Annotated in this window: 41 protein-coding genes and 1 pseudogene (1 of these 42 only partly in view); 17 read left to right on the top strand and 25 right to left on the bottom strand. The window is 64.8% G+C overall.

The annotated features are described in order from the left end of the window. Both PKKP23_RS34095 and PKKP23_RS12260 read left to right on the top strand, forming a co-directional pair. A pseudogene (locus tag PKKP23_RS34095) lies at positions 1-1,235 on the top strand (peptidase M23); the annotation flags it as partial. A 3-nt stretch (positions 1,236-1,238) separates the two neighbouring features. Then, on the top strand, positions 1,239-1,709 hold the full coding sequence (locus tag PKKP23_RS12260; protein ID WP_126877080.1) for a hypothetical protein: 471 nt from the start codon (positions 1,239-1,241) through the stop codon (positions 1,707-1,709). 286 nt (positions 1,710-1,995) lie between these two features. Here the strand turns inward: PKKP23_RS12260 and PKKP23_RS12250 are convergent, their stop codons facing one another. Continuing rightward, entirely contained in the window at positions 1,996-2,931 is a 936-nt protein-coding gene (locus PKKP23_RS12250; protein ID WP_126877079.1) for an NADP-dependent oxidoreductase, read from the bottom strand. A gap of 102 nt (positions 2,932-3,033) precedes the next feature. On the opposite strand from PKKP23_RS12250, the gene PKKP23_RS12245 reads away from it, so the two are divergent. Continuing rightward, positions 3,034-3,924 (top strand): LysR family transcriptional regulator, encoded by an 891-nt coding sequence (locus tag PKKP23_RS12245; RefSeq protein ID WP_126877078.1) that lies wholly within the window; start codon positions 3,034-3,036, stop codon positions 3,922-3,924. A 135-nt stretch (positions 3,925-4,059) separates the two neighbouring features. Here PKKP23_RS12245 and PKKP23_RS12240 read toward each other — a convergent pair whose 3' ends face one another. Next, positions 4,060-4,977, bottom strand: a complete 918-nt coding sequence (locus PKKP23_RS12240; protein ID WP_026121527.1) for a LysR family transcriptional regulator — start codon at positions 4,975-4,977, stop codon at positions 4,060-4,062. 271 nt (positions 4,978-5,248) lie between these two features. Between PKKP23_RS12240 and PKKP23_RS12235 the strand changes: the two genes are divergently transcribed. The 8 genes from PKKP23_RS12235 (at position 5,249) to PKKP23_RS12200 (ending at position 12,686) form a co-directional block, all read left to right on the top strand. Further along, positions 5,249-6,028, top strand: a complete 780-nt coding sequence (locus tag PKKP23_RS12235) for a 5-oxoprolinase subunit PxpA (protein WP_126877077.1) — start codon at positions 5,249-5,251, stop codon at positions 6,026-6,028. A gap of 46 nt (positions 6,029-6,074) precedes the next feature. Continuing rightward, entirely contained in the window at positions 6,075-6,320 is a 246-nt protein-coding gene (locus PKKP23_RS12230; RefSeq protein ID WP_161978102.1) for an acetyl-CoA carboxylase, read from the top strand. Between the two features lie 5 nt (positions 6,321-6,325). Further along, the gene (locus PKKP23_RS12225; RefSeq protein WP_126877075.1) at positions 6,326-7,777 is read left to right on the top strand and encodes an acetyl-CoA carboxylase biotin carboxylase subunit; all 1,452 of its coding nucleotides are present in this window, start codon (positions 6,326-6,328) and stop codon (positions 7,775-7,777) included. Further along, a complete protein-coding gene (locus PKKP23_RS12220; protein ID WP_126877074.1) occupies positions 7,774-8,649 on the top strand; it encodes a 5-oxoprolinase subunit B family protein in 876 nt (291 codons plus the stop codon). The genes PKKP23_RS12225 and PKKP23_RS12220 overlap by 4 nt, the downstream gene beginning before the upstream one ends. Then, a complete protein-coding gene (locus PKKP23_RS12215) occupies positions 8,639-9,634 on the top strand; it encodes a 5-oxoprolinase subunit C family protein (protein WP_126877073.1) in 996 nt (331 codons plus the stop codon). The genes PKKP23_RS12220 and PKKP23_RS12215 overlap by 11 nt, the downstream gene beginning before the upstream one ends. Positions 9,635-9,864: 230 nt before the next feature. Further along, positions 9,865-11,235 carry a purine-cytosine permease family protein gene (locus PKKP23_RS12210; RefSeq protein WP_126877072.1) on the top strand — a complete coding sequence of 457 codons (1,371 nt, stop codon included), beginning with the start codon at positions 9,865-9,867 and terminating at the stop codon, positions 11,233-11,235. A gap of 623 nt (positions 11,236-11,858) precedes the next feature. Further along, positions 11,859-12,176: an H-NS histone family protein gene (locus PKKP23_RS12205; protein ID WP_017775134.1), complete on the top strand. Its 318-nt coding sequence runs from the start codon at positions 11,859-11,861 to the stop codon at positions 12,174-12,176. Positions 12,177-12,281: 105 nt separating this feature from the next. Continuing rightward, on the top strand, positions 12,282-12,686 hold the full coding sequence (locus tag PKKP23_RS12200; protein WP_126877071.1) for a YybH family protein: 405 nt from the start codon (positions 12,282-12,284) through the stop codon (positions 12,684-12,686). 19 nt (positions 12,687-12,705) lie between these two features. On the opposite strand, the gene PKKP23_RS12195 is transcribed toward PKKP23_RS12200, so the two are convergent. Next, on the bottom strand, positions 12,706-13,158 hold the full coding sequence (locus tag PKKP23_RS12195; RefSeq protein WP_126877070.1) for a YaiI/YqxD family protein: 453 nt from the start codon (positions 13,156-13,158) through the stop codon (positions 12,706-12,708). Positions 13,159-13,257: 99 nt separating this feature from the next. Further along, a complete protein-coding gene (locus PKKP23_RS12190) occupies positions 13,258-14,754 on the bottom strand; it encodes an HD domain-containing phosphohydrolase (protein ID WP_126877069.1) in 1,497 nt (498 codons plus the stop codon). Positions 14,755-14,984: 230 nt separating this feature from the next. Here PKKP23_RS12190 and PKKP23_RS12185 point away from each other — a divergent pair, with 230 nt between their 5' ends. The 4 genes from PKKP23_RS12185 to mhpT all read left to right on the top strand — a co-directional run bounded on the left by PKKP23_RS12185 (position 14,985) and on the right by mhpT (position 18,592). After that, positions 14,985-15,578: a cytochrome b/b6 domain-containing protein gene (locus PKKP23_RS12185; RefSeq protein ID WP_126877068.1), complete on the top strand. Its 594-nt coding sequence runs from the start codon at positions 14,985-14,987 to the stop codon at positions 15,576-15,578. A 2-nt stretch (positions 15,579-15,580) separates the two neighbouring features. Beyond that, complete coding sequence (locus tag PKKP23_RS12180) at positions 15,581-16,372, top strand: molybdopterin-dependent oxidoreductase (RefSeq protein WP_126877067.1); 792 nt, start codon at positions 15,581-15,583, stop codon at positions 16,370-16,372. A 75-nt stretch (positions 16,373-16,447) separates the two neighbouring features. Continuing rightward, positions 16,448-17,062 carry a DUF5666 domain-containing protein gene (locus PKKP23_RS12175; RefSeq protein WP_017775128.1) on the top strand — a complete coding sequence of 205 codons (615 nt, stop codon included), beginning with the start codon at positions 16,448-16,450 and terminating at the stop codon, positions 17,060-17,062. Between the two features lie 273 nt (positions 17,063-17,335). Next, positions 17,336-18,592 (top strand): 3-(3-hydroxy-phenyl)propionate transporter MhpT, encoded by a 1,257-nt coding sequence (mhpT, locus tag PKKP23_RS12170; protein ID WP_126877066.1) that lies wholly within the window; start codon positions 17,336-17,338, stop codon positions 18,590-18,592. 74 nt (positions 18,593-18,666) lie between these two features. Here the strand turns inward: mhpT and PKKP23_RS12165 are convergent, their stop codons facing one another. The 6 genes from PKKP23_RS12165 to PKKP23_RS12140 form a co-directional block, all read right to left on the bottom strand. Beyond that, a complete protein-coding gene (locus PKKP23_RS12165; RefSeq protein WP_126877065.1) occupies positions 18,667-19,134 on the bottom strand; it encodes an MEKHLA domain-containing protein in 468 nt (155 codons plus the stop codon). Positions 19,135-19,397: 263 nt separating this feature from the next. Further along, positions 19,398-20,309: a c-type cytochrome gene (locus tag PKKP23_RS12160; RefSeq protein WP_233411398.1), complete on the bottom strand. Its 912-nt coding sequence runs from the start codon at positions 20,307-20,309 to the stop codon at positions 19,398-19,400. Positions 20,310-20,320: 11 nt separating this feature from the next. After that, on the bottom strand, positions 20,321-21,061 hold the full coding sequence (locus tag PKKP23_RS12155; protein WP_126877064.1) for a c-type cytochrome: 741 nt from the start codon (positions 21,059-21,061) through the stop codon (positions 20,321-20,323). A gap of 111 nt (positions 21,062-21,172) precedes the next feature. Then, the gene (locus PKKP23_RS12150) at positions 21,173-21,976 is read right to left on the bottom strand and encodes a sulfite exporter TauE/SafE family protein (protein ID WP_017775123.1); all 804 of its coding nucleotides are present in this window, start codon (positions 21,974-21,976) and stop codon (positions 21,173-21,175) included. A gap of 37 nt (positions 21,977-22,013) precedes the next feature. Beyond that, entirely contained in the window at positions 22,014-23,669 is a 1,656-nt protein-coding gene (locus PKKP23_RS12145) for a bifunctional protein tyrosine phosphatase family protein/NAD(P)/FAD-dependent oxidoreductase (RefSeq protein WP_126877063.1), read from the bottom strand. A gap of 51 nt (positions 23,670-23,720) precedes the next feature. Continuing rightward, on the bottom strand, positions 23,721-24,602 hold the full coding sequence (locus tag PKKP23_RS12140) for an MBL fold metallo-hydrolase (RefSeq protein ID WP_017775121.1): 882 nt from the start codon (positions 24,600-24,602) through the stop codon (positions 23,721-23,723). A gap of 314 nt (positions 24,603-24,916) precedes the next feature. Between PKKP23_RS12140 and PKKP23_RS12135 the strand changes: the two genes are divergently transcribed. Both PKKP23_RS12135 and acnB read left to right on the top strand, forming a co-directional pair. Next, positions 24,917-26,356 (top strand): sigma-54 interaction domain-containing protein, encoded by a 1,440-nt coding sequence (locus PKKP23_RS12135; RefSeq protein WP_240658944.1) that lies wholly within the window; start codon positions 24,917-24,919, stop codon positions 26,354-26,356. Positions 26,357-26,537: 181 nt separating this feature from the next. After that, positions 26,538-29,123, top strand: a complete 2,586-nt coding sequence (gene acnB, locus PKKP23_RS12130; protein WP_017775119.1) for a bifunctional aconitate hydratase 2/2-methylisocitrate dehydratase — start codon at positions 26,538-26,540, stop codon at positions 29,121-29,123. A 144-nt stretch (positions 29,124-29,267) separates the two neighbouring features. Here acnB and PKKP23_RS12125 read toward each other — a convergent pair whose 3' ends face one another. The 15 genes from PKKP23_RS12125 to PKKP23_RS12055 form a co-directional block, all read right to left on the bottom strand. After that, entirely contained in the window at positions 29,268-29,774 is a 507-nt protein-coding gene (locus tag PKKP23_RS12125) for a YbaB/EbfC family DNA-binding protein (protein WP_240658942.1), read from the bottom strand. Positions 29,775-29,855: 81 nt separating this feature from the next. Next, positions 29,856-31,283, bottom strand: a complete 1,428-nt coding sequence (locus tag PKKP23_RS12120) for a Do family serine endopeptidase (RefSeq protein ID WP_126877061.1) — start codon at positions 31,281-31,283, stop codon at positions 29,856-29,858. A gap of 67 nt (positions 31,284-31,350) precedes the next feature. Next, positions 31,351-31,782: a hypothetical protein gene (locus tag PKKP23_RS12115; protein WP_126877060.1), complete on the bottom strand. Its 432-nt coding sequence runs from the start codon at positions 31,780-31,782 to the stop codon at positions 31,351-31,353. After that, positions 31,779-32,654, bottom strand: a complete 876-nt coding sequence (locus PKKP23_RS12110) for a hypothetical protein (protein ID WP_240658941.1) — start codon at positions 32,652-32,654, stop codon at positions 31,779-31,781. Before PKKP23_RS12110 ends, PKKP23_RS12115 begins: the two co-directional genes overlap by 4 nt. 24 nt (positions 32,655-32,678) lie before the next feature. Beyond that, positions 32,679-33,593: a peptidyl-prolyl cis-trans isomerase gene (locus PKKP23_RS12105; RefSeq protein ID WP_240658939.1), complete on the bottom strand. Its 915-nt coding sequence runs from the start codon at positions 33,591-33,593 to the stop codon at positions 32,679-32,681. 46 nt (positions 33,594-33,639) lie between these two features. After that, entirely contained in the window at positions 33,640-34,125 is a 486-nt protein-coding gene (locus tag PKKP23_RS12100; protein ID WP_126877058.1) for a hypothetical protein, read from the bottom strand. Next, positions 34,122-34,826 carry a type III secretion system chaperone family protein gene (locus PKKP23_RS12095; protein WP_126877057.1) on the bottom strand — a complete coding sequence of 235 codons (705 nt, stop codon included), beginning with the start codon at positions 34,824-34,826 and terminating at the stop codon, positions 34,122-34,124. The genes PKKP23_RS12100 and PKKP23_RS12095 overlap by 4 nt, the downstream gene beginning before the upstream one ends. A 73-nt stretch (positions 34,827-34,899) precedes the next feature. Next, positions 34,900-35,565 (bottom strand): hypothetical protein, encoded by a 666-nt coding sequence (locus PKKP23_RS12090; RefSeq protein ID WP_240658937.1) that lies wholly within the window; start codon positions 35,563-35,565, stop codon positions 34,900-34,902. 11 nt (positions 35,566-35,576) lie between these two features. After that, entirely contained in the window at positions 35,577-37,388 is a 1,812-nt protein-coding gene (locus PKKP23_RS12085; protein WP_126877056.1) for a putative porin, read from the bottom strand. 123 nt (positions 37,389-37,511) lie between these two features. Next, positions 37,512-38,213 (bottom strand): energy transducer TonB family protein, encoded by a 702-nt coding sequence (locus PKKP23_RS12080; protein ID WP_126877055.1) that lies wholly within the window; start codon positions 38,211-38,213, stop codon positions 37,512-37,514. A gap of 9 nt (positions 38,214-38,222) precedes the next feature. Further along, the gene (locus PKKP23_RS12075) at positions 38,223-38,633 is read right to left on the bottom strand and encodes an ExbD/TolR family protein (RefSeq protein ID WP_042300407.1); all 411 of its coding nucleotides are present in this window, start codon (positions 38,631-38,633) and stop codon (positions 38,223-38,225) included. A gap of 19 nt (positions 38,634-38,652) precedes the next feature. After that, positions 38,653-40,470: a DUF2341 domain-containing protein gene (locus PKKP23_RS12070; RefSeq protein ID WP_126877054.1), complete on the bottom strand. Its 1,818-nt coding sequence runs from the start codon at positions 40,468-40,470 to the stop codon at positions 38,653-38,655. A gap of 83 nt (positions 40,471-40,553) precedes the next feature. After that, complete coding sequence (locus PKKP23_RS12065) at positions 40,554-42,197, bottom strand: ShlB/FhaC/HecB family hemolysin secretion/activation protein (protein WP_126877094.1); 1,644 nt, start codon at positions 42,195-42,197, stop codon at positions 40,554-40,556. 192 nt (positions 42,198-42,389) lie between these two features. After that, positions 42,390-42,995, bottom strand: coding sequence for an adenylyl-sulfate kinase (gene cysC, locus PKKP23_RS12060; protein ID WP_240658933.1), 606 nt, complete (start codon positions 42,993-42,995; stop codon positions 42,390-42,392). Between the two features lie 168 nt (positions 42,996-43,163). Continuing rightward, positions 43,164-43,355 carry the 3' end of a TIGR03032 family protein gene (locus PKKP23_RS12055; protein ID WP_126877052.1) on the bottom strand. 957 nt of this gene lie beyond the right edge of the window, so 192 of the gene's 1,149 nt are visible here — the last part of the coding sequence; the start codon falls outside the window, past its right edge; its stop codon occupies positions 43,164-43,166.

Genomic DNA, 43,355 nt, shown 5'->3' with positions numbered 1-43,355 from the left:
CGCCCTTCGATAGTGACGGGTTGTGCGATGTCGAGATGTTGAAGAGGCTCGTCAGGGACGCCGCGGCCAACGATCAGCCCGCAGTAGTGAAGGACGCAACCGAAGTCCAGAAGGCAGACGCGCTTTCGTACTACGTGAAGGGCCATGATGAGGTACGTCGAGCCCTGCGCGGATTCATCTGCAACGCGCCGAGTGAATGGGATAGCACGCACAACGAGACGCGCTTCGCGAAGCTGCTCGACGAGGGCGGCTTCTATCACGGCAACCGAAAGGGCTACGAGGATTTTCTGAAGTACCTCAAGGAACTTCAGTTCTGGGACGTGACGGGGTTGCCTGCCGGCCAGAAGCTCTGGTTCTTCCATCCGCTCGCGTTTATCCGGCATTTCAGGAAGTGTGGGTGGCTAACCCACGACGAGTTGGCTACCACGTTTCCTCGCTATCCGTTCTATACGCAGGCTGGCAGTCCGCGAAGAGCCATCGCCACAAATGACGATACATATAGGGTGACGTTGGCCATCGCGCGTCAACGTGTCGAAAATCATGTCACTTCGCTGAATAGGTGTCTTAGAAAATATCTTGGTAGCAATCCGAATCGGATTGCTATGTTTTTGGCTCAGATTCTGTTGGAAACCGCGCAGTGGCGCAATCTTGGCGGCAGCAGGCGTCTTATGCACGAATGGGGTTTTGGTCGATATTCGGCGGCAAATCCTGCGACCCAATACTACGGTCCATTTTATGGGCGCGGCGTAATGCAGCTTACGTGGGCCGGGAACTTTGAGGCTTACGGCAAATATCGCTCTTTTCCTGACAATAGTGGATCATATGTTGAAAGAATGGTAGGGGTTGCGCCTAGAGTTACGGCAACGTCACGCCACTATTCAGCCAATCCGAATGACGGAGGTCAATTAATGCTTTGGCATCCTCGTTACGATCCGGACACAGTTGCTGAAAATCCGGAATACGCTTGCGATTCCGGTGGCTTCTATTGGGTGTCGAAGACTTTCTCACAGGGAACAAGCATTAATCGCATCGCAGATGAATACTATTCGGCGTCATCGACAGGCTTCATAAATCGACTGGTAAATGGGGGCGGAAATGGGTATTATGAAAGACAGGCGTATTCGGCATATATCCTAAGAATATTGGACGATGGGCTGGATACGTCCGAAACAATACGCATTTCCGCTCCTCACCCGAAAAGTACACTTGTGGCATCTATGCTGAGGCCGGAGTAATTGATGAAAAAAATCAAATTTGCCCTTTTGATATTTTCGCTTATCTCATTTTTGGCAAACTCCGCTGAAAGCGAGCACGTCTTTTCGCCTGCGCCGGGGGTTAAGGCGGCAGTTGGAACGAATGGCGACGTATTAACCTGGGAAGTAAATAGTGGCAATAAAATTAATAGAGGCACCGTGAATGTTGATACGGAAAAATCGACGCATATAGAAATTGACGACTATGATTTTAGTGGGCACCCTGGATTTGCCGTGTGGCATGTGGACGATGGATTAGGAGTTTATTCAATTTACAGGATTTTTACGTTTTCTCCATTGTCAAATAAATTTGTTGAGCGGCATCCCGCACCGCGGTGCGGGGATGAGTTTATTAATTTAAAGGTCGATAAAAAAAGGCGGCGTCTTCTTAGCACAGTTTGGGATCAAAGTGTCCCTAAAGTATGTACCACTCGTCTGGTGCGTTTGAAGCAATAATCGCTCTCCGGCCAATTTAGTAACGCGAACATGAAATCCCCATCCGCAAAGACAACAAGCTGGAAAACGGCGGCAAAGTTACCAGCGGGTCGCCCAGTTCGAGGTCCTGGGTCGACCGCTTGCCCGTCAGGGCGACGATGGCATCTGCGATAAGCACGAGCCCACTACGATTGCCGACGGTTACGGAAGGTTTCCCGGCCGGAACGGCAAGGCAGTCGCTTTTCACTACTATCGCCATCCGTGCAGTTGCAGCCTGCTCTCGTCACTCGAAAACGTAAATATTGCTTTAGCGCGAAAAATCCGCCACAACCTTGCCGACGCGCGAGCCCATGCGATTGCGCTCGATAGCGGCGGGCAGATCGCCGAAACCCACCACCTCGCTCACCGTTGACTTCAGCGTGCCGTTCGCAACCCCGCCTGCCAGCCGTTCCAGCAGCGCCGCGTCCGGCGTGTTGATGAACCACAGGCCGCGACGGCCGGCCGGTGTGCGTGCCAGGATGTCCGGCGACGTCGTGCCGACGATCGCGCCGTTCGGCGTAAGCACCTGCCACGAGCGGTCGAGCACTTCGCCGCCGACGTAGTCGAGCACCAGATCGATGCCGTTCGCAACGTCCTCGAAACGTTGCGTGCGGTAGTCGATCACGTGGTCGGCGCCCAGGCCGCGCACGTAATCGACGTGAGTGGTAGACGCCGTCGCGAAGACCTCGGCACCCGCGCGCCTCGCGTACTGCACGGCGTAGCCGCCCAGGCCGCCCGCCGCGCCGTGGATCAGGATGCGCTGCCCCGCTCGGATCGGGCCGGCGTGGTGCAGGCTCTGCCAGGCCGCCACGGCGGCCACCGGAATCGCGGCTGCGTGGACGTCGTCGAGTGCATCGGGCGTGCGCGACAGGTTGGCTTCCTCCACGGTCACGAAGTTGGCGTAGGCGCCGGGTCGACCCAGCGGGCCCATGACGCGCTCGCCTGCCTTGAAGCGCGCCACGCCGGGGCCTACGGCCTCCACCTCGCCCGCCAGTTCGATGCCCAGCACGGCAGGCAGTTGCAGCGGGAAGGCGTCGCGAACGTAGCCCTCGCGGATTTTCCAGTCGATGCCGTTCACGCCGGCGGCGCGAACGCGGACGAGCACTTGCCCTGGCCCGGCTTCGGGTATGGCGATCTCGCCCACTTCGACGGCGTCGGCGCCACCATAGGCCCGGATCAATACAGCGCGTTGAGTCGTGTTCATTTCAGGTTCCTCAATCAGGTTGCGGTGAGAACAAGATAAGCCGTTGCATCCATAAAACAAAGACGCGAAAATCTAGACAACTCGTTTCAAATATGGAACATCATGGACCTGAATGCACTCGGCGATTTCGCGCTGGTGGCAACCCATGGAGGACTCGGGAAGGCGAGCCGCGCCAGCGGCAAGTCGAAGGCGACCTTGTCGCGGCGCATCGCCGATCTGGAAGAGGAACTAGGTGTGCGGCTCATCGAGCGCGGCGCGCGCGGCCTGAAACTCACGGAAGCCGGCCAGACGCTGATCTCCCGCACCGAAGGGCCGATGCACGAGGTGGCCGAGGCCATGACGGCGGCGCGCGAAGGACTCGCCGCGCCGCGCGGACGCCTGCGCATCGCGGCGCCGTCGCTGTTCTCGCACCTCGCGATGGGAAGGATTTGCGCCGAATTCTGCGCGGCCTATCCGGAAGTCACGATCGAGCTGGTGGCGGAAGACCGCATGGTGGACCTTGTCGAAGAGCAGTTCGACGTGGCTATCCGCATCAATCCGAGCCCAGACGGCAGTCTCGTGGGCCGATGCTTCGCCAAAGACAGGCTCGTGGTCGTGGCCGCGCCGTCCGTGCCGATGCCTGAGCCTGGTGCGGGCGCCGAGGGCGCCGGCATGCCGGTTCCCGCCATCGTGTTTTCGAGCTTCGAGCCCACCCACTGGACGCTCGACGAAGGGCAACTCGTCGTGCAGCCCATTCCACGGCTGCGGCTTTCGTCGTTCCTCATGATCCGCGACGCCGCGGTGGCCGGCGCCGGCGCGGCGCTCCTGCCGCAGTCCATCGCGTGGAATCAGCTCACGCGCGGCGAGCTGGTGCAGTGGGGCACGGTCTCCGGCGTGGAAACGGCGCTCTGGGTTTTGCATACGTCGCGACGCCTTCCTCCGCCGAAGGTCCGCGCCTTCGTCGACTTCATCTGCGGCCAATACCCGGAAACGTCGCTCGTGCTGAAGGGATAGAAGCGGCCTGGCTTGAAGGGCGCGGCGAACATCGCTCGCTCAGTTGTCATCGCTCAGTTGTCATCGCTCAGTTGTCATCGCTCAGTTGTCATCGCTCAGTTGCCATCGCTCAGTCGCAACGCTCAGTCGCAACGCTCAACCTCCACCAATCAGCGGCCGCGGTTCCATGAACGTATGCCGGAAGTATTCACGCACGGCATGCATGGCCGGGCTCAGTTCGGCGTTCCTGCGCCACGCAAGTCCCACGCTCATCGGCGGCACGGGGTCGCGCAGCTGCATGGTCTCGATGCGTCGTCCCTCCAGCGACCACGGCCGGTACACCATGTCCGAGAGAATCGCCACGCCGCTGCCGTTCGCCACCATGCTGCGCACGGCTTCCACCGACGAGGTGCGCAGCTTCACGTTCGGCCGGTAAGGGGTTTCGTTCCAGTAGCGCAGCGCCGTGTACGCCGCTTCATCGACGGTCAGCATCACGAAGGGTTCGGCGGCCACGTCGGCAAGCGTCACGTTTTCGCGCTTGAGCAAGGGATGCTGCGCGCACAGCCACAGACGCCTGGGCGAATGAATCACGGGCTCCAGCGTGAGTTCCGGATTGGCGACGTTCGAGGTCAGCAACACGGCCATGTCGTATCGATCGGTGATCAAACCCTCCTCGATCGACTCGCGATTCAGTTCGTGCAACTGGATAGTCAATCGCGGATACAGCGTGCTCATTCGCTGCAGGTGATGCGGCAGGAAATAGCCGAGCACCGTGTAGCTGGCCGCCAGCGTCAACGTGCCGGTCAGCGTGCTTTCGAGGTTCGGAATGCGCATCGCCTCGTCCACGGAGGCAAGAATCGTATAGGCGTGGTTGAGAAAGCGCCGCCCCGTCGTGGTCAGCGTCACGCCCGCCGACGTGCGCATGAAGAGCTGCGTGCCCAGGTCGTCTTCGAGTTCCTTGATGGCGTTCGTCACCGCCGACTGCGAAATCGTCAGTTGAATCGCGGCCTGCGAGATCTGCCCGAGTTCCGCGGTCGCGACGAAGTACTTCAGTTGCCGAAGCGTCAAGGCCATGGTGTGCATCCGAAAAATCGATATTGGGACGCGGTATATCGTATTCCCGCCAAAAAAATTGGCGTGGTCAGGGTATTCACCCGTCGCCCCTCATCTGCTGACAAGCCCTCACGCCCATTCATGCGCCGTGCGTGCCATCGAAAAAACAGATAGCGTCCCATCCAAAAATAGAACTATTTTGGCGACCGGCGACCGGCTAATGTTCTTCTCGACGGAGCGCTCGCACGCATTGCGGGGCGAGCGCAGCTTTGTTCGAGGAGAGAGATCCAGCATGAAGAAACACCGCGTCGACCTGAATTCCGACATGGGAGAAGGCTTCGGTTCCTGGACGATCGGCGACGGCGTCGATGAAGAAATCATGCCGCTCATCAGCTCGGCCAACATCGCGACCGGCTTTCACGCCGGCGATCCCAACATCATGGCGCGCACGGTCCAGCTCGCCAAACAGGCGGGCGTGGGCGTGGGCGCGCATCCCGGCTTTCGCGACCTGGTGGGGTTCGGCCGCCGCACGCTCACCGAGACCCCGCAGGCGCTCGTCAACGACATCGTTTTCCAGCTCGGCGCGCTGCGCGAGTTCGCGCGCCTTCACGACGTCAGCGTGCAACACGTGAAACCGCACGGCGCGCTGTACATGCTCGCCGCGCACGACGAGGGTCTGTCGCGCCTGCTGGTCGAAACGCTGCGGCGGCTCGATCCCACACTGCTGCTCTACTGCATGGAGGCGTCGGTGACCTACCGGATCGCATGCGAACTCGGCCAGCCGGTGGTGCGCGAGTTCTACGCCGACCGCGACTACGACCGTAGCGGCTCCATCGTCTTCACGCGCCGCGTGGGCAGGCTCGACCCGGCGCAGGTGGCGGCGAAGGTACTGCGCGCGTGCGTGGAAGGACGGGTCAGAACGGTGGACGGCGAAGACATCGACATCGACTTCGACTCCGTCTGCATTCATAGCGACACGCCCGGTGCGCTCAAACTCGTCGAAGCCACGCGCGCGGCGCTGGTAAGCCACGACATCCGGGTCGCAGCCCCCCAATACGCGGCTTCGCGCTGACATGCACTGACGTGCGCCGCCCACAACAACGATGAGGAGCCCCGAGATGGCACAACAACACGAGATCGTCAGTCCCCTGCCCGGCACCTTCTATCGGCGTCCGTCGCCCGACGCGGCGCCTTATGTCGAAGCCGGTACGACGGTGGAGAGCGGGACGGTAGTGGGACTCGTTGAAGTGATGAAGCAGTTCAACGACGTCGAAGCGGGCATAGCCGGCCGCGTCACGGAAATTCTCGTGGACGACGGCGAGCCCGTCGACGCGGGTCAGGTTCTGATGCGGATCGAGGAATGAGCGCCATGAGCAGAGCGAATTCGTCGGACGCCCCCGCCGTTCGCGCCACCTTCTATCAACCCAGGCGCATTCGCACGGTGCTGGTCGCCAATCGCGGCGAGATCGCCGTGCGCGTGATTCGCGCCGCGCACGAACTGGGCATGCGGGCGGTCGCCGTGGTGAGCGACGCCGACCGCGACAGCCTCGCGGCACGCATGGCCGACGAGGCCATCCACATCGGCTCGTCGCACGCGGCGAAGAGCTATCTGAATCCATCGGCCATTCTCGACGCAGCGAAGCAGTGCGGAGCCGACGCGATTCATCCGGGCTATGGCTTCCTGTCCGAGAACGCGGCATTCGCAGCGCAGGTGGAGGCGGCCGGCCTCATCTTCGTCGGCCCGTCGTCCAGCGTGATTGCGACCATGGGCGACAAGGCCAAAGCGCGCGAAACGGCGCAGCGTGCCGACGTTCCCACGGTGCCGGGCAGCAACGGCGTCGTGCTCTCGCTCGACGAAGCGCGCGGTATCGCCGGGCACATCGGCTATCCGGTGATGATCAAGGCCGCGGCCGGCGGCGGCGGACGCGGCATTCGCGTCGCGCACGACGCCGCCCAGCTCGATGCCGAACTGCCGCTTGCGCAGCGCGAAGCGCAGGCCGCGTTCGGCAACGGCGGCGTCTATCTCGAACGGTTCATCGCGCGCGCCCGGCACATCGAGGTGCAGGTGCTGGGCGACGGGCACGACGTGGTCCATCTGTTCGAGCGCGAATGCTCGTTGCAACGGCGCCGCCAGAAGATCATGGAAGAAGCGCCCTCGCCGTCGCTCACGCCGGCGCTGCGCAGCGCGCTGTGCGCCTCCGCGACGCGGCTTGCGCGGCAGGTGGGCTACCGTAGCGCGGGCACGCTGGAGTACCTGTTCGACGACGCGCGCGGCGAGTTCTATTTCATCGAAATGAATACGCGCATCCAGGTCGAGCATCCGGTGACCGAAGCGATTACCGGCGTCGATCTCGTGCGGGAAACGCTGCGTATCGCCGACGGCGAACCCTTGCGCCTGAGCCAGAGCGACATCGTGATGCGCGGCGCGGCCATCGAATGCCGGATCAATGCGGAAGACCCGGCGCACGATTTCCGCCCGAGCCCCGGACGCATCGAGGAACTGGTGTGGCCGACAGGCCCGGGCGTGCGCATCGACTCCATGCTCTACCAGGGCTATGTGGTGCCGCCGTTCTACGATTCGCTGCTCGCCAAACTCATCGTCTTCGACGAAAGCCGCCCCGCCGCGCTCGCGCGCCTCGAACGGGCACTTTCCGAACTGCACATTCGCGGCGTGAAGACCACGGCGCAACTGCATCGCGCGTTACTCGCCGACGACGATGTGCGCGCGGGCCGCTATCACACGAACTATCTGGAAACGTGGCTCGCGGCCTCGCGCGAACAACTGGCCGCCACGCCGGTCAACCACGAGGAGGCCGCATGACGACCCGTTACACGTTCGGCGGCGATGAATTCATCTTCGTGGAAATCAGCGAGGAAATGTCGCTCGACGCCTTCTTCAAAGGCACGGCGATCACCCGCGAACTGCAGCGCCGCGAGGTGCCGGGCATCGTCGACATCTGCCCGGCCAATGCGTCCTACCAGGTGCGCTACGACCCCGACGTGATCGACCCCGAGTCGCTGCTCGCCTTGCTCAAGGAAATCGAGGCACAAACCGGCGACGCGGAGCTAAACATCGCCACCCGCATCATCGAAATTCCCGTGCTGTACAACGACCCGTGGACGCACGAAACGCTGATGCGTTTTCGCGAGCGTCATCAGGATCCGGGTTCGACGGATCTGGAATACGCAGCGCGGATCAACGGCAAGGCCAGCGTGGACGACTTCATCGCCGCCCATTCCGGCTCGCCGTGGTTCGTCTCGATGGTGGGCTTCGTGGCCGGTCTGCCGTTCATGTTCCAGATGGTCGAGCGCGCGCGGCAACTCCAGGTGCCCAAGTACGTGCGGCCCCGCACCGATACGCCGAAGCTGACGGTAGGCCACGGAGGCTGCTTCGGCTGCATCTATTCCGTACGCGGCGCGGGCGGCTATCAGATGTTCGGCGTAACCCCGGCACCCATCTTCGACCCGGCACAGCGGCTCGACTATCTGCGCGACTTCATGGTGTTCTTCCGGCCTGGCGACATCGTGAAGTTCAAGCCCATCGACCGCGCCGCGTACGACGAAGCCGTGGCCGCCGTGGAAGCCGGCACGTTCTCACTGCGCGTGCGCGACGTGAATTTCTCGCTCGAATCCTTTCTGCGCGACCCGGACGCGTACAACCGTTCACTGGCCGAGGTGCTCCATGCCGACTGATTCCCGCCTCGCCATCGAAGTCGTCAAGCCCGGCCTTGCCACCTCGGTGCAGGACACCGGCCGGCAAGGGTATTACCACGTCGGCATTCCGCCTTCCGGCGCGCTCGACCAATATGCGTTGCGCGCGGCCAATCTGCTGGTGGGCAACCCCGAATCCGCCGCGGCGCTCGAATGCACGCTGCTGGGTCCGCAACTGTTGTTCCATGTGGAGACCCTGATCGCGGTGACCGGCGCCGATATGCTGCCGAAGATCGACGGCGTGACGCAGGCCTGCAATGTCGCGCTGCGAATCAAGGCGGGCAGCACGCTGACGTTCGACTACGTGCGAGGCGGCGCACGCGCGTATCTGGCCGTGGCCGGCGGCATCGACGTGCCCGTGGTTCTGGGTAGCCGCTCCACCTATGCGCTCGGCGCCTTCGGCGGTCACGAAGGGCGGCGCCTGCAGAAGGGCGACCGGCTCACGGTGGGCCGCGAGCGGGGACCGGCGCGCGAAGGCACGGAACTGCCCGCGCCGCTGCGCACGCCGCTCGCCCGCGAAGTCGAACTGCGCGTGCTGCCGGGCCTCTACCATCACCGGCTGACCGACGAATCCGCCGCGACGTTCTTCGAAGACACCTGGGTGGTGGCGCCCGAAGCCGATCGCATCGGCTATCGCTACAAGCAAGGCCGGCCGCTCGACTTCAGGCCGCGCGAGCAGCCGTTCGGCGCGGGCGCCGATCCGTCGAACATCGTGGATGCCTGCTATCCGGTCGGCTCCATTCAGGTGCCGGCCGGCCTGGAACCGATCATCCTGCATCGCGATGCGGTGTCTGGCGGCGGCTACGCCACCATCGGCACCGTCATCAGCGCCGACATGGACCTGATTGGCCAGATGCAGCCGAACCATCAGGCGCGCTTCGTGCCGGCCACCATGTCGCAGGCGCTCGCCGCACGGCGTGACGCGCAGTTGCGGCTCGCACGCCTGCGCGAAGTGCTGCTGCGGTAGCGCGCAAAGCGGTTCGCCGCGAGCCGCGTGTGTCGCACGGCGGCTCGCTTTCTAGCGCTTTCTAACGCACGTTTCCAATCACCGTACGCCGCCTCGCGGCGTGCGCGGACACGTGCGCCCGTTCGACCGATGCACGACCCACGCAGTTTCTGTTCTCTCCGCGGCGTCACCGCACGCTCGCTTCGGCGCCGCCGTTCCTGGACCCCCGCAGTGTATTGAGGAGCACGTTGATGGCCAATCTGACGCAGGAAGTCGCCGGAGGCGACCTCGATCTATCGACCGCTGCCATTCCGGACAGCGCCCGCATGCCGGCGTTCTCGCTCACCATGGCATGGTGGGCGGTATGCAGCGCCGTGTTCTATATCGTCGTCGGTGCGACACTCGCGCTGACGTATGGCGCGCGCAATGCGCTGATCGGCATGGCGCTCTCCGTAGTGTCGTACGGTCTCGTCAACGCCGTGATCAGCCGTTACGCGGTGCGCACCGGGCTCTCCGTTGCGCTGTTTTCACGCGTGCTGTTCGGCAGCTCGGGCGCGGCGCTCGCCACCCTGATCTTCTTCGCGACCGCCATCTATTACGCGGTCTTCGAAGGCTCCGTCATAGCGGTGGCGGCGCATAGCCTCTTTCCCGTGCTCGATTACCGATGGGCCGCGCTGATCGTGGTCTGCTACAGCGTGCCGCTGGTGTTCGGCAGCGTGCAGCACTGGCTCGACAAGTTCAACGGCGTGCTGTTGCCGTTCTATCTGCTCGGGCTCGTTGCCGCGGTCGTGCTGACCACCCACGAATACGGCTACAACGCCGCATGGCTCGACTTCGGCCCGAAAGGCACGGTGCCCGCCAACGGCTGGTGGAACTGCTTCGTGTACTACATGGGCGTCTGGGTACTGATGATGTTCACCTTCGACTACGCCCGTTTCGGCCGCAGGAAAGACGCGGTCTACCATGGCCGCTTCAACTTCGGCATGCCGTTCTATCTGGTCACGTTCCTGCTGAACGGCGCGGTGGGCATCTATCTTGTGAGCACGACGCCGGGGCTCGGCACGCTCTCCGAAGTCTCCGTCGTGCTGGCGCTGCTCAAGCTGATGGGCATCTGGGGTCTGCTGTTCGTGTGGGTGACGCAGTCGCGCATCAACACGGCGAACTACTATCTCGCGGCCATCAACATGCAGGCGTTCTTTCAGAAGGTAGTCGGCCTGCGCGCGCCGAAGTTCGCGTGGGCGCTGGTGGTGGGCGTGGTGGTCTATGCGCTGATGATGGCCGACGTGTTTTCGAAGATCCTGCAGGCACTCGCGTACCAGGGCATCTTCGTCGTGGCGTGGGTGGGCGTGGCGCTCGCGCACATTCTGTCGGCGCGCTATGACGAACTGGTGGGCGATGCCGTCGAGTACCGCGATTCGCATGTCCCCGCATTCAACCCGGGCGGTTTGGCCGCCTGGTTCGCGGGGGCCTTCGCCGGCCTCGTGCTGATGAACATGCAGGGAGCCGTGCAGTCGCTCTCCGCGCCGGCCACCTTCGTGGTGTCGTGGCTCGTCTACCGGGGCATGCTGGCGTCGGCGAAAAGGACGTGGTTCGTGCGTGGAGAGGATACGGGCAGTTATTGACGATAAAAACAGGACGATAAAGACAGGAAGATAAAGACAGCCGGGCTCTTTTTCCTTTCCACGGGACTGCCGCAATTGCTGTTCATTTGGCGGCAATTGCGGCGCCGCGTTCAGCACGGGCCTTCAGCCAAAACGGCTTGCGCGATACAAAATCAACCGGCCGCGTGCCGGTCAAAAAAATGAAATCGCAGGCCTCAGCGCAATCCCGCTGACGACCAGCGTATGATGTCTCGCACGGTCGGCGAGACGCGACTCCCCCGGACACCCCGATCGGTGGGTCCGATCCAGGCCAAATCCCGCCCTCAACCGTTCGACTCCCCTCCCATCGCAAGCCGACCCGGGCGTATCTGGCGCATCCGGTCGGTCAAAATCCGCAGCTTCAATCACTGCGGAGCGCGGGGGAGGCCTGATGACACGAGCCTGCGCCGTGTCGAGGCGTCGAGATTGGTCCGTTTATTTGCCGCGCTCCCAGGCGCCCAGCCACGGCGAGTTCGGTCAGTACCTATGGCACTATTTTGAATGCGGCGACGGCGAACTGCCTGCGAGGCGGCCCTGCCTGTCGCGCGCGTTGCCGCATTCAATCGAGAAAAATACCGAGTCCGGTTTGAAAGGAAGCAAGTTTCATGGATGAACGCAAGCGAGACAGCATGATTGCCTACCTCCGTCACCGCATGGAGGAGTTCGGGATCAGCCCGGATGATCTGGCCTCAGCAATCGCTGCTGACACGAAGGTTGAGCGTTATCGCAGCGCGAATGGCGACAGCTGGAGCGGCGAAGGGCCCATGCCTCAATGGTTGAAGCAGGCGATTAGCGCCGGGCAGTCCCTCGAGCACTTTGAATTGTCATCGGAGCCGGTTTCGCGGCCGCCCGTTAAAAAAGGCCCGGACTGGACGAATGACCCATTCGCGGGCAGTCCGCTCGCGCGGCCGAATTCCCGTTAGCGCAAATGCGGCCTGGCGCACGGCGATAGTCATAAAAGACGGGACTATCGAATACGTGTTTTACCCCGTGTTTTCTCCGGAACAAAACGCGAGTGGAGTCATCGCATGGCTGGAGCCGAACCGATAACCGCGAGAAGTCCGCAGCACGTGGTGGAGTTGCTGGACAGGGCGTTCAACGAATGCGACGTCGATCGTGTTCTAGGCTTTTACGACGAGAAAGCCGTTGTCGTCTCGCAGCCGGGAAGAACGATTAGCGGACGCGGCCCACTCAGGGAATTCTTCGAATTCGCGGTGAAGTCCGGCGCGAGCGCGAAGCAACTCAAAACCCACGTTATCGAGGCCGATGGCGTTGCGCTGTTCCTCTCTCGCTGGACGCTGGAGTACGAGGAATCGGGCGCGAAGCGTTCCGTGAGAGAACTCGTCGCCACGACCGTTTTTCGCAGACAGCAAGACGGCGAATGGAAAGTGCTGATCGACAATTCATTCGGACCATTGGTGCTGGATGCTTGAAAGACGGTTCTGCCCTACGTTAGCCATGACGTGCGAGGAAGCGGTCCAGTTGTCCGGCGAACGTCTTGCTGTCGTTTGCGGTGTACGGCGCCGGACCGCCCGTCCCCACGCCTGAGCTGCGAAGTTGATCCATGACTTCGCGCATGGTGAGACGCTCCTCGATATTTTCGCGGCTGAACCAGCTTCCACGCGGGTCCAGCACATAAGCGCCCTTCTCGAGCGCCGCAGCCGCCAGCGGTATGTCCGCCGTAATCACCAGGTCGCCGTGCGTGACCAACTGCACGATGCGCTCGTCGGCGGAGTCGAAGCCGGCCGGCACCTGCAGCGCCTTGATAAAGCTAAAGCGCGAAGGCGGCGTGCGCAAATACTGATTAGCCACCAGCGTCACGCATACTTCGACGCGCCGTGCGGCCCGAAACAGCATCTCCTTGACGACAACCGGACAGGCGTCTGCGTCAACCAGCACTTGCATCGAGGTATGTCCGATAGAGGAAGAAGGCCCCATGTTACCGCCCGGCGCGCCACGTCGCGATTGTGATGTGCTGCAACTGCGACGGCTGTGCGAAGCGGGCTAAAGCAAACCCATCGCCGACGCCTTGAGCGTGGCCGCCGCGCGCGTGGAGCATTCGAGCTTGCGAAACACGTTTTCGACGTGAGTGCGCACCGTGCTCGGACTCATCGTCAACTCGCGCGCAGCTTCCTTGTTGCTCGCGCCGCGCGAGATCACGCGCAGCACGTCGATCTCGCGGGGCGAGAGCTGCGGGCCGTGTTGCCCACCTCTCGCGTACCGCAGGGGCCGCCGGACGACGGGCGCCTCCTCCGTCACCAGCGCGTCGACAATGTCGTCGCTCAATCTGCCGGCCGCCACCTCATAGCGCAGCATTTGCGCGGCGGCATCGGCGCCGAGTGCCGCGCGCCAGGGCCGCGCCGAGCGCAACGCGACCCATGCCACCGATGCCGCCAGCACGCGAGCCTCCAGCGTCAACGCCTGCCCGCTCGCGCCGCGGAAATATCCCGAACCGTCCTCCCGTTCATAGGCATACGACGCCAGTTCTGCGGCTTCGCCAAGCGCGCCGGTCTGCTTGCCGGCGCGCGCCGTCCAATAGGGCACCAGCCGCACCTTTTCCCAGGCACTCGCGGGCAAAGGCGTCGCCATGTTCCACACGCTGTTGGGCACGGCGGCCCTGCCGATGCCGTGCAGCAATCCCGCCCGATAAACACGCGCATGCGCGGCTTTGTCCGGCGTGAGCCGGGCGCAACACGCCGCCGCGGTGGACGCGACCGTGCGCGAAAATCCCGTCATCCACGGCAGTTTCAGATCGATCACGTCGGCAATGAGTTCAGCCGACGTGGTCTGCTCCATATCGGACGTCATCAGCGCAGCGTCGAAATCGGTGAGCGACGCGCGCTCCAGTTCTGCCAGCCAGCCGGCCGCCTGACGTGCCGCGGTCTCGACGAGGCGCGCCGGATATCGCGCACCAGACCGTTGACCGATCAGCCCGAGCGCCTGCTCGATGCCATACGTGCGGCCGAAAATCTCGAGGTCTCCCGCAAGCGCCACGACGAACACCGGCATGGGCACCCTCTCGCGCGCAACACGCCCCGGCAGGCCCGCGCCGTCCCATGTCTCGAAGATGTGACGCAGCGCGGTTTCCGTCACGCTCGAAAGACCCAGCATGCGCGCAACCTCGCCCGACACCTCGCAGTGGATTTGCGCAAGCGGCAGCATCACGGCACCGGCGCCGCCCGATGCTTCGAGCCGCTCGGCCCAGCCTGACCGGCCTTCGAGCATCGCGAGGCGAATCGCGATGTCGTCGCCGAACACGTCCGCAAAGCCCGCTGCGTTCGCCGTGCAACCCGACCAGCGCAGCAGCGACACTTCACGAACCGTATCGCACGCCCATGCATCGAGTCCCGCCGCGTGCGCCAGGCGCTCCGCCAGCCATCCGGTGCGCAGCGAATGGTCGGTCGGCTGGCCCATGCTCAGGTCGCCAATGAAGGCGAGCGCTCTCACGCAATCGAATACGCGCAGCGGGGGCGAGCTTGTTTGCGGGTCGAACGTCGGCATGGATCACAAGAAGTGGGGTGGAACTGCGCCCGATCATACGCGACGCGGCGCGCACGCAAGATCGGTCATTTGACCGATGTTGTGCGGCCCGACGAGGTGAGATTCTGTCGCTCATCGAGTTCCGGTCGCTGCGTCGGCGCGACGGGCCCCATGCCGCGGAACCGGAATATTCCGTGCCTCGCTGCCGTTTACCGCAGCTTCAACCCACCGTTATCGCCCTTGGGGCTGCCTTGAACCGCGATCTCATCCATCCCGCCTACGTTCGCCTCTTCCACTGGATCAACGCCGTCTGCGTGATCGGCATGTGCATGAGCGGCTGGCAGGTCTACAACGCGTCCCCCATTTTTCATGCCATCAGGTTTGCCCCAGCCATCACGCTGGGCGGCTGGCTGGGAGGCGCGCTGCTCTGGCACTTCGCGATCATGTGGGTGCTGGTCGCCAACTTTCTGGCCTGGCTCGCGATCGGTATTGCAACGGGACGCTTGCGCCGGACGCTGTTTCCGCTCACGGTCCGCGCCTTGGGGGCGGACCTCCTTGCCGCCCTGCGCGGCCAACTCGCGCACGACCACCTGGGCCGCTACAACGCCGTGCAGAAGCTCGCGTATCTGCTCGTCATTGCGGACATCGCGCTTGTCGTGCTGTCCGGTCTCGCTGTCTGGAAGCCCGTGCAGTTGCCGCTCTTGAGCAGCCTGATGGGCGGATTCGACAACGCACGCGTGGTGCACTTCGCGGCAATGAGCGGGCTTGTCGGCTTCTTTGTCGTACACGTGACGATGGTCGCCATCGTTCCGCGTTCTCTGCTGACGATGATTCGGGGGCGCTGAGCATGGGTAACCTGAAAAACAACGCGTCGCCCGCTTCCGTTTATGCGCCGGATGCGGCCGCCATCATCAAAGAGGCCCAACGCGAACTCGGGTCGCCTGCGCGGCGGCTCTTCGGCCGAAGAATGCTCTCGCTCGGTGGGTTGATGCTGCTCTCAGGTTGCGAACTGAAATCCGGCAACGCGGTGGAAACCCTCCTGCGTCGCGTGTCGCGGTTGAACGACGAGGCGCAGGCCTTGCTGTTCGATCCGCACACGCTCGCGCCGACCTACCCGGAGTCGATGATTACGCGTCCGTTCCCGTTCAACGCCTACTACGACATCGATCAGGTGCCGGAGGTCGATGCTGAAACGTATCGCCTCAAGCTGACGGGGCGGGTTAAAGGCAAATCCGTCTGGAGTCTCGCCGAACTGGGCGCGTTGCCGCAACGAAGCCAAGTGACGCGACATATCTGCATCGAAGGCTGGAGTGCCATCGGCAAATGGGGCGGTGTGCCGTTTTCCTATTTCCTGTCGCGGGCCGAAGCGGACACCGCGGCGAAGTACGTGGCCTTTCACTGCGCCGACGGCTACTGGACCAGCATCGACATGCCCACTGCGCTTCACCCGCAGACGCTGCTCACGCTGACCTGGGACGGCAACACGCTGCCCGCGAAGTACGGCTTCCCGATGAAGCTTCGCATCCCCACCAAGCTCGGCTACAAGAACCCCAAACACATCGTGGCCATCACCGTCACGAACGAATTTCCGGGCGGATATTGGGAGAACCAGGGCTACAACTGGTTTGGAGGGTCCTGAGCCAGCGCAGCAGGTTCCCGGGTCCGCCCGCTTCGACGTCAACCGTCACCTTTGTTCATTGCATCAGGAGTTTTCATGTCCATCCGCCGCACTCTCGCCGTTTCGTTACTCATGCTGACCGTGGCCGAAGCCGCGTTCGCGCAGTCTTCCGCCGATAAACCCGAACGCATCAGAGGCACGATCGAGTCGTTCTCGGGCAGCACGTTGGTGGTACACCGCCGCAGCGGCGACACGGTCAGCATCGACCTCAAAGACGCGACGCACGTCAACGCCGTGAAGGCCGTACAACTCGCGGATATCAAGCCCGGTAGCTACGTCGGCGCGGCAGCGACGCCCGGCGAAGACGGCAAGCTCGTCGCGAAAGAGGTGCTCGTGTTTCCCGAAGCGGCGCGAGGCGCGGGGGAAGGTCACTACGCGTGGGACCTCGGCGCGAATAGCTCGATGACGAACGCGAACGTCGACACGGTCGTGCAAGCCACCAGCGGCCGCGAACTCAAGCTTTCATACAAGGGCGGCACCAACACCATCACCGTGCCGACCACCGCGCCGGTCGTCACACTCATTCCCGCCACGCGCGACGAACTGACGAAGGGCAAGCACGTTTTCGTGATTGCCACGCAGGCAAAGGGCGGCGCCTACAGCGGCAATCAGATCGTCGTGGAGAAGGACGGCGTCGCGCCTCCGATGTGAGCCTGGCGGCTGCAGCCAAGTGGCGTCAAAAAAGTCAAAGGAATCAATCGTGTGCACGAGATGCACATTTCCAGGAAAAGGTTGAGTGCACAGCGGGCCACGTCCTAGACTCGGCTCCAATCACGGGGCTGTGGCAAAACGTCCGCCCCTCCGTGACGGGTTTCGGTTTGCAGCCGTCGCCCCTGCGCGCCGCGCATCGCCCCTCGGCGATACACGGCATCGCTCCATCCAGCCGCCGGAAGAGCGGCTCACGACTATATCTGGAGACTTTTTATGACGTCACGAAACCTTCGTGCCGAAGAAGGCGGCACGATCAGCAAGGGAACGGTCGCACTGTGTCTGGCGATCGCGTTGCTCGAAGGGTTGGATCTGCAATCCGCCGGCGTAGCCGGACCCCGCATGGCCAAGGAGTTCCATCTCGCCGTGGCGCAGATGGGCTGGGCGTTCAGTGCCGGCGCCATCGGGCTGCTGCCGGGCGCTGCGTTGGGCGGCCGGCTGGCGGACCGCTTCGGCCGCAAGCGCGTGCTCATGTGGTCGGTGGCGCTGTTCGGATTGTTCTCGCTCGCCACCACAGCCGTCTGGAATTTCGAAAGTCTGCTCGTCGCGCGCCTCTTCACGGGCCTTGGCCTCGGCGCGGCCATGCCTAACCTGATTGCGCTGTGTTCGGAAGCCGCGGGGTCGCAGCAGCGCAGCACCGCCGTGGGCGCGATGTACTGCGGGATGCCGTTCGGCGCCGCCATTGCAGCCGTCATCGGCATGCTGGGTACGGCAGACGCGAGCTGGCGCCATGTGTTCTACGTCGGCGGCCTTGGGCCCATCGTCATGGTGCCGCTGCTGGGCCTGTTCCTGCGCGAGTCGCAGCAGTTCATGGCGGCGAAAGCGTCGAAGGTTTCGGCGGCGACGAAGCAAGGCACGCCGGGCGTGACGGAAGCGCTCTGGCGCCAGGGCCGCGCGCGAACCACGATCGCGCTGTGGATCAGCTACCTGGGCACCCTGATCGTGCTGTACTTCCTGATGAACTGGCTGCCCTCCATGGTGCTTGCGCGCGGCCTCTCGCGCGTGCAGTCCAATCTCGTGCTGATGATGTTCAACATCGGTGGCGGCGTAGGGGCGGTTGCAATCGCGACGATCATGGACCGCTTCGGCCGGCGCGGCACGGTGATCGGCATGTACGTCGGCATCGTGGCAGCGCTCGGCGTGCTCGCGAGCGCGAGCGGGGCAAGTTCCACCGCCGTGGGCGGCCTGCTCTGCGGATTCTTCATCGTGGGCGGCCAGTCGGTGCTGTACGCGCTCGCGGGTCACGCCTACCCGACCGAGGTGCGCGGCACGGGCGTGGGCGCAGCCGTCGCGGTGGGTCGTCTCGGCTCGATTCTCGGGCCGCTCGTGGCAGGGCAGCTTTTCGCGCTCGGCCAGAGCCCGTCGATGCTGGTGGGCGCGAGCATTCCGCTCGTCGTCATCGCGGCGGCCGCCGCACTCAGCGTCGCGGGGTCGTTCGTGCAGCGCGGCGCACTGGGTGCCCAGCGCGCGTGAAGGGGCGCACGCTGTGCGGAGGTGGGGCCTCCAAAGGCCTCATCGGCTCGCCGTCCTGATTCGAATGCCAATACCTACGCGGCCCCGTCGATGGCCCGCACCTCCGGGATCATCGCGGCCTGGCCGCGATAGTTCCCGGCCGAATCCGTGAGTTGCCACACGGTCGCATGTTCGATCCAGAAGCGCACGCCCGCTTTGGTAATGCGCACGCCGCGGTAGCCCGACACGAAACCGTCGCGGGTCACCTGGTCGAGGAATGCCTGCCGTTCGCTACGCTCCACGGGTTCCGCCGAAAGACGCGAAGGCAGCGTCGTGAGTTCGTCCCAGTCGTATCCGAAAATCGCCTGCGCACGCTGGTTGCCGTAGACGAACACGGGGTCGGCTTGCGCGTTGTGCGCAAGAATGCCGAACGGCGCCGCGGCGTACAGCCACGCCGCGCCTTCGGAGGCGCTCATACCGTCGGGAACGAGGGGTTGACCGAGAAGACGCTGGTAACTGCCGGCGAGAAGGCGGAAGAAGTCTGCATCGGTGCTCAACGACATCGGGGAAGGCTCCTGCAATCGGGTGCGTACGCGGAAGGGGGCACGGCTCAGGGCGCATGGCACATGACTCCGGGGAGCGCCGGCGCAAAGGCGGCGCGTCCGAAATGGCCGCCGTCGAGTGTATGGGAAAAGCCGTTTTGAGGTCGAAAACAGCGCAGACGCCGGCACCCGTCGTTCCTGCGTGCCGCACGCGGCGGGCAGCCGCCTTCAGGCTTTGCCCGCCTCACCACTTCACCGCCTCACCACTTCACCGCCTCACCACCTCATCGACTCCCCGTACCCAACACGTGCCCCTCCACGGTCACGCCATACATGGAATTGGGCGAGTCGTGAAATGCCTTACGCGTCTCTTCGACCGAACCCTTGAAGCGCGGATCCTGCGGGCGCTCGTGACTGTCCATGAAGCGCGCGACGTCCCATGCCTGTTGATCGGTAAGTGTGCCGCCAAGGCTCAACGGCATGTTTGCCTTGATGAATCCCGCCGCGTTCTGGATCTCGTGCATGCCCGCTCCCCAGTTGAAAGAGCGGCTACCCCACAGTGGAGGAAAGACGGTCTTTCCGTCGCTGCTTTGCCCTTGACCGTCCGCTCCGTGACACAACGCGCAGTGCTGCGCGTAGACCTGCGCGCCACGCCCATAGTCGGCCTTCTGCGCTGGCGGCGCGAGCTTCGGATAGCCGCGCCCGGCAATCTTCTCCCCGACCGGCGCGCCCTTGGCGAGCCAGTACGCGTAGCTTTCGAGCGCCACGAGCACCGGGTCTCCGGGCGGCGGCGCCTTGCCGTTCATGCTGTAGCGAAAGCAGCCCTGCATCCGCTCGGCCAGCGTGTTCACACGGCCGTCCTTGCTTCGGTAAGCCGGGTACGAAACGTAAGCGCCCCACAGCGGGCTCGCGTTCGCCTTGCGCCCCGCATCGAGATGGCAGTTCACGCAGTTGAGCGAGTTGCCCACGTATTTGCCCGCGAACTGGCCGGTGTGCAGGAAGATCTGCTCGCCCAGTTTCACCGTCTTGCCGAATTCGCCGCCGGGCATGTCGGCTTCGGGTGGCGGTTGAAAAGGTTGAGCAGGCCGCGCCTCGGGCGCGTGGACTGTATCCGCGGCACGAGCCGCATGCGGGCCACAGGCCATGGCGACGGCGAACACCGTCAGCGTGACGAAGGTTCTACAGATTCGCCTCATGCTCGTCTCCGTCATTTCGCGCTGGTCGTGGCCGACGCTTGTTGGGTGGGTTGTTCACCAGGTTGTTCGCTGTAATAGCGGGCAACGGCATCGATGTCGGCATCCGACAGCTTGCTCGCGACGTTCGGCATCAACGCCATTGGACCCGGCGGGCGCTTGCCGGTCTTCCATGCGTGCAGTTGCGCCGTGATGTATGCGGCAGGCTGACCTGCGAGCGGAGGAAACGCGCTGCCTACGCCCGCCCCGCCCGGCCCGTGACATTGCGCGCATGCAGGCAGCCCTTGTTGACCGCGCCCGCGTGTGGCGAGCCACGCGCCGGTATCGGATGGCGCGGCGTCAGCGGTATCGGTTCGGCGCGCGGTTTCAGGTGCGGGAAGACGGCTGAAATAGCGCGCAACAGCCGTTCTGCCCTCCTTCGACATGAGGCGTGCGAACGGTTGCATGACGGTACTGGGACGGCTGCCGTCGGCAAATGCGGCGAGCTGCGCGTCGAGATAGTCCTCGCCGGCGCCGGCAAGCCGCGGAAAGCCTGCGGCTGCATTGCCTTCTCCATGCGCACCGTGACAGCTGATGCATGCGGGGATGCCCTTGGCCGTGCCTCTCGTTGCGATCGTCCAGCCAAGCGGCGATTGTGGTGTGGTGTCGGTGGGTTTATCGGTACGTGTGTCGGTGCCAGTGGCGCTCGCCTCGTGCGATACGAACGCGAACGCCACCGCCGCCGATAACGCCCAAAGCGTGATCGTGCGTCTCATCCTGTCTCCTCGTCTCGTGCTGTTTGTTGTCGGTCTTTGCCGCTACTGCACTCGCGCCTGTTGCTGCCTTCAAGGCGCTTCTGCCTCCTCGCAGAAGCGCGTTCGTGACGATCAGTAAAACGCGGCCTTCGCCACCAGCCCCAACGCCACGGCGATGAGGATGGCGGCAAAGCCGAACTGCACGTGCCGCCCCGAGAGGCGATGCGACACGATGCGGGCCGCCACCATGCCGGCCGCCGTCGCAAGGCTGAACCACAGCACCACGTCGAGCGGCAGCGGTGCGCCATGGCGCATCGTCGTGATAACGCCGCCCCCGCCCACCAGCGTGATCACCATCAGCGAGGTGGCCACGATCCCGTGCATGGAAACGTCGGTGAGCTTGCGCATCATCGGCACGATGACGAAGCCGCCGCCGACGCCGAGCAGTCCCGTCATCAGCCCGGTCACAGCGCCGACAGCGGCGAGCGCGGCACCCGTCGTCCACGACCATACGAGGCGGCCGGTCGCCGGGTTGACGTGCGCCACGCAGAGTGCCGAGTCGGGCGGCGGCGAATTGCCGTGCGCAAGCGTCTGACGCAGCAGGCGCACCGCGACCACGAGCATCACGAGCGCGAACACCGCGAGCAGCAGACGTTGCGGCAGCGCGTGGGCAAGACGCGCGCCCACCGCCGTAGCCGGAACGCCGAGTGCCGCCATGAAGAACGCGGCGCGATAGCGCACGAGCCCTTTGCGAAAGGCCTCCAGCGCACCCACCGCCGCACTGCCCGCCACGGCCACGAGCGCCACGGGGGTCGCCTGCTGGATCGGCCAGCCCATGCCGAACACGAGCGCAGGCACGGCGAGAATGCCGCCGCCCGCGCCGGTCAAGCCAAGCACGGCACCCACCATCGCGCCAAGAATCAACGAAATAACCATCAGGATCCCGGAACAATCATGAAGAACGGCTGGCTGCTCAGTCGGCCAGCCGCGGATGCGCGAGCCATTCGTGGCCCTTCAACATGCCGCGCCAGTAGAGCGGCGGCAGGATGCGGTCCTTGAGCAGCCACGCGAGCCGCGACGGTTGCGTGCCGTCGATCAGCCACTTCGGGAACGTAGGCGCCACCTTGCCGCCGTAGAGGAATTCGGCGAGCACGATCTTGCCGCGCTCCACGGTGAGCGGGCACGAGCCGTAGCCGTCGTAGTTCGCCAGTTCCTGCCGCCCGCGCAGCGCGGCCAGCACGTTGTGCGCGACCACGGGCGCCTGCTTGCGCGCAGCCGCGGCGGTCTTCGCGTTCGTCGTGTTGGTCGTGTCGCCAAGGCCGAAGACGTTGCCGTAGCGCTTGTGCCGCAGCGTGGCCGGGTCCACGTCCACCCAGCCCGCCGCGTCGGCGAGCGGGCTCGACCGGATGAAGTCGGGCGCCTTTTGCGGCGGCACGACGTGGATCATGTCGAACGTCGTTTCGACTTGTTCGGTTTCACCGCCCGGCAGCGCGCGCGTGAACATCGCGCGCTTTCCCGGGCCGTCGATGGCACTCAGGTTGAGACCGAAATTGAGCCCGATGTCGTAGCGCTCGACGTACTTCATCAACGCCGGAACGTAGTCGGGCACGCCGAACAGCACCGCGCCGGCATTGAAGAACTCGACCTCGATCTGCTCGAGCCGGCCCGAGCGCAGCCAGTGATCGGACGACATGTACATCGCCTTCTGCGGCGCGCCGGCGCACTTGATCGGCATGGGCGGCTGCGTGAAGAGCGCGCGGCCCCGCTTCAGTTGCTGCACGAGCTGCCACGTGTACGGCGCCAGGTCGTAGCGGTAATTCGAGGTCACGCCGTTGCTGCCGAGCGTCTGCGGCAAGCCCTCGATCGCGTTCCAGTCCAGCTTCAGTCCCGCGCAGACCACCAGTTGCCGATAGCGGATCTTGCGGCAGCCCTCCAGCACCACGGCGTCGTTTTCCGGTTCGAACGCCGCGACCGCCGCCTTGATCCAATGCACCTGATGCGGCAGCACATCGACCATGCGGCGCGCGGTGGTCTCGGGCTTGAACACGCCCGCGCCCACCATCGTCCAGCCGGGCTGGTAATAGTGAATGTCGGCGGGATCGATCACGGCGATGTCGAGATGCGCGTCGCGCGCGAGCAGGCTGGATGCCGTCGCCACACCGGCCGCACCGGCGCCGACGATGACGACGTCGTAGCACTTTTCAGCGCCTACGCCGCTGTCGCCGAGGCGGCTGGCCAGGGCGCCGAGGTCGTAGCCCGCTGCCCTGCCGGCCGCAACGATCTGGCCGAACGAATAGCCGGATGCGCCCGAGAGCGCCCACAGCGACGCCGAGCGCATGCCGCTGCGGCAATACGCGAGCACCGGCCCCGGCACCGTCTGCAGCAATTTACCGAACTGCGCGGCCTCGCGGTCGTTGACCTTGCCCGACTCCACGGGCAGGTAGTACGCGGCGATGCCTTCCTTGCGGGCGGCCGACTCGATCTCCACAAAGGTGGGCTGGTCCGCGCCCTCGCCGTCGGGGCGGTTGCAGATCACCGTGCGATATCCGGCCGCGCGCAGCGCTGGCAGATCCGCCACGTGCACCTGCGGCGATACGGCGACGGCGTCGCTGAGTTTTTTGATGTCCATGACTGTCTCTTCGCTGTCTTCGTTAATGAGTTAGCCGATGCCCGCCGCGCCTCACAACACGTTGAGCGGAATCTTGATGTACGACACGCCGTTGCTTTCCGGCTCCGGCAGATGGCCGGCGCGCATGTTGACCTGCACCGAAGGCAGGATCAGCACGGGCATGTCGAGCTTCGCGTCGCGCGCGTGGCGCATTTCGACGAACGCCTGCTCGGTGGTGCCTTCATGCACGTGGATGTTGTGCTCGCGCTGCTCGGCAACCGTGCTTTCGTAGCGCAGCGGACGGCCGCCCGGCTGATAGTCGTGGCACATGTAGAGCCGCGTTTGCGGCGGCAGGCTCAGGATGCGATGGATCGAGCGGAACAGCGTGGACGCGTCGCCGCCCGGGAAGTCGCAGCGCGCGGTGCCGTAGTCGGGCATGAAGAGCGTGTCGCCCACAAACGCGGCGTGGTCGTCGCCGTCGCTCACGAGGTAGGTCATGCAGGCGGGCGTGTGGCCCGGCGTGTGTAGCGCGCGCAGCTGCACGCGCCCCACCTCGAAGGTTTCGCCGTCGGCAAACAGCCGGTCGAACTGCGAACCGTCCACAGCGAAGCCGGGGCCGGCATTAAACAGCTTGCCGAACACCTGCTGCACCGTCTTGACCTGCTCGCCAATCGCGATCTGGCCGCCCAGCCGGGCCTTCAGATACGGGGCCGCGGAGAGATGGTCGGCATGCACGTGGGTTTCCAGCAGCCACTGCACGCGCGCGCCAAGCGCCTCGACGCGCGCGATGAGGCGGTCGGCGGAGTCGGTGCGCGTGCGGCCGGACTTCGGGTCGTAATCGAGCACGCTGTCGATCAGCGCGCAGTCTTTCGTCTCACGGTCGAGCAGCAGGTAGCTGATGGTCCAGGTGGCGGGGTCGAAGAATCCTTCGACAGCAAACGTGCTGGGGGTCATGGCGGGGGCTCCAGTTGACGGACGGGTTCGCGGCACTTCGCCGGTGTCCGGCAAACTGCGCGAGAGCCTAGACAAGGTTCGTGCCAGGCGTTCGCCCTGATTTGCCGCGCGACATCAAGCCGCTGATTTTTAACCAATTATCTGCGCCTCTATTGCGCTGTTCGAGGTAGTGAAAGCCCCCGTGTGCGCGGCAGGCGAACCGTCATGACCTGCCCGGAACTGCCAAATGGCACTCGATGGCAGTTTGTGGCAGTGAATGGCAGACATGGCAGTTGCCGCGTATAGTGGCGTCCACCCCGCCACGGAGTGCCGCCATGCCCCTTTCCCTTTCCGCCTCGTCGTCCACGGCCCACGTGGATTCGCCCGGAGGTGCCGAACCCGGAGGTGCCGAGCCTGGCAGCGCCGCGCCCGGCCAGCCCGGCTCGCCGGAGGTTGCGGCGCTCGTCGGCTACCTGGAATACGACGCGCAGCCGGCCATCGTGCTCGATCCGGAGTACCGGATTCTCGCGGCCAACAGCGCCTACCAGAAGCAATTCGGTATCTCGGGGCAGCCGCACGTGGGGCGTCGCTGCTACCAGGTCTCGCACCACTACGAAGTGCCCTGCGACCTCGCCGGCGAACACTGCCCGATGAAGCGGGCGGCGGCGACGCGCAGCGCCGACCGCGTCCTGCACGTGCACCACACGCCGCGCGGCCCGGAGCACGTGGACGTGGAACTGCGGCCCATTTTCGACGCGCACCAGCAGATCGTCGCGTACGTCGAGCGTCTTTCGACCGTGCGCAGCGCGTCCGCGCAGCCGGATGCCGATGGTCTCGTAGGGCGCGCGCCCGCGTTCAACGAGGCGATCTCGAAGCTGCACCGGGTCGCAACGTCGATGCTGCCGGTGCTGCTGCTGGGCGAATCGGGGACGGGCAAAGAACTGTTCGCGCATGCGCTGCACGCGGCGAGCCCGCGCGCGAACCGGCCGTTCGTGGTGGTGGACTGCTCGGGCATTACCGAAACGCTGTTCGAGAGCGAGCTGTTCGGCTACGAAAAGGGCTCGTTCACCGGCGCCTCGGCGCGCAAGCCGGGGCTTGTGGAAACGGCGCAGGGCGGCACGCTGTTCCTCGACGAGATCGGCGACGTGCCGCTCGCGATGCAGGTCAAGCTGCTGCGCCTCATCGAAACGGGCGCGTTCCGGCGCGTGGGCGGCGTCGAAACGCAGCGCGCCGACTTCCGGCTCGTGGCGGCTACGCACAAGCCGCTCGAACAGATGCTGGCGGACGGGCAGTTTCGCTCGGACCTGTACTTTCGCATCAGCGCGTTTCCGATCCGGCTCCCGGCGCTGCGCGAGCGCGCCGAAGATATCCCGCTGCTCGCCGCGGCCATGCTGCGACGTATTGCATCCGCGCGCGGCGCGGACGCCCGCACCACGTCGATCGCCACCTCGATCGACCCCGAAGCGCTGGCGCTGCTTTGCGCGTATGCATGGCCCGGCAACATCCGCGAGCTTCGCAACGTGCTGGAGCGCGCCAACCTTCTGGCGGACCACGGCGTGATCCGTCCGGAAGACTTGCCCGACGCCATCCGCACGCCCGCCGCGCCGCCGCAGGTGCCGGCGACTGCGCCTGGGTTTGCGCGCGGCAAGCTGTCCGATGCCGAACTCGCCAGCGTGGCCGCCGCTTTCACCGGCTCGCGCAGCGAACTGGCCGCGCATCTCGGCATCAGCGAACGCACGCTGTACCGCAGGCTCAAGTCGCTCGGCGCGGGCTGAACACCTTTCCACCCGGAGCGCCCGTCGTGTGCCCCGCTGTTCGCCGATTAGTCTTATATAAGATATAAGATAATTGACGATACGCCATACCAAGACTAAAATCCCCATCGAAACAGTGCCCCGGAAGCCCTCGGAGCCGCCTGGCAAGACTTCCCCTGAAACGTCCTATCAGCAGGCCCTCATGCTTGAAAACTTTCGCGCTCACGTGGCCGCTCGCGCCGCGCTCGGTATTCCCCCCCTCCCGCTCACGGCTCAGCAGACCGCCGAACTGGTGGAATTGCTGACGAATCCCCCCGCGGGCGAAGAGCAAACCCTGGTCGACCTGATCACCCACCGCGTCCCCGCCGGCGTGGACGAAGCCGCCCGCGTAAAGGCCGGCTTTCTCGCTGCCGTGGCCAAGGGCGAGACAGCGTGCCCGCTGATCTCGCGCACCCGCGCCACCGAACTGCTCGGCACGATGCTGGGCGGCTACAACATCCACCCGCTGATCGAGCTGCTTTCGGACGCCGAAGTGGGCGCCGTCGCCGCCAACGCGCTGAAGAAAACCCTCCTGATGTTCGACCAGTTCCACGACGTCCAGGAACTGGCCGAGAAAGGCAACGCGAATGCGCGCGCCGTGATGCAAAGCTGGGCCGACGCCGAATGGTTCACGAGCCGTCCGGAAGTGCCGCAAAGCCTGACCATCACCGTCTTCAAGGTAACGGGCGAAACCAACACCGACGACCTGTCGCCGGCGCCGGACGCCACCACCCGCCCGGACATTCCGATGCACGCGCTCGCGATGCTGAAGAACGCGCGCCCCGGCATCACGCCGGAAGAAGACGGTAAACGCGGCCCGGTCAAGTTCATCGAATCGCTGAAGGAAAAGGGTCACCTGGTGGCCTACGTGGGCGACGTGGTGGGCACCGGCTCCTCGCGCAAGTCGGCTACCAACTCGGTGCTGTGGTTCACGGGCGAAGACATTCCCTACGTGCCGAACAAGCGCTTCGGCGGCGTGTGTCTGGGCGGCAAGATCGCTCCGATCTTCTACAACACGATGGAAGACGCGGGCGCCCTGCCCATCGAACTCGACGTCTCGAAGATGGAAATGGGCGACGTGGTCGAACTGCGCCCGTACGAAGGTAAGGCGCTGAAGAACGGCGAAGTGATTGCCGAATTCCAGGTGAAGTCCGACGTGCTGTTCGACGAAGTGCGCGCCGGCGGCCGCATTCCGCTGATCATCGGCCGCGGCCTCACGGCCAAGGCGCGTGAAGCGCTGGGTCTGCCGCCGTCCACGCTGTTCCGTCTGCCGCATCAGCCGGCCGACAGCGGCAAGGGCTTCTCGCTCGCCCAGAAGATGGTGGGCCGCGCATGCGGTCTGCCCGAAGGCCAGGGCGTGCGCCCCGGCACGTACTGCGAACCGAAGATGACCTCGGTCGGCTCGCAGGACACCACGGGCCCGATGACGCGCGACGAACTGAAAGACCTGGCGTGCCTCGGCTTCTCGGCCGACCTCGTCATGCAGTCGTTCTGCCACACGGCCGCTTATCCGAAGCCCGTGGACGTGAAGACGCACCAGACGCTGCCGAACTTCATCAGCACGCGCGGCGGCATCGCGCTGCGCCCGGGCGACGGCGTGATCCACTCGTGGCTCAACCGCATGCTGCTGCCCGACACCGTGGGCACGGGCGGCGACTCGCACACGCGCTTCCCGATCGGCATCAGCTTCCCGGCGGGTTCGGGTCTCGTGGCATTCGCCGCCGCCACGGGCACGATGCCGCTCGACATGCCGGAATCGGTGCTGGTCCGCTTCAAGGGCAAGATGCAGCCGGGCGTCACGCTGCGTGACCTCGTCAACGCGATTCCGCTCTACGCGATCAAGCAGGGCATGCTGACGGTCGCCAAGCAAGGCAAGAAGAACATTTTCTCGGGCCGCATTCTCGAAATCGAAGGTCTGCCGGACCTGAAGGTCGAGCAGGCGTTCGAACTGTCGGATGCATCCGCCGAGCGCTCGGCCGCGGGCTGCTCGGTGCGCCTGAACAAGGAACCGATCATCGAGTACCTCAACAGCAACATCACGCTGCTGAAGTGGATGATCGCCCAGGGCTACCAGGACGCGCGCAGCCTGCAGCGCCGCATCAAGGCGATGGAGCAGTGGCTGGCCGACCCGAAACTGCTGCAACCGGATGCGGACGCCGAATACGCGGCCGTCATCGAGATCGACCTCGCCGACGTTCACGAACCGATCGTGGCCTGCCCGAACGATCCGGACGACGTGAAGACGCTTTCGGACGTGGCCGGCGCGAAGATCGACGAAGTGTTCATCGGCTCGTGCATGACCAACATCGGTCACTTCCGTGCCGCGTCGAAGCTGCTGGAAGGCAAGCGCGACATTCCGGTCAAGCTGTGGGTGGCCCCGCCCACCAAGATGGACCAGAAGCAGCTGACGGAAGAAGGCCACTACGGCGTGTTCGGCACGGCCGGCGCCCGCACCGAAATGCCGGGCTGCTCGCTGTGCATGGGCAACCAGGCGCAGGTGCGCGAAGGCGCAACGGTCATGTCCACCTCGACCCGCAACTTCCCGAACCGTCTGGGCAAGAACACGAACGTGTACCTCGGCTCGGCGGAACTGGCGGCCATCTGCTCGCGCCTTGGCCGGATTCCGACCAAAGACGAGTACATGGCCGACATCGGCGTGATCAACGCCAACGGCGACAAGATCTACAAGTACATGAACTTCGACCAGATCGAAGACTTCAAGGAAGTGGCCGACACCGTGACGGTGTAAGCGCGCTGCCGGGCTACGACGGGTTGTTCGTGTCGTAGCGCGATAGGCGATGGAGATGGCGCCGCAGGCATTCAGCCTGCGGCGCCTTTTTTTATGCCGCGCCGGATCGCGTCAGGAAAAGATCAGGAAAGGATTTCGGCGCACTCATCGAGCCGCACTCGACGCCTCCGGCCCCGCCTCGGGATTCGCCACGAGCCGCAGCCGCACGCGTAGCGGTTGCAGCATGTCGGCCGGTGGCGGCTCCGGCAGCACATGCTGGATCAGCAACGTGCGCAATGCCGCATCGGCTGCGTCGTTGCCGAGCGAATCGAACTGGAGCTTGCTCACCGCGCCGCTCTCGCCGATCCATGCGCGCACCACGATGGCAGGCGGCGGTGCATCGGCCGTTGCGTTCACGATGCGCTCTTCGAGGTACTGATGCAGTTGCTTCGAAGCGTCGTTGTCGGCTTCAAGCGAGGTCTGGAACTGCGTGCTGACAAGCTGGGCGTAACGCAGCCACGCCTGAGGCACCGACGAAGGTACCGATGAAGCCACCGACGCAGCCGCGTCCGCTGTCTGCGCACATGCGTGCGTCTGTGTGAGCCACGCGCAGGCCATCACGGCGCATGCCTCGATGAGGCCCCGCCACGCAGCCCTTCGCTGTCGTTTCATGAACACGCCAATGTCCTCTCGTTCCATTCCATGCCTCGCGCTGCGCTAGTAAGCACGGGGTGAGCGTCGGGTGAGCGCCCATCAACCCGGATCGACCGGCAGATACAGCCGCGTGCCGCCGCGTTGCACGAGCAACGCAACGGGCCCATGCGCGCCACGAATCTCGCTCGCCAGCGCGCCGATACTCGCCACCGGCGTACCGTTCACGGAGAGCACCACGTCGCCGCTGCGCAGGCCCGCCCGCGCGGCCTGACCGTTGGCGCCTTCGATCAGCAAACCATGATCGACGCCGAGTTGCTGCTGCTCGCGCGCATTCAGCGCACGTAACGCGAGCCCCAGCGGCGCGGCATCGGCCTCGCCCGTGTTCGCGGCCACGGCGCTGTCGAGCGCGCCCACCGTCACCGCGACGTGACTGCCCTTGCCCGCGCGCCACACGAGCAGGTCGGCCGGCTGCCCCGGCTTGATCTTCGCGATGGTGCCGAGCAGGTCCGCCGAATCGGCCACGCTGTTGCCGTTCACGGCCAGCACCACGTCGCCCGCCTGCAGTCCCGCCTGCGCAGCGGGACCACCGGCCTCCACGGCACTGATCAGCGCGCCGTCGGGCGTGGCGAGCCCGAACGAGCGCGCCAGCGCCTGGCTCACTTCCTGCACCGCCACGCCGAGGCGACCGCGCGTCACCTTGCCCGTCTTGAGCAACTGATCCTTCACGTCGAGCGCCACGTCGATCGGAATGGCGAACGAAAGCCCCTGGTAGCCGCCCGTCTTCGAATAGATCATCGAGTTGATGGCCACCACGCGGCCGTTCAGATCGAACAGCGGACCGCCCGAATTGCCGGGATTGATCGGCACGTCCGTCTGAATGAACGGGATGTAGGTCTCGCCCGGCAGCGAGCGCGACTTCGCGCTGACAATGCCTTGCGTGACCGTGTTCGCGAAACCGTACGGCGAGCCGATGGCCATGACCCAGTCGCCCACGTCGATCTTCGCCGGGTTGCCGGTCACGACGGCGGGCAGGTTGCGCGCGTCGATGCGCACCACGGCGACGTCTGAAACCGGATCGCTGCCGATCACCTTGCCCTTGAACTCGCGCTTGTCCGTGAGCTTCACGTCCACCGTGTTCGCGTCGCCCACCACGTGGCGGTTGGTGAGGATGATGCCGTCCGCGCTCACGATGAAGCCCGACCCCAGGCTCACCTCTTCGCGATTGCCGATCACGCGCCGCGCGAGAAACGGCGCAAGCGGATTGCCGGGACTGACGCCGGGCGGCAACTGGATGCCCATTTGCGTGACCTCGCGCGTCACGCTGATGTTGACCACCGCCGGGCCATAGCGTTTGACGAGCGCGGCGAAGTTCGGCATGGAGAGCGCAACAGCTGCTTCGCGCGACGCGAGGCCCGTGGCCCCACCTTCGCCCGCGGCGCACGCCACGCTCGCGGTCAGCGAAAGCGCGAGCGCAGCCACCGTCAGCACCCTTCGTTTAGCCGGTTCGCCGCTACGCGAATTCGCCATCGCTTTCCTCGTTGCCTTGATTCGTTGCCGTAACTCGTTGCCGTGATTGAGGCTTCGTCGCACACCTTCATTTCGGCGGCACATTGACGGGCGCAGCCGGCCGTTGCGGCGTAACCGACTTGCCCCAGTTCGAGCCGAAACGGTTGCGTTCGGTGGAGAGATTGAACGTACCCACGCGGTTCGACGGTCCCTTCGCATTCGCTTCCGCAGCCGTGGGCGAGGCAGCCTGCGCCGCTTCGGCCGCATTCGGCCTGGGTCGTAATTGCGCATTCAGACAGTCGATGGAAGGCGCGCGCTGTCCGTTAATTTCGGCATCCACACACACCGGCTTCGTCGACGAAGCCGCATCGGCAGCGGTCGCACGCGAAGCCTGGGCGTGCACCAACCGCACCGGCACCGCTGCCGCGCTCAACGCCGCACACACGAGCATCGCCCCCATCCGCCGCCATCCGTTCATCTCGCTCTCCAGTCGCACCGCATGCAGCGCGTACGCCTTCATTCCATTCGATATTCGTGCGAGCGCGCAACGTAGTGCGCAACGGCACGACGCTCGTCGGCGCTCACCGAAAGCATGGGTGCCGCATCCGGCTGACGGTGCCACGGGTCACTCGCATCGCCCACACGTGTGCACGCGAGCACGTGCGCTCCAGTGGGAAACGGCGTGGATTTCGCGTCGCGATAGTCGACGCGAAAGAGCGCGGGCGGCGTGTCCTGCGGTTTCCACAGGTCCGCCGCATCGTGCACGTTCGCACCGAACCAGAAGCGCACCCAGCGCGCCTCGCTGCCCACCCGCTCCGTTACTTCCGTTACGTCCGTTACGTCCGTCACGCGCGGCTGCACGAACGCATCCTCGTCCGGCACGCGCAGGAACCCCGCGAGCACGAGCAGCACGGCAGGCACGTCCGCCTCGCGCAGTTCGGGGTAGGACCACAGGTCGAGCACGTCCGCGCACGAAAGCACCGTCGTGAATCGCGCGATGGAAAGCGGCGGCCACGTCACGCGCATCGCCAGATAGTGGCGCTCCCAGCCTTCCAGAAAGCGTCGCCGGTTCATGGCCGAGATCACCGCGTTACGCGAGCCGTTCACGGCAAGTTCGTCGGGCTGATAACGCGCGGTGGAGAGCACGCATTGCGCCGCGCGGCGGGCGCTCTTGTGGCGTACGTACTCCGGCATGCCGGGCACCGGGCTCAGCGCGCCCCGGCACAGCGGGCAGCGCGCGAGTGCCGCGCCGCCCTGCATACGCCATGCGCCCGGCTCGCCAGGTAGCGCGCGTTCGACACCGTCGCGCGCGTGGCGAGCATCGGCTGATGCCTGGGTTGCGTGGGTCGTAGCCTGCGCCATGGGTGACGATTGCTGCGCTGTGGATGCCATCGTGGGTGCCATATGCCCGCGCCTCTATTGCACCGCTGCGAGCGCCTTCTTCAGCGCGTCTTCGTTGATGGGCGCGTTGCCTGCGAGCTTCGTGAGGTACGCCTGCACGTTTTGCTGCGTGCGCTGTGCGCGCAGCAGCGCCCTGAGTTGCTCCTTCACCTCGGCGAACGGACGCACGCCTGCGGGCCGCGTATCGATCAGCTTCAGCACGTGAAAGCCCGTTTGCGTACGCACCGGCGCGGATACCTCGCCAAGCTTGAGCGCGTTCGCGGCGTCACGCACGGCGGGCAGCAGCATGGTCTCGGGCACGAAGCCCATGTCGCCGCCGTTTGCAGCGCTCGCCTTGTCCTCGGAGTTCGCCTTTGCGAGCGACGCGAAGTCGTTGTTCTTTACGCTGCCGCTGGTGCCATTTCCAGAGCGGCCCTTTGCAAGCCCCGCCAGACGAGCGGCCTCTTTGCCGGCTTTGTCGATGGTGGCTTGATCCGCGTTCGGCGGCACGGCGATGTAGATCTGCGCGAGGTGCAGTGCGCGCGGCACGGCGAACGCGTTCTGGTGCTCGTTATAGGCTGCCTGCAGATCGGTGTCCGAGGGATAGTCTGCCGGCGGCGCATTCACCGACGCCAGATACGTGCGCACGATCACGTCGCGCCGTGCGGCGTCGATCGCCGCCTGCACCTGAGGCTGCGTCTCCCAGCCCTTGGCCTTTGCTTCGGCCAGCACGGCCTTCTGTTCGAGCGTGGAACGCACGAGGCGATCCATCGCGGCGGGGTCTGCGGCGAGGCGCGTGCGCCCTTCGGGGCTCAGCGACTTGACGAGCGTTTCGACATCGTCCTGTGTGACCGAGATCTGTGCCGCGTTCGCGACCACGTCGTTGCCGGCGAGCGCGACCAGCGGCGTGCCGAACAGAACCATTGCTGCAAGCATTGCGAGTTTCTTCACGCTTTCTCCTGGGACGACCTGACCGATGTTCCCGAACACGATTGCTTTACCTGTCCCCTGCCGAATTCGCCGCGGCCACGTTCAACTGCATCACGATGGGTTGCCTCATCCCGCGCGGCAGTGGCGCACCCATACGCGTTGAAACGAGTGCCGTTCGTAGCGCAGCTTCGAGCGCGGGCTCGCAGGGCGATGCCATTTCGACGCGCTCGATGCTTCCACGCTTTTCGAGCCATATCTTCAGGCGCAAGCTTGCGCCGCGCGCATCGGCATTCGCGTCCGCTGCACCGCGCTGCGCGGCCCACAACGCGTGAAAGCGCTGTGTGGCCTCAACAGAGTCGTCGAGCAGCGCACGCACTCGTTCGGACACGTGGCCCGCGTATTCGGTCCACTCTGCGGGCGCATCCTGCACGGCGACCAGCCGATCACCCTTTCTGCGTCGCAAGCTGCCCGGGAATAACCCGCGCAGCACCGCGCCGATTGCACCCATTACACCGATTGCACCGATTGCGCCAACGTGAGCCGACGCCGTCATTGCAGCGTCGCCTGTGCGTCAGCGGCCGGGCCTGCGTCCGCCGCCGATTGCGTCACCGCCGCGTTCCCCTTCGCAGCATCCGCTGTGTCCTGGCGGGCCGCGGCCTCTTGCGCGGCCATCGCGGGACGATTGCGAAGATGGAGCAGAAACTCCTGGATCAGGCGATCCCACAACTCGATGGTGGAGCGCAGGTAGCGGCCGCTCACGCCACCCGCCACGACCACGTCCATCTCGAGCGCGAGAAACGGCCCGTGATTCGCGAGGCGCGCGAACCGCTTCGTACGGTTCCAGCTTGCAACGAGGTCCGCGGGCAACTCGCCTTGCACCTGAAGCACGCAACTCAACGTGTAGTCGAAATAACGCAGCGCGTCCGTAGCCGTGTGCGCGACCGCTTGTGAGCCCGCTTGTGAGCCCGCTTGTGAGCCCGCTTGTGAGCCCGCTTGTAAGCCCGCTTGTAAGCCCGCTTGCGAGGCCGCATCCGGCACGGCGAACCCTGCCGCCACGTTGCCGAAGCGCACCGCGAAGCCGACACCCTGGCTCGCGCTCATCAACTGCACCGCGCCGTTCTGTTCCGCCATCGTCACGCGATAGCCCGCCGCGCGAAACACCTGCGCAAGCTGTTCGACGCCCACGGCCTCGATCCATTCTTCGTTCGCGACGGCGTTGTTGCTGCCCTTGTCCATGTGATCTTCCTTCGTCATGAGTGGCCTCGTAGTGGCGTGTTGCGTACTCAATGCGTACTCAATGCGTACTCAATGCGTGCCTATTGCATGCTCATTGCCCACCGGCAGGCGCCGATGCCGCCGCCGGACGCGCCGCCGGGCCGTACTTGCCTGCATAGAGCGCATCGCCGTAGCGCTGCGCGATGTCGTCGTACTTCACGCGCGCCGATTCCGCGAACGGCTGCCGCGACGAGAGAAACGTGCCGAGCCCGACGTGCTCGTACGCCTGCAGAATCTCGTGACCCACGCGGTACAGGTCCGCATTCTGGGCTTCGCATGTTTGCAGTTGCGTGTCACGCGTCTTCACATCGTTCTGCAATTGCGTGCGCTGCGCGTCGCGCGTCTTCGTCACCGCGAGCAGGTCTTCATAGGACGTCTTGTACTTCGCGAGTTGCTGCGTGTCCCGCGTGTGGCTCGCACGCTCTTCCGCCAGCGCGCGTCGCGCTTCCACCTCGGCGCCCGACTGCCCCTTCGCCGCCGCGAGTTGCGTCTGCAGGTCCTTGACCTGCGCGAGTGCCTGGTCGCGTTGCTGCTCCGCCGCGGTCTTGTCGGCCTGCAACTGCGTCTGGTTGTCCTGAAGCTGACGCAATTCCTGCGTGGTGGAGCGCAGCTGGCTGCGCAGTTTGTCTTCGATACTTTGCGCGCCGGCACCGGTCGCGGCGAAGAACAGGCCGCCCGCCAGGCCCGCCGCGATCATCGCGTGACGAGTTCGTTTCATGCTTCGCTCCGTCAGAACCGCGCGTTGAGTTCGAGCTGGAGCACGTCGATCGACACCGGCGGCCCGTACACTTCCTTCGCGCTCAGGTAGCGCGCGGTGAACCACGTGTCGCGCGCCACAGCGTAGGCCGCGGCCAGAATGTAGCCGCGCGCGTTGGTGCCGCCCAGGTGGAAGTCGGGGTCCGTGAAGGCGTCGAGCGTGGCGTCCGGCTGCAGGTACTTGTAGGCCACGGAGAAATTCCACTGGCCCTTCGTCTTCGGTTCCGGCTCGCCGATGGTGGCCTTCGCGAGGAAGCCGTTCGGACCGCTGCGGTAGTCCGAGCGCGACGCATTCACCGTGGTCGCCTCGTAGTTGTTCACGGGCAGCGAGGCCGCGCTGAAGGCCTTGTTCTCGTCGTAGGCCAGGTTGCGCACGAATTCGCCGTCGAGCCGCAGCTTGAAGCGGTCCGCGATCACCGTATCCCACTGCGCCTTGATGTCGAAGAGGCGATAGTTGTAGGCAAGGCCGAACACCTGCGGCTGGGGCGTGAGGCCCGGCGCGAGATTCGGGTTCTGCACGATGTTGCGCAGCGCGATGAGCGTGTTGCCGCCCTGCATGAACGTCGGGGCTTCGTTGTCAGTGCTGCAACTCGTTGCACCCAGATACAGCGCGCAAGGCGAGGAGAGCGTGCCGCGCATGTTCTGGAAGTCGTAGTAGGCAATGGCGCCTTTCAGACGGTTCTGCGCGTTGATCTTCCAGTCTGCGCCGAACTGCGCGCCGAACATCCATTTGGTGTCGCTGCCCACCTTGTTCGTGCTGTTCGACGGGAAGTTCTCGGCCGTGTACTGGATCGGGAACACGCCGAGCGTGCCGAACAGCATCACGTCCTGGTTCGCCGGCAACGCGTAATGGAAGTTCGATGCGAAGCCGTCCATCTCCAGGTCGTTCGAGAACAACAGGTCGGAGGCGAAGAACGGATTGTCGAAACGGCCCGCGATCAGATTGGCCCACGTGGTGGGCGTGTAAGAGAAATAGGCCTTGTTGAGCCAGATGTTCTTCTTGCCGAACCCGCCGCCCGCGGTGGCCGTGGTGGTCACCGGGCCATTGTCGTTGCCGCTTGCGAGTTGCAGGCCGGCCGTGAGCTGATCCGAGAGCAGCGCCGTGATGCCGAGCCGCGCACGGTAGCGCTCCAGGTTGTTGCGGTTCTGCGTGGTGTTCTGCGTGGGCAACTGCGTGGTGTTGGTGTTCGGATTGATGTCGAAGCCGCCCGCCTGGTTGATGGCCGCGAAGTTGGTCACGTTGTTCGCGTTGCGGCTGCCATAGAAGTGATACTCGTCGCGCACACGCAGATCGCCATCCAGTTTGATGCGCGAGATCCAGTCCGGCAGCGCGTTCGGCTGCGCCCAGTTCTCCGCCTTCGCCTGGGCCATGACTTCCTGCTTGACCTCGTCGCGAATCTGGTTGCGCACCACCTGCGGCACGTAGGGCACGGCCACGTCGCCAGGCTGCGTGGGTGCGTTCACGACGGCCGCGGCCGGCGCAGGCGCACGCGCGGCGTTCGCGGCTCTCGCCTGCGCAGCTTCGGAACGCGCCTCGCTGATGAGGTCGTTGGCATTCTGCTGCGTGAGCACCCCGCGCTTCACGAGCAGGTTGATGAGGTTGATCACCGTGTTCTCGGTGGGCGCCGCGGCGCCTTGCGCGGCCTGCGTTTCGAGCGACTGCGCGTGAGCACCCGCCGCGCACGTCATGCCCAGCGTGAAGAGCGCGGCGCTCATGCGCGAGCGCCGCACCGGCATGCCCCCGCCGCTCCACCCGCTACCCCGAATCTTGTTCGTGCGAATCATCAATGCTCTCCACATACCTGTTGTTTTGCCTGGCACCGCCGGGTCGACGGTGCCTGCCGCTTTCGATTGCCGTATGTCGTTACGTCTGTCGTTGCCCGCCCGGCTCTTTCGTTCGTGCCCGCGCTAGGCCGGCTTGCGCCCCTGCAGCTTCACGAGCACCGGCCACGTCGTGGATGGCGGCGGTGCTTCATCCACCTTCCCGAGCGCTTCGATGGCCGCGACCACAGCCGCGTCGATCTTCGCGTCGCCCGTGGACTGCGCGATGGTCACCTTCGTGATGCGGCCGGTCGGCTCCATCCAGAGATTCAGGCTGCCCGTGAAGCGGCTGCCGCCCGCTTCCTGTACGCCCTTGTCCTGTTCGATCGCGCGTTGCAGCACGTAGACCATGTAGGTGTTGTAGCTCGCGTTGCCAAAGCGCCCCCCGCCGCCGCTGCCCACCATGCCGGAACCGTCGCCCGCGCCGATGTTGAAGCTGTCCGTGCCCGCCTGGGCCGGCGCATTCATCGTCATCTGCCTCGGTTGGTTATCCGAAGGTTTTGGCGCTTCGGCCGGTTTCGGCGCAACGGTGGGCCGGTCCACGGGCGTCTTCACCTCGTCCTTGATCTTCTCGGGCGGCGGCTTCTGCTTCGGCGGTGGAGGCGGGGGCGGCGGCAACGGAATGACCGTGGTCACCTGCGGTGCCGTTACGCGCTTCACGCCGGCCGTGTCGCTCGCGAAATGCCAGACGAGCGCAGCGAGCCCCGCCAGCACCAGCACGATCAGAACCGGCTTGATGTAGCGGCCCGGGCCGTTGCCGGGCGCGCCGCCGTTGTAGGTGGTTTCCATTGCGCGTTCCTAGCCGCCCTGCTTCGCCTTGCCCGTGACGAGCCCCACCTGCGAAAGATCGAGGCGTCTCAGCAGATCGAGCACATCCATCACGCGCTGGTACTGCACGGTGGCATCGCCCTTGAGCACGATGGGCACGTCGGGATTGGTCGCCTTCTCGGTACGCAGCCGGCTCTCGAGTTCGTCCATCGTGACGGGGTACGCGTCGAGAAAAATCTGGCCCGAGTCGGACACCGTAATCGCCTTCGTCTTCGGCTTCGCGAGGCTCGTGGACGAACTCGCCTTCGGCAGATCGACGCGAATGCCCTGCACCGACGCCGTGGTCATGATGATGAAGATGATGAGCAGCACATACGCCAGGTCGAGCATCGGCGTGATGTTGATGTCGTCGTAGGGCTTGTCGTCGTCCTGAACCTGCATGGCGTTCTCCTCGTCGCAGTCAGTCGGCCAGCACCGCGTGATCGCGATGGCTGCGATGCGCTTCGGCAAGGCGCGTCACGAATTCGTCGACGAACACCTGCATGTTCGCCGTCACATTCTTGTTGCGAATGAGCAGGTAGTTGTAGCCAAAGAGCGCGGGAATGGCGACGAAGAGGCCCGTCACGGTGGCAAGCAATGCAGCGGCAATACCCGGCGCGATGGCGTTCACGTTCACGTCGCCCGCTGCGGCAATCGCGGCGAACGTGATCATCACGCCCACCACCGTACCCAGCAGACCGAGGAACGGGCCGCCCGAAATCGCGATGGTGAGCAGCACCATCGACTTCGAAAGACGCTGGTTTTCGCGCACGAGCGTGGCGTCCATGGAGGCGCGAATCGCTTCGATGGATTCGCTCGTGATCACCGCGCGGCCGGTTTCGTCGACGCGGCTATGAATTTCCTGCACGCCCGCCTTGTAGAGCCGGTACAGCGACGACTGGCGCAGGCGCCGCCCTTCCTCGGTGGCTTCGTCCACGTGAGCGAGGCCCGTAAGGTGCCGTCCCGCCACTTCGCGAAAGCGCTGCACGAAGTAGTTGTTCGCGCGGTCCACGGTGCCTACGTAGCCGGCCTTCGTCCACATCACGATCCACGAAACGACGGCCATGCCCAGCAGGATCGCGATGACAACCCACGCGTCCACCGTCACGGACTGCACGATGATGCCGAAGTAGCCGAACCCGAAACCCGACTGCTTTTCGTCGGCACCGTAGCCCACGAGCTTCGATTCGGAGCCTTGCGACAGGGCATCGAGCGAAATGAGCGCGGACGAGCGCGCCACCTTCGAGAGGCGTAGTTCGTCCATCGATCCGTTGAAGCCCGCGAAGCCGGCGGGCGCGCTGCCCGCACCGGCCACGTCGCCGCCCACGGCGGCGGCACCCGCCAGCGCGGGCAGCGTGGCGGCCGCCTGCGCGGCCTGCTTGCCGTTCACGTAGAGCGTGAGGTTCTTGCCGTCTGCGGTCACGGCTACATGCGTCCACTGTGCTGCGGCTACCGGCGCTGTGGCTGCCACGCGAACGGGCGTGGCACCGCCATCCACCTCGGCAAACGGCACGCCGTTGTCGAGGCCGATCAAGAGCGCGTTCGCACCATCGCGACGGCTGTAGAGGAGCGTGTTCGGCGCAAGGGCCGCAGGCTTCGCCCACACGCTGAACGTGAAGCTGCCGCCCGCGCTCACGGCCAGCGACGGACTCGCGGGCAGATTCAACGGCGTGCTGCCGTCGAACTGCGCGCCCTTGCCGATCACGCCGTCTTCGATGGTCTTGAACGGCGCTTTCTGCGCATTGTTCGCGTAGGCCGTGGCGTCTTTGGGCGGCGTGCCCGACGCGCCGTTGAAGTGATACACGAGCGTGTAGTCCGCGTCGAACGTCTCCGCGGGCTTGCTGCCGTCCGGCGCTTTCTTGTTGCCGTAGTACATCCAGATGGACTGCGCGGCGCCTGCAGGCATCTGCGGCACGTCGATCCAGACGAGCGCCACGCCCAGCACGGGGTCGTATTGCTCGATCTGGTAATTGAGCGGCGTCTTGTCGTCTGCCGCGACGAAGCGGATGTCGGCGCCGCTGTCTTGCAGGCCGTCGAACTGGAAGTTGCCCGAATGCAGCCGGATCAGCAGTGGCATGCGTCCTGCGGACTCCGATACATTCACGCCCTTCGGGCTCGTGTCGATGGTGATCGCCTTGCGATACGACCAGTCGTTCTGCCACCACGCGTTGGCTACGCCCGGCATGCAACCCAACAGCACGGTCACGGCCGACAGAAAGAGAAATAACGCTCGCTTCACAGTCTTGCTCCCCGATAAGCCGGCGGCAACGGCCGGCACGACAGATGGAAACCGGTCAAGGTGGTGCATGCGGGCCGCGTTCATCAGAACCCCACCCGCACGTAGAAATCGAAGCGCGGGCTGTACTGCCGCGTATAGACGCCCGCCTTCAGCGGCCAGCCGGCCTCGAAATCCGCGCTCGCATACTTGAAGATCTGCACGCGCGTGCCGAAGCCGACGCTGAGCAGGTTGAAGCTCGAGGTCTGCTCGGGTAGCGGGCTCAACAGCCACAGGTGCGCGGCATCGACGAACGCGTGGAAACGCCACTCGTTGACGTTGCTGCCCAGGTACTTCGCAAGCGAAGGGCTGCGCAATTCGAGCGAACCGATCACGCCGCTGTCCGCCGTGTCTTCCGCCTGCATGTAGCCGCGCACGCTGTTCATGCCGCCCGCTGCGAACTGCTCGCTCGACACGAGCGGCGAGTTCGAGAGTTGCGCGCTGACGTGCGCGTTCGCCTGCATGTCGTTGGCAAAACGCTGCGTGTGATTGACGTCGAACTTGCCGTAGACGAAGTCAGGCGTCGCGTTGTAACGCTTGTTGTCCCATGCGTTCCAGTCGCTGCCCACGCCGCGAATGTTCGTGGTGAGCGAGGCGGAGAACGCCGTTTGCGACTGCTTCAGCGCAAGCTGGCCGTTGTACGAGAACGTGACCGGCACATACGTGAGCGGCGCGCTCGACGCGCCCTGGCCTGCCAGGCTCACGTTCTCGTCGTAGTGCTTGCGGTCTATCTCCACGCTCGCGGACTGTGCGTAGGTGTCCGTGGAAGGCAGCGTGTAGATCGCGGTGAGACCGAACGTGGTGCCTTTGCCGAGCACGTTCGTGCCGCCCACGGACGCCACGTTGCTGTCCGAATGCAGCACGGTCGCGAGCAGGCTCCAGTGCGAGTCCCGGAACGGCGCGAGGTACGAGAACGAGTAGACGCGCGCGTCGTCGGGATGCTGGGGCGCCAGTAGATACGTGCCCGAAATCACGTGCCCAAGCTGCCAGAGATTCGAGTAGCTGAGCGTCGCGCTCGTGCGCAGCAGCGAGGTGCCGGGGCTGTTGTCGTTGTTGAGTTCGAACGTGCCGTGCAGCGGGCTGTGGTCGTCCACCTTCAGGTCCACGTCCAGCGTCTGCGGCAGCGCGCCGGGCTTGAGCACCGGAATCACCTGGCGGTCCTGTGAACGGTTGAGGTCCGCCAGTTGCTGCTGGGCCTGGTTGAAGTCGGGCACGGTGCCTTCCGCGAGTGCGGGCACGGCGTCGCGAATGTTCTGCGGCGAGTTGTATTGCGCACCTTCCACGCGCAGGCGCCCCACCTTCGCCTCCACCACCTGCAGCACGATCACGCCGTTCTTCACCTGCTGCTGCGGCAGTTCCACCACGACGGACTGATAGCCCTTGTCCTGATAGACCTTCTGCAGCGACTCGCGCGCGCCATTGACGTCCGCCAGCGTGCGCCCCGGTCCTTCGAACGGGTACACGGCCTTCTCGATATCGAGGCTCGACAGTGTGGTGTTTCCGCGCACAATGAACTCGTTCACGTCGAAGGTCTGCGGTGCGGTCGTGGCCGGCTGCGCTGCTGGCTGCGTTGCTGGCTGAGTTGCCTGTTGCGCCTGTGGCGTGGCATCGGCCGCGCGTGCCGCCGAGCCGAGACTCAAGCCGCCCACCAGCGCGACCCCCGCCAGGCGGTGTCGCCCGCCGTGCCGCATCCGTTCCAGTCGTTCCCCGTCTACTGTTGGCGGCATGCGCCATTCCCCTTTGTCAAACTGGACCGCTGTGTGTCCGGCGATTCCTTCGGTCTGCGCCCGCCAGGTAACACAGCAATGTTTCAGATTCGTGATACTTGTTTAGTAACCCTGATCTTCATGGCCGAAGCACGGACACGATTCAGCAGGTTTCTTCTATCGCCTTGCCAGACTCAGATAACGCCTCAAGTCAGGCTGCGTTGCGGCGGCGCCCGAAAACTCTGCCAACGTGTACTGCAACAGATCGCTCACGCACACAGCGAGTGGAGCGTTTGCCGTGTCTAACGTCAGCTCCGCTTGCCCTGGCGCTTCATACGGTGCGGATACGCCTGTGAACTCCGGCAGGTGCCCGGCCCGCGCCTTCCTGTACAGCCCCTTCGGGTCGCGCGCCTCGCAGACTTCGAGCGGCGCGTTCACATACACCTCGCGAAAGCGCTGACCCACAAGCGCTCGCGCCTGCGTCCGCATCGCGGCAAGCGGCGATACCAGGGCGACGATCGCGATCAGCCCTGCATCGGCAAAGAGCGCTGCGACTTCGGCCACGCGCCGCACGTTCTCGAAGCGGTCCCGGCATGAAAAACCGAGATCGCGATTCAAGCCGCCGCGCAGATGGTCGCCATCCAGCACGACCGACCGCACGCCCAGCCCACGCAACTCACGATGCAGCGCCTGCGCAAGCGTGGACTTGCCCGCGCCGGGCAGGCCCGTCATCCACAGCACGCCGCCGCTCGCGTCGCCTTCATCCCACCCTGTTGTTTGCATCGTGACCTTCGCCTCGCGCGTTTTGCGTCCGCTCACATTCGACCAGCGGTCTCACCAGAATCGGTCTCTAAGGACAATGACGAAACGCCCGCACGTATCCCGCATATTTTTTGTGTCGCAACGCATCGCATGGCATCGAACCACCTGCGCGCCGCCCGTCGCCGCGTGTCAAGTTGGCGGCTCGTCTTCTTCGCGCGGACGCTGCTGCCAGAAGCCGCCTTTCATCGTCGCGATGGAAGGCGTTTCGGCCCATTGCCGCGGGCCGAGAATTTCGCCGCGCAGGATGTTGGGCATCACCTGCACGTCGAACACTTCGTCCACGCCGTTTTCGAATTGCAGCGTGCCCAGCACTTCGCCCGT

Origin of the sequence: Paraburkholderia kururiensis JCM 10599 = LMG 19447, from assembly GCF_003986935.1 — a bacterium.
GTDB lineage: Bacteria > Pseudomonadota > Gammaproteobacteria > Burkholderiales > Burkholderiaceae > Paraburkholderia > Paraburkholderia kururiensis.
The sequence above is the reverse complement of the archived record's forward strand: the minus strand, read 5'-3'. Positions and strand labels throughout refer to the sequence as shown.

Excerpts from the sequence above, each read along its gene's own strand:
- PKKP23_RS12165 (WP_126877065.1), bottom strand. The coding sequence starts at position 19,134 with ATGTCGTTGAGCACCGATGCAGACTTCTTCCGCCTTCTCGCCGGCAGT.
- PKKP23_RS12220 (WP_126877074.1), top strand. The coding sequence starts at position 7,774 with ATGACGACCCGTTACACGTTCGGCGGCGATGAATTCATCTTCGTGGAA.
- PKKP23_RS12125 (WP_240658942.1), bottom strand. The coding sequence starts at position 29,774 with ATGAAACGACAGCGAAGGGCTGCGTGGCGGGGCCTCATCGAGGCATGC.
- PKKP23_RS12215 (WP_126877073.1), top strand. The coding sequence starts at position 8,639 with ATGCCGACTGATTCCCGCCTCGCCATCGAAGTCGTCAAGCCCGGCCTT.
- PKKP23_RS12080 (WP_126877055.1), bottom strand. The coding sequence starts at position 38,213 with ATGGAAACCACCTACAACGGCGGCGCGCCCGGCAACGGCCCGGGCCGC.
- PKKP23_RS12100 (WP_126877058.1), bottom strand. The coding sequence starts at position 34,125 with ATGACGGCGTCGGCTCACGTTGGCGCAATCGGTGCAATCGGTGTAATG.
- PKKP23_RS12135 (WP_240658944.1), top strand. The coding sequence starts at position 24,917 with ATGCCCCTTTCCCTTTCCGCCTCGTCGTCCACGGCCCACGTGGATTCG.
- mhpT (WP_126877066.1), top strand. The coding sequence starts at position 17,336 with ATGACGTCACGAAACCTTCGTGCCGAAGAAGGCGGCACGATCAGCAAG.
- PKKP23_RS12095 (WP_126877057.1), bottom strand. The coding sequence starts at position 34,826 with ATGACGAAGGAAGATCACATGGACAAGGGCAGCAACAACGCCGTCGCG.
- acnB (WP_017775119.1), top strand. The coding sequence starts at position 26,538 with ATGCTTGAAAACTTTCGCGCTCACGTGGCCGCTCGCGCCGCGCTCGGT.
- PKKP23_RS12075 (WP_042300407.1), bottom strand. The coding sequence starts at position 38,633 with ATGCAGGTTCAGGACGACGACAAGCCCTACGACGACATCAACATCACG.
- PKKP23_RS12115 (WP_126877060.1), bottom strand. The coding sequence starts at position 31,782 with ATGAAGGCGTACGCGCTGCATGCGGTGCGACTGGAGAGCGAGATGAAC.
- PKKP23_RS12245 (WP_126877078.1), top strand. The coding sequence starts at position 3,034 with ATGGACCTGAATGCACTCGGCGATTTCGCGCTGGTGGCAACCCATGGA.
- cysC (WP_240658933.1), bottom strand. The coding sequence starts at position 42,995 with ATGCAAACAACAGGGTGGGATGAAGGCGACGCGAGCGGCGGCGTGCTG.
- PKKP23_RS12200 (WP_126877071.1), top strand. The coding sequence starts at position 12,282 with ATGGCTGGAGCCGAACCGATAACCGCGAGAAGTCCGCAGCACGTGGTG.
- PKKP23_RS12195 (WP_126877070.1), bottom strand. The coding sequence starts at position 13,158 with ATGCAAGTGCTGGTTGACGCAGACGCCTGTCCGGTTGTCGTCAAGGAG.
- PKKP23_RS12250 (WP_126877079.1), bottom strand. The coding sequence starts at position 2,931 with ATGAACACGACTCAACGCGCTGTATTGATCCGGGCCTATGGTGGCGCC.
- PKKP23_RS12120 (WP_126877061.1), bottom strand. The coding sequence starts at position 31,283 with ATGGCGAATTCGCGTAGCGGCGAACCGGCTAAACGAAGGGTGCTGACG.
- PKKP23_RS12235 (WP_126877077.1), top strand. The coding sequence starts at position 5,249 with ATGAAGAAACACCGCGTCGACCTGAATTCCGACATGGGAGAAGGCTTC.
- PKKP23_RS12140 (WP_017775121.1), bottom strand. The coding sequence starts at position 24,602 with ATGACCCCCAGCACGTTTGCTGTCGAAGGATTCTTCGACCCCGCCACC.
- PKKP23_RS12145 (WP_126877063.1), bottom strand. The coding sequence starts at position 23,669 with ATGGACATCAAAAAACTCAGCGACGCCGTCGCCGTATCGCCGCAGGTG.
- PKKP23_RS12205 (WP_017775134.1), top strand. The coding sequence starts at position 11,859 with ATGGATGAACGCAAGCGAGACAGCATGATTGCCTACCTCCGTCACCGC.
- PKKP23_RS12260 (WP_126877080.1), top strand. The coding sequence starts at position 1,239 with ATGAAAAAAATCAAATTTGCCCTTTTGATATTTTCGCTTATCTCATTT.
- PKKP23_RS12150 (WP_017775123.1), bottom strand. The coding sequence starts at position 21,976 with ATGGTTATTTCGTTGATTCTTGGCGCGATGGTGGGTGCCGTGCTTGGC.
- PKKP23_RS12180 (WP_126877067.1), top strand. The coding sequence starts at position 15,581 with ATGGGTAACCTGAAAAACAACGCGTCGCCCGCTTCCGTTTATGCGCCG.
- PKKP23_RS12160 (WP_233411398.1), bottom strand. The coding sequence starts at position 20,309 with ATGAGGCGAATCTGTAGAACCTTCGTCACGCTGACGGTGTTCGCCGTC.
- PKKP23_RS12190 (WP_126877069.1), bottom strand. The coding sequence starts at position 14,754 with ATGCCGACGTTCGACCCGCAAACAAGCTCGCCCCCGCTGCGCGTATTC.
- PKKP23_RS12090 (WP_240658937.1), bottom strand. The coding sequence starts at position 35,565 with ATGAAACGAACTCGTCACGCGATGATCGCGGCGGGCCTGGCGGGCGGC.
- PKKP23_RS12065 (WP_126877094.1), bottom strand. The coding sequence starts at position 42,197 with ATGCGGCACGGCGGGCGACACCGCCTGGCGGGGGTCGCGCTGGTGGGC.
- PKKP23_RS12210 (WP_126877072.1), top strand. The coding sequence starts at position 9,865 with ATGGCCAATCTGACGCAGGAAGTCGCCGGAGGCGACCTCGATCTATCG.
- PKKP23_RS12085 (WP_126877056.1), bottom strand. The coding sequence starts at position 37,388 with ATGATTCGCACGAACAAGATTCGGGGTAGCGGGTGGAGCGGCGGGGGC.
- PKKP23_RS12110 (WP_240658941.1), bottom strand. The coding sequence starts at position 32,654 with ATGGCATCCACAGCGCAGCAATCGTCACCCATGGCGCAGGCTACGACC.
- PKKP23_RS12155 (WP_126877064.1), bottom strand. The coding sequence starts at position 21,061 with ATGAGACGCACGATCACGCTTTGGGCGTTATCGGCGGCGGTGGCGTTC.
- PKKP23_RS12230 (WP_161978102.1), top strand. The coding sequence starts at position 6,075 with ATGGCACAACAACACGAGATCGTCAGTCCCCTGCCCGGCACCTTCTAT.
- PKKP23_RS12175 (WP_017775128.1), top strand. The coding sequence starts at position 16,448 with ATGTCCATCCGCCGCACTCTCGCCGTTTCGTTACTCATGCTGACCGTG.
- PKKP23_RS12225 (WP_126877075.1), top strand. The coding sequence starts at position 6,326 with ATGAGCAGAGCGAATTCGTCGGACGCCCCCGCCGTTCGCGCCACCTTC.
- PKKP23_RS12240 (WP_026121527.1), bottom strand. The coding sequence starts at position 4,977 with ATGGCCTTGACGCTTCGGCAACTGAAGTACTTCGTCGCGACCGCGGAA.